Origin of the sequence: Aeromonas sp. SCS5 (genome assembly GCF_001887375.1) — a bacterium.
GTDB lineage: Bacteria > Pseudomonadota > Gammaproteobacteria > Enterobacterales > Aeromonadaceae > Aeromonas > Aeromonas jandaei.
Genome location: NZ_LFCS01000006.1, coordinates 170,653 through 228,323 on the forward strand (window position 1 = coordinate 170,653; position 57,671 = coordinate 228,323).

The following is a 57,671-nucleotide window of genomic DNA, read 5'->3' on the forward strand; positions in this document are numbered from 1 at the left end:
CGATCAATCGGGAGACCAGCTGCGGATCCAGCAGACCGTGGTGGAGTGCCAGCGCCAGCAGCACAAAACCGAACTCCCCCACCTGGCTCAACATGATGCCAGCCGCCATGCTGTCGCGCTTGCGCTCCCCCATCAGTCGGCCAGCCAGCAACACCAGCAGGGATTTGCACAGCACCAGCACCACCACACAGAGCAACACCTGCCACCATGCCTGTGCCACCAGTACCCAGTCCATGTTCATCCCGATGGTGATGAAAAAGAGCCCCATCAGCACGTCGCGAAAGGGCTTGATGTCCACCTCAAGCTGATGGCGATAGTGGGACTCCCCCAGCATCATGCCGGCCAGAAAGGCCCCCAACGCCATCGAGAGACCGAGCGAATAGGTCATGAAAGCGGCCAGCAGCGCAACCAGCAGGGCGCTCAGCACGAACAGTTCATCGGAGCGGGCCCGCGCCACCTCGTGAAACAGCAGCGGCAACAGCCACTTGCCCACCGCCAGCAGGCTCAACAGGGCGAAGAGCCCCTTGAGAATTGCCCATGCGATCTCGGCAGCCAACGCGCTGCCCTGCACCTGTGGCTCGGCCAGAATGGGGATCATCACCAGCAGGGGCACCACCGCCAGATCCTGAAACAGCAGCACACTCACCCCCAACTGGGCACGACGGGTATGGAGTTGCTTCTGCTCGCCCAGCTGCTTGATCACCACCGCCGTCGAGGAGAGCGCCAGCGTGCCCCCCACCACCAGCGCCTGCGCCAGGCTCAGCCCCAGATGCCAGCCAAACCAGAAGAAGAGCAGCGAGGTGAGCAGCACCTGCAAGCCGCCTACTCCCAACACCAGATAGCGCATCGCCAGCAGCTTGGGGAGGGAGAACTCCAGCCCCAGCGAGAACATCAGAAAGACGATCCCGAGCTCGGCGATGGTCTGCATGATCGACTGGCCGGTGATCACCGCCAGCCCGTGCGGGCCCAAGAGTACGCCAGCAATCAGGTAGGCAAGGATCACCGGCAAGCCGAAGCGTCGGAAAATTGCCACCAGCAGGACGGCGGCGAAGAGCAGGATCAACAGGTCTGTGTACAAATTTTCCCCTCCTTTTTATCAACTTAAGTCTAGTCAGCCGATCCTTGGCACAGGAAACATATATTGGGCATGCCAATTGCAGGTGAAGGGGAGCAGTCAAGTGGTTACAGGTGGAAGACCATGGAAAACAGATCGTCACTCAATGGCTTTAGCCATGGCATCGAGCAGTGGGTTCGCCAGATGGAGCGGCTCACGCCCTTGCCCAGCGTAGAACGCAATCAGTTGCTGGAGCAGTTGCTGGGGCAGCACGAGCTCGGCGGCCTGCTGACAACTTTTGCCGATAGAGCGGCAAAAATTGTCAGGATCCACAGTCTCTACATGGACGGTAGCCACCCCCATGTACTGATCCAGCACCCGCCGATGGCCACCCTCAACCTGCACAGCTACCTGTTCGAGCTGCGCGGCCAGCATGAGCAGCTGCTCGGCCAACTCCACTACGAGCTGGAACACCCGCTGAGCGGCAGCCAGCAACGGGTGCTGCTGCAGTACCATCAGCTGCTCAGCCTGTTGCTGCCCCTCTACATGCGGCTGGAGAAGCTGGATCAGCAGGTACGCCTCGATCACCTGACCGGCCTTGGCAACCGCTCCTATTTTGACGAAGCCATCGGCCGCGCCATCGAGCAGCACAGCCGCGAGCCCCATGGTCTGGTGCTGGTGTTGCTCGATCTCGACCGCTTCAAGCAGATCAACGACACCTGGGGCCACCCGGTCGGAGATCTGGTACTGAGCCGCTTCGCCCAGCTGCTCAAGGGGTGCATCCGCAGTACGGATCAGGCCTTCCGGCTCGGGGGGGATGAGTTCGCCCTGCTGTTGCAACCGGCTGAACCCGAGGCGTGGCGCCCGGTCTGGCTGCGCCTGCAGCACATGCTGATGACCAACAAGGAACTCAGCACCTTCTCGGTCGGTTGCAGTCTGGGGGCCGCCAGCTGGCAATCAGGCGTCAGTGTACAAGCTCTTTACGAGGCGGCAGACAGCCACCTCTACGCCCGCAAAAAAGCCGGCAAAGCCGGCCTCGCGGAATAACCGGGTACTCTTCTTTGCTCCGGCACATGCAAGCCATGTGACCGGAGCCCTTTTTTATTCAGGTTCCTGCTCAGGCAACAGCAACCCCCCTTGCCTTGTCTGCCATTGACATGAAAGCCCCTCCTGCTCTGCCATAAATCCGTCGCAGACAAAAAGCCCGACCACAGCCGCTACCTGCTCGCCATAGTAGAGGATAGGGATCCGCCCCCGCTGCCACGAAGGAACGCCGTACTCTTGCAGCAGCTTCTTCAGCCGTCGGCTGCCACCACGTCCCACCGGCTTCAGCATGGCCCCCGGCACCACGCCAAAGCGCACCGACAGAGACTCCTGTGGCCGGGGCAAACGCAGCACCCCCTCTCCCGCTTTCTCCATACGCACCACCAGCTCACCCAACCCATCCGGCAGGGTCAGCGGCTCGCCCGGCGTCAACGGCAACACCTGATGACAAGGTTGCAGATCCGGGGCAACCAGATAGAGGCGCTCCTGAAAACGGCGGCAACTCAGGTCGCCCCAGTTGAGCTGCGGATTGGCATCGGGCCGCGCCAGCGCTACCTCCTGCCACAGCCGGGCAAGCTGCTCGCGCGATGGCATCTCCCCCCCCTGACGGCGGATCCAGTAGCGCAGCAGGTTGTTGCGCCGGGTCGGCGAGAGTGCATGCAGCGGGCCGATATGGAGCGCCTCCCCTTCGCCGGCCAGCTGCCAGTCGCTCTCGGCCAGCTCGTCCAGCAGCGCCTCCTGCTCGGCGCACAACGCCATACTGCGGACGGCGGTGCGGGCAATGGCAGGCCAGCGCGCCTTGAGCTGGGGGATAAGCTGCTGGCGCAGAAAATTGCGGTCATAACTCACATCCTGATTGCTCTCATCCTCGACCCAACCATAAGGCAGGGTGGCGGCAACCTTGGCCAGTTCGGCCCGGCTGATATCGAGCAGCGGCCGCAGCAGCAGACCACCAGCAAAGGGCTGGCTTGGCAGGATCCCCGCCAGACCGCGCAGACCGGCGCCGCGCTTGAGGGCCAGCAGCAGAGTCTCCAGCTGATCGTCCTGATGGTGGGCAGTGAGCAGCCACTCCCCCTCCGTCATGTGCGCCATCAGCCGCTGGTAGCGGGCGGTGCGTGCCTGCGCCTCCATACTCTCGCCATTGCCGCGGGCAAGGGTTACCCACTCGACAATGAGCGGCACCGCCAGCAGCTGGCAGACCGACTCGCAGTGAGCCACCCACTCGTCAGCATGGGAGCTGAGACCGTGGTGCACGTGCAGGGCCCGAAGCGGCAAGCCGTGCTCACGGGCAAACTGCGCCGCCAGCGCCAGCAGCAGGGTGGAGTCGAGGCCACCGCTGAAGGCCACCAGCAGGCGAGTGGAACCTTCCGGTTCTGGCAGAGTCTGACAAAAGCGAGAATAAAGATGAGAAATCATAGGCTTCCCCAAAACGGACCGGCCGATCTTAGCAGAGTCGCGGCTGGCAAGCTGCACTGTGGCGACTCGAGGCGCGTTCGGGATCACTCGTCCTGACGACGCCGCTTGCGCCGGCACGGCAACCCACCCTAGAGTAGGGCTCGCCTGTGCAGACCCGAAAGTCACCAGTTCAGAAGAGGCGCAGGCAGGGAAGCAAACAACCCGATGTGGAATCAGATCCCATGAACAACAAGAAAAGCATTCTGGCCGGCCTTATCGGGCTGGCCCTGTTGGCTGGTTGCAGCCAGGCGCCCGAGAGCGCGCCGAAACACTCCGGACTGGCGCTGGCCAATATGGACACCCGGGTCAAACCCGGCGATGACTTCTTCCGCTACGTCAACGGCAAGTGGCTCGCCACCGCCAAGATCCCCGACGATCGCCCCGCCGATGGCGCCTTCTACATGCTGCGGGACAAATCCCTCGCCGATGTGCGGGTGCTGGTCGAGGGGCTGGCCCATCAGCAGGCCGCTACCGGCACGCCGACCCAGCAGATCCGCGATCTCTACGCCAGTTATCTGGATCAGGCTGGCCGCGACGCCAAGGGGCTCACCCCACTGGCGCCGGCGCTGGCCGACATCGACCGGATCGGTGATCAGGCGGCGCTGGCCCGCGCCTTTGCCCAAAGTGGCCGTATGGGCGGCGGCGCACCGTTCGGCATCTGGATCGATGCCGACGCCAAGGCGCCGGATCGCTATGCGGTCTACCTATATCAGGGCGGGCTGGGGCTGCCGGATCGCGACTACTACCTCAAGCAGGATCCCGACAGTCAGGCCCTGCGCCAGAAGTACCAGCAGCATATTGCCGCCATGCTGAGCCGCCTCGGGGAATCTGACCCGAGCGGCAAAGCCAAGCGGATTCTGGCCCTCGAAACCCGGCTCGCCACCATCCAGTGGGACAACGTCGCGCTGCGGGATCGGGAGAAGAACTACAACAAACGCCCCGCCAGCGAACTGGCACGTCTTGCCCCTCACCTCGACTGGCAAGCCTATCTCGATGCGGCCGGCATTGCCGCCCAGCCGGAGCTCATCATCGGTCAGCCGACCTATCTGAGCGCGCTGGATCAGGTGATGGCCCAGACCCCCATCGCCGACTGGCAAGCCTACCTCAAGTGGCAGCTGCTGACCGACTACGCCCCCTATCTCGACAGCGAGACCGACCGGGCCAACTTCGCCTTCTACGGCACCACGTTGAGCGGCACACCCAAACAGCGAGCCAGCTGGGAGCGTGGGCTGGGGGTGTTGAACGATCATCTGGGTGAGGCGGTTGGCCAGCTCTATGTGGCCCGCTACTTCCCGCCTGCGGCCAAGGAGCGGATGGAGCAGCTGGTGGAGAACCTGCGCACTGCCTATCGCCAGAGCATTGAAGAGCTCGACTGGATGTCGCCGGAGACCAAAACCCAGGCGCTCGAGAAACTGGCCAAGTTCCGACCCAAGATCGGCTATCCGGACAAGTGGAAGGATTACAGCGCCATCGCCATCAAACCGGACGATCTGGTGGGCAACCTGCAGCGCTCGCAAGCCTTCGAGTATGCCGACAATCTGGCTCGCCTCGGCAAGCCGGTGGACCGGGAGGAGTGGCACATGTCGCCGCAGACGGTGAATGCCTACTACAACCCGAGCAACAACGAGATCGTCTTCCCGGCGGCCATTTTGCAGCCCCCCTTCTTCGACATGACAGCGGATGACGCAGTCAACTACGGCGCCATCGGCGGGGTGATCGGCCACGAGATGGGCCACGGTTTTGATGATCAGGGGGCCAAATCCGACGGCGACGGCATGATGCGCGACTGGTGGACACCGCAGGATCTCAAGGAGTTCCGCTTCCGCACCAGCCGGCTGGTGGCCCAGTACAACCGCTTCGAGCCTATCAACGGCCAGTTCGTCAACGGCCAGTTCACCCTGGGCGAGAACATCGGCGATCTGGGCGGCCTCACCATAGCCCACAAGGCCTACGAGCTGTCGCTGGATGGCAAGGAGGCACCGGTGCTGGATGGCTTCACCGGCGAGCAGCGCTTCTTCCTCGGCTGGGCGCAGGTGTGGAAGGGGATGTATCGCCCCGAGCTGATGCAGATGCTGCTGCGCTCCGACCCCCACTCGCCCCCCGAGTACCGGGTCAACGGCGTGGTGCCGAACATTCCCGCCTTCTACGAGGCATTCAACATCCAGCCGGGGGACAAGCTCTATCTGCCGCCCCAGAAACGGGTGAAGATCTGGTAATGCACGCCTCTTGTGAGGCATAACAGAGGGGCGGATGCCATGTGTCGGCAACGCCCCATCTCCATACGTTGACGTCAGTGAACGGCCCTGCCGCTCACCGCAGTAACAAGGGTAACGCCTATGAAAACCTTGCTGATGACACTCGGTCTGCTCACTCTGCCCTTGACCGGCCAGGCAGCGGAGAGCTTCTTCAAACAGCTGACACTCCCCTCCGGTCAGGTGATCACGGTGGCCGAAGGACGCGGTGAACCCGCCTCCATCGGCAGCTACGATGTGCGCCTCTACTCCGGCGCCAATCCCCAGTTCCCGCTGGATCAGTTCATCGACGGCAAGGTGCTGCCGCGCGATGGCTCCATCAAGGAGCTGAAATTGCTGGATCTCAACGGTGACAAGCAGCCCGAGCTGGTGGTCATCATGGAGAGCGCCGGCAGCGGCAGCTACCTGAGTGCCGACGCCTTTACCATCAGTGCGCAGGAGGGGCTCGACACCTTCAACCATGTCGAGGGACTCGGCCCCAAGGAGGATGTGATCGAGGCGCTCAAAGATCCCAAGGATTAAGGCGCGACTACCCACATCCTTCAGAAATAGAAAAAGCCCTGACCAGCAGGGCTTTTTTGTATCCAGAATCGGCGACGCTGCTACTCAAGGCGAGTGGCACGGGTACGCACCAGCGGCAACGCCATTTCGTGCTGGGCCGCCACCAGTTGCAGCTCGTAGGCCCCCGTCAGCCAGGTGCGAGCCAGCACTGCATCGACACTGGCGTTGGTGCGCTCGAACGCCACCACCGGTGTGAAACCGGCCAGCAGATTGGCCAACATGGTGGCGCTTAGCAGATCCCCGACCCCGATGGGGTGGCGGGCAAAGGGGTAGAGCGGACGCGAGAGGTGAAACGCCCCCTCCTCGCACACCAGCAGCATCTCGAAGCGGTCCATGGCAAAGCCGGCCTTGCCCAGATGTTTCACCAGCACCATCTTGACCCCCTGCTCCCGCAGCTGCTGGCACGCCGCCAGCGCCTGCGAGACATTGCCGATGTCGCGACCGGTCAGCTGCTCCAGCTCCAGCAGGTTGGGGGCCAGCAGGTCGGCGCGGGGCAAGGCCCGCTCCCGGAAAAAGTCGGTGACGCCGGGCGCCACTATGCACCCCTTGTCCGGGTGACCCATCACGGGATCGCAGAAGTAGAGGGCGCCGGGATTGCACGCCTTGAGCCGGGCCACCGCAGCCAGGATCTCCTCCCCCTGCTCGGCCGAGCCGAGGTAGCCGCTGAGCAGCGCATCGCACTGGGCCAGCACGCCGATCTCCGCCAGCCCATCCACCAGCTGGGCGATATGGCCCGCCGGCATCACCATCCCCTGCCACCCCTCACTGTACTGGGTGTGGTTGGAGAACTGCACCGTGTTCATCGGCCACACCTCGATGCCGAGGCGACGCATGGGAAAGACGGCGGCACTGTTTCCGGCACAGCCAAAGACCACATGGGATTGAATGGAGAGCACTCGCTTCATGATGACTCACGCAAGAAAAGAGAAATTCCGGAGGGAAAAACGGGCCTTGCGGCCCGTTGTTGTCACTGTGATTAACGCAGCACCTTGACGGTGTAGCTGCCATCGGCCTGACGATAGAGGCCGTGGATGTCGGTCTCGAAGCCCGGGTAGTGGGCGCCGATCTCGCACAGCATCTCGAGGAACTCGAGCACCGGCAGAGAATCCTGGGTCACCATCTCGCCCGGCAGAACCAGCGGTACTCCCGGCGGATACGGCAGGATCATGTTGGCGCTGATGCGGTCAACCATGTCACGCAGCGGCACTTCCACCACGTTGCCGGCCAGCTCTTGCTGCCATGCGGCGTGCGGAGTCATCTTCATCTCCGGCAGTACGTCGAACGCCTTGAACATCAGCTCCGGCAGACGGTACTTGCTGGTCAGCTCGTGAATGCGCTGCGCCAGCTCCTGGATACGCATCCCTTCGTAGAAGCTCGGGTCTTCACGATAGAGGCTCGGCAGGATGCTCTTGATGGTCAGGTTCAGGTCGTAGCCACGCTTGAACTCGGTCAGGGCACGCAGCAGCTGCATCGCCTTGGACTGATCGATACCGATGGAGAAGAGGAACAGCATGTTGTAAGGGCCAGTCTTCTCGACCACGATGCCGCGCTCGTCCAGGAACTTGGAGACCAGAGAGGCAGGGATGCCCTTCTCCAGCAGCTGGCCATCACGACCCATACCCGGAGTCAGCAGAGTGACCTTGATCGGATCCAGGTACATGTGGTTGTCATCGATGTCCTTGAAGCCGTGCCAGTCATCTTTCGGATCCAGCTTCCAGCACTCGACGGTGTCGATGTTGTCCGGCTGCCATACGTCGAAGAACCAGCCTTCGCTCTGATCACGCAGACGCTTGATCTCTTTGCGGAAGGAGATGGCGCGATCGATGGAGTCCTTGATCAGACGCTTGCCGGTGTTGCCACGCATCATGGCGGCAGAGATCTCGGTAGAGGCCACGATGCCGTACTGCGGCGAGGTGGAGGTGTGCATCATGAAGGCTTCGTTGAAGGTCTCTTCCTCCACGTCACCCTTGATGTGGATCATCGAGGCCTGGGAGAAGGCCGCCAGCAGCTTGTGGGTGGACTGGGTTTCGTAGAACACCTTGCCCGGCATCGCTTCACCGCTCATGCCGCACTTGCCTTCATAGATCGGGCTGAAGTTGGTGTAAGGCACCCAGGCACTGTCGAAGTGGATGTAAGGGGTATCCAGACTCTCCTTGATGAAGCCGGTGTTGTAGAGCAGGCCATCATAGGTGGAGTTGGTGACGACGGCGTAACGGGGAGCCTGGGCACCCGGTGTCGCGGCAACCTTGGCAGCGATGGTTTCGCGGCTGAACTCGCTCTGCGGGATACCACCCAGAATGCCGTAGGCGTTGCGGGTCGGACGGAAGTAGATCGGCGTCACGTCGTTCATCATCATCAGGTGAGTGAGCGACTTGTGGCAGTTGCGGTCAACCAGCACGGTGCTGCCGGCCGGCGCGGAGTACATGCCGACGATCTTGTTGGCAGTGGAGGTGCCGTTGGTAACGATGTAGGAGCGATCGGCGTTGAAAGTACGGGCGATGTACTCTTCGGCTTCCTTGTGCGGACCGGAGTGATCCAGCAGGGAGCCCAGCTCCGGCATGGAGATGGAGACGTCAGCCTTGAACGCGTTCGGGCCGTAGAAGTCATAGAAGATGCTGCCGGCCGGGCTCATCTGGAAGGCGGTACCACCCATGTGACCCGGAGTACAGAAGGTGTATTTACCCTCTTCCACGTATTTGAACAGTGCCTTGGTGAACGGCGGCAGGATGGCGTCCTGATACTCCTGAGTGGCCTGACCCATCTTGAGGGCGATGTCGTCAGCCATGCCGAGACGGTACTCGAAGAAGTGGACGTTCAGACGCAGGTCGGTCAGGTGAATGTCCAGGGTGGACTGGTCGTTGGCGAAGGCGAAGATCGGCAGCTTCTCGTTGCGATCGTGGATTTCCTTGCACAGACCCAGAGAGTATTTGTCCCAGTCGAAGATGGCGCCGCAAACGCGCGGGTTCTTCTCAATCAGTTTCAGCAGGTCGGCGACGTCGACCGGATAAACAACCTCGAAACCCTTGCGCTCGAGGGAAGCTTGCAGCTGGCGAATGGGCTCTTCTTTAAAGAAAACGCCGAGGTGGTTGAGGATGGCAATGATATTCATCGTAATGCTCCACACGTAAAGGGGCGCTCTCCATCAGGGATGGTGAGTGAAGAGCGCTCGGAAGATAAAAGGGGAAATCAGTTGCTGGGTTGTTCGTTCAGCAGGGCATCGTGCTGACGCAGACCCAGTTTTTTGGCGTAGAACATCAGGATGATGAGCGACACCACGAAGGTAGCTGTGAGGTTGGAACCCTTGGCACCCATCAGGGCTACCAGACAGAAGACGCAGGCCACACCGGAGAAGATCATGGCGCCGATGCTGCGGGAGGTCATGCCTTCAAAGCGGATCAGGTTAATGCTGGAGTAGAAGTAGGGCAGCATGGTCAGCAGCACCGCATCGGTAGTCAGCACGTTGAAGAGATCGGCAGCGTGAGCGGACTGGGAGGTGAAGGCGGTCAGGCCAATCATCAGGGCAGTCATCTTCAGGGAGCCCAGGATCAGACCCTTCTTGGCTACGCCGTTCTTGTCCACTTCGCCGTAGATTTTCGGGAAGTTGCCGTCGTTGGCGGCACGCTTGCCCGCCTCGCCCACCAGCATCATCCAGGAACCGAGCGAGGTGAAGCAGGCCAGGGCGGTGAAGGCAGAGACGAACGGTGCAGACCAGCTACCGAAGATGGCGGAAGAGGCCATGGCAAACGGGGCGCCGGAAGCAGCCACTTCACCTGCCGGGAACATGCCGCTGATCACCTGGGTAGAGAGGATGTAGATAACACCCGCGATACCGGTACCCAGCATGGTGGCGAGCGGTACGGTACGCTTGGGATTCTTCACCATGCCGGAAGAGACGGCGGCAGATTCAACACCAACGAAGGACCAGAGGCAGATCAGCACGGCGCTGATGACCGCATGCAGGTCACTGCCACTGGTGGTGTTCCAGTTCTGGCTGTAGACGGCGCTGTCAAAGTGAGTCCAGCCCACCAGAGCGGTACCTACCACCGGCAGCAGGATCAGTACCAGACCCAGAGTACAGAGTCGGCTCACCCAGCTACCGCCAAGCAGGTTGACGAAGGTGAAGATCCAGACGGCGGCGATGGTGGCTGCAGCGGCCGGGATCGGGCTGTTGAGAATGGGGAAGAAGACCGAGAGGTAGGAGACGCCGGTAATGGCGATGGCCAGGTTACCGATCCAGTTGGCGTGGTAGTAGAGCACACCAGTCTGGAAACCGAATACCGGAGAGATTTCACCGGCGTAGGCAATGGGGCCACCCTCTTGCGGGTTCTTGGTAGCGAGGCGGGCGAAAACGAAGGCGAGGCCCATGGCGCCTACCAGACAGATAGCCCAGCTGAATACAGAAATGGAACCTATGTTGGCCAGTGCCGAAGGCAGCAGTGCGATACCGCTCCCCATCATGTTGCCGGCCACTACACCTGTACAGGCGATAAGGCCGATCTTCTTGCTCGTATCTAGGGACATAAGATCTCCGGGTCTTTAAAAAGGTCGGGTCGTCACATACACAGTTGGCACAACGTCCGGCCAACGAATGGGCACAGACTAGGCCTCTCGTCCCCGAAAAACATAAGGAGCAGCTAACGGATAAAAATATGAGGCAACTTTTTTCACCCTCCTCACCAACTCGATAAAAAACCTTTAAAAACAGCAAATTGATGATGACTCTCCGAGCTTTCTTGATAAAACCTTGATATCCGGCTGCCCGGTTTTTCCGCCTTGATAACCCCTTTATCTCGCCGTCTTGATATTTTTCCCGCGATAACCCCGGCATAAAGGGGCTCGCACAGAACCTCCCCGCTCTCGCCCGCCCTGCCCATCTCATCGACCCGCTCCATTCCATCGCTATCAGCTCCATCCGGCATACTGTTCACTCTCTCCTTTCATGGCTGCCGCTCCTCAGATGAAGGGGCATCTGCCTGCTCGATACACTGTTGGCAACCCGTGCGGCGCCATGGCCACACACACAAAATGACGTAACAGGAAGAAGTTCGCTCCGGCTGGACATAGCAGGAAGCACGGGAATGCAGGAATGCAGGAATGCAGGAATGCAGGAATGCAGGAATGCAGGAAATGGATGATGCGAAGAAACGACTAGAACCAACGATGTACCCGGCCCGGTTCGCCGGAAGATCACCCGGGGTAGAGCACCACGATATGGCTTGCAGATAGCCTCTTTTCAGGAGTCGCAAGCCTGATGAAAAGCGGCCAGAAACGGCTCAGGCCACCCGAAGGTGGCCTGAGCGAAGAGCCGGATGTCATGCCGGCAGCAACAGAGGGCGCAGGATTAGAAGAGCTTCACCTTGCTCTGACCCAGCGCATCGAACAGCGCCGGGGTGAGGGTCTCCATATTGCTGTAGAAACCGAGCTGCTGGCAGAGCAGATAGGTCTGCTCGGTCGCCTCTATCAGAAAGGCCTGACTGTAGGCGTCCCCCGCCTCTTCCGGACGGCCATCCAGCTCCGCCAGCTTGCCCTGCAGTATGTAATAGAGCACCGAGCGGCCGCGTTTTGCCGCCTGCTCCAGCAGATAGTTCGCCTGCTTCTGCTCGCTGTTGAGCACCGCCTGCAGCGCCAGCGCCTCCCACACCCGGGATGGCAGGGCACCGCCATTTTGCACCACGCGGGCGAGATGGGTCCCCACCTCCTGCAGCCGCTCGCTCTCGGACTTGCCAGCCAGAGTAGCCAGCACCTCACCGGCCAGATAGCGCTCCGCCAGCAGCAGCGGCTGATCAGGCTGGAGCGCCAGCGCCTCCTCCAGCAGCTCGATACCGCGCTTGAGGGCAACCGGATCCCGGCTGTTGGTGTAGTAGTGAGCCTCCATCATCGCCATCAGGGAGGCATCATCGGTCGGCCACCCCATGCCCGGCTCGGCATCCGGCTGGTCGAGGGCGCGCAGCAGATCCTGACTGCTCTCCTGCAGCACGCCATGCACGTTATGGCGGCTGAGCTGGTACTGGTGGCTGAACAGCACCCGGTTGGTGTTGATATTGCGGTACTCCAGATCGAGGTAGGTGCCACGCGGCTGGCGCGATACCCGCACGCTCAGCTCCTTGCCAGGCATAATGCCTCCCATCAGAGTGGTGGCACCATATTGCACCCGCAGTGGCGTCGCCGCCGCCACCTCGGCCATCAGGGCGCGAGTGATGCCGTCGGCAAGGCGGACGTTCTCGTTGTTGTCATCCATGCCGGAGTGGAAACGGAACACCAGCAGGTTGGGATCCAGCATGGAGTGCACCTGCGGCGCCGTGTGCTGGTAACTGAGCAGGCTGACGATGGCAACCAGAATGACGGCCACGAAGATATCGAAACTCACCATCTTCCAGCGGCTGCGGGCATCCTTGGCATGGTTGGAGATGGCGCGGGTCAGGGGCCCGGCGGGAAAAGGGGCCACATTGGAGAGTGGCTCATCCTCAGCGGGCGGACTGAGGTCGGAGAGGGTCGGATTGAGCTGGGAATTGGCAGAGGAGACCGCATGCTCCTCGGCAGCAACCAGCTCCTGCTGCGGCCGTACCGGCGCTACCAGCTTGTAGCCACGCTTGGGCACGGTAACGATATAGTCGGTCGCGTCGGTGCGACCATCTTTGAGGATCTTGCGCAGTTCGAAGATGGACTGGGTCACTACCTGATCGGTCACCTCGGCGCCATCCCACACCTCGTTGATCAGGGCATCGCGACCAAACACGGTGCCGGCATTGCGGGCCAGAAACCGCAACAGGTTGACCAGCCGGGGTTCGAGGTAGACCTCGCGGTCGGGACGGCAGAGCGTGTTGTCGTCAACGCTCAGGGTCCAGTCATGGATCTCAAAAACCGATTCGCTCATGATTCACTCGCAGCAGATGGAGACAATGCTCGATGAGAGTGACGCAGGACCTGGGCTGACTGAACGGAACGAAGCGCTGTCACGCAAGGGCGACAGAGAAGAAGAGAACCGAAGCAGTAACATCTCTGTGAGCCAGTCTGGCCAGGCCATCCTGTTGACGTCTGAAGGGCATCCTTGCGGGCATTCCGGGCTGAGCCGGAAAAGAGCCACTTTAAGCAAAACGAGAGCCGGATCCCACTTTTTTTGCCGACAAATCACCGATGAGTTGATCCAACAGGGGGTTTGGGGCCAGGGATAAGAGAATAGCAGGCCCATATGGGCAACCTCTCCATAGCCCCTTCCGCAACGATGATGAATTGTTGAACTGGATCCGGCTCTCTTCTTATAATCGCCGCACCGTGCCATAACGAAACACAAGGAGGTAAAACATGGTTATCCAAGCGTGCCCGATCATTTCGGCCCGCCTGTTCGGCACATTCGCGTGCTCTTGCCTGCATACCATCGCGCTGCGATAGCGGGTTCGAGCAAAGCCGACTCCCCTCCATACCGAGACCTTTCTCGACTCTGCCGTTGTCGCCAGCGCTCCTGATGACAGGGATTTTCGATCCCGCGATTTAAGAGAGCAAGAGCATGACAACCCTGATGAGTACCCATTCCCTGCAGATGAGTGCGGGGCACCTTCCGTTATTTGACAATCTCGAACTCGGCATCCGCGCAGGTGACAGGCTCGGCCTGATTGGCGCCAACGGTTGCGGCAAGAGCACATTGCTGGCGCTGCTGGCGGGCGAGCGCATGCCTCAAGCTGGCCGTGTCGTGCAGGCCGCAGCCTGCCGCTGCGAGTTCGTGGCCCAGCAACTACCCGCCGGGCTCTCTACCCTCAGCACCCGCGCAGTGCTGTTTGACGTGCTGGGCAACGACCCGAGCGCCGAATGGCAGGTGGACAAGCTGCTGACCGAGTTGCAGCTGGAGGCTCAGGCCACGCTACCGGTCAGTGCACTCAGCGGCGGCCAGCACAGCCGGCTGCAGATAGGCCGTGCCCTGCTGCGCCAACCCAACCTGCTGCTGCTCGATGAGCCCAGCAACCATCTGGATCTGCCCGCCCTGCTCTGGCTCGAGCAGTTTCTGCTGGGCTGGCGCGGCGCCTTCGTGCTGGTCTCCCACGATGGCCGTCTGCTGGACCGGGTCACCGAGCAGACCCTGATCCTGCGCGATGGCGAGCTGCACCGCTTCGCCCTGCCCTGCAGCCAAGCGCGAGCGGCGTTGGCCGCCGAGGATGAGCAGGCCCGCCTGCGCCGGGCTGACGAGCAAAAAGAGATCGACCGCCTGAGCGCCAGCAGCAAACGCCTCGCCATCTGGGGGCGAGAGCATGACAACGAGAAGCTGGTGCGTCAGGCCAAATCCATGGAGAAGCGCATCGCCCGCCTGCAGGAGGAGCAGAGTCAAGTGGCAGCGCTGGCCCCCTGGCGGCTCGAGCTGCGCGGAGTGAGCCTGCCTGCCGACACGCTGCTGCGAATGGAGGCCCTCGACGTATCGCCAGCGCCAGCATTGCCGCCGCTGCTGCGCGCCGAAGGACTCTGGCTGCGGGCGGGAGACAAGGTCGCGCTGCTCGGAGCCAACGGCACCGGCAAGTCCTCCCTGCTGCGCCAGTGCTGGCGCGAACTGGCCGCGCAGAGCCCGCAGGCGGGCTGGTACTGCCACCCCGGCGCCAGCATCGCCTATTACGATCAGTCCCTGCAGCAGCTGGCTGACGACGCCGCCCTGAGCGATGCCCTCTACCCGCTGGCTCCTCTGCCGGAGACGACCCGGCGTCAGGCGCTGATCCGGGCGGGCTTCCCCTATGCCCGCCACGGCCAGCAGGTACGTACCTTGAGCGGGGGCGAGCGGGCACGGCTGCTGTTTCTCGCCCTGTCCCTCGGCAGCCACCACATGCTCTGGCTCGACGAGCCCACCAACCACCTGGATCTGGCAGGCAAGGAGGAGCTGGCTGAGGCAATTGCCGCCTTCCCGGGTGGCGCGCTGCTGGTCTCCCACGATCGGGAGCTGATCGAGCGCAGCTGCAACCGCTTCTGGCTGATCAGGGACGGGCAGATCCGGGAGGCCCACAGCGCCGAGCGGGCCTATGCCGAACTGCTCGGCGATGCCCCCTTGCCGGCAGCAGACAAGGCAAGCAGGGCCCTCCCCGCAACAGCGCAGGCACTGGCCGCCCCCGCCATGGGGAAGGCCCTGGCTGAACAGGCAGATGACGAAGAGGCGCTGCTGGCACGCTGGTATGAACTCGATGCCCTGCTCGCCGCCGATCTGGCCCGCAAGCCCAGGCACCAGACCCCGTGCCTGCAGCAGCAGTGGCAGAGCGAGCTGACGCACCTTGCCGAGCGGCTCGGCTTTGTCTGATGCCAGCATCATCCATCCCGTATTACTCAACTAACGCGGCCAACCCGGGTTGGCCGCAAGGAGTCATCATGACAGCAACACAACCCGACATCAGGCTGGACCCCGTCACCGATGCCGACCTGCCCCACATCTTCCGCGGTCTGTCGGATCCGCGAGTCGTCGCCTACTACGGCGTCAGCTACGACAGCCTGACGGCGTGCCAGGCCCAGATGACGTGGTATGCAGAGTTGACCCGTACCGGCAGCGGCGCCTGGCACCTTATTCGTGACCGACACACGGGCGAGCCGCTCGGCGCCATCGGTTACAACGATGCCGACCCGACTCACCAGCGGGCCGAACTGGGCTACTGGCTCTATCCCGAGCATTGGGGCAAGGGGGTGATGAGCGCGGCGCTGCAACTGTGGCTGCCGCTCACTTACCGCACTACCGAGCTGCACCGGCTGCTGGCGGTGGTGGAGGAGCCCAACCTCTCCTCCGCCCGTCTGCTGGAGCGGGCCGGTTTTCACTACGAGGGCACGGCGCGGGAGTGCGAACGCAAGGGGGATGGCTTCATCTCCCTGCGCCACTACGCCATCTTGCGCAGCGACCTGCCCGCAAGCCGCTGACAGGCAACAACAAGCCCCGCACTGCGGGGCTTTTTCAGGGGCTACTTGATGGCGCAAATATCGTCAGAGGTCAGCAGCCGGCGTCTGCGCCGCCACAGGGAGAAGCAACCGTAGCCAAGAGTGAGCACTACCGCATAGAGCACCTGGGAGGCGAGCGCCACCAGCACCAGAGCACAGAGCAGCACACTCACCCCCGCCAGCCCCTTGCCCACCCCGCCGAGCAGGCGCCAGCCCGCCGCCATGCAGAGCAGGTAGACCAGCACGAAGTTGCCGTTGGCGTAGCGGATCAGCTCATCGAGCGGCAGTCGCAGCCAGATGATGAGGGTGATGCAGAGCAGACAGATGGCGAGTACCAGAGTAAGCGCCCGCAGCGGCGCGCCGCGGGCGGTGAGTACGGCCAGCGAGGGGGGCAACTTGCCTTCGCGCGCCATGCTCCAGATCAGCCGGGCAAAGCCCTGAATGTAGATATTGATGCTGGCAAAGCAGGAGAGGTAGCCGAGCACCGCCACCAACCACTTGGCGGTGGGGCCGAACAGCAGCGCCAGCAGGGAGGGGATGGCGGTAGCGTTTTTCGCCTCATCGCCGTAGAGGCCATATTTGAGCACCACCAGCGAGTGGATCCAGTAGATGAGCCCCGCCAGCAGCACCCCGCCAAGCAGGGCGATGGGGTAGTCCCGCTCCGGCCGCTTGAACTCCTCCCCCATATGGGCGAAGGCTTCCAGCCCGACGAAACACCAGAACATCACCGCCAGCGCGGTGGCCATGGCGGGCCACTCGTCCGCGCTCGGCAGCGGCCGGGCCGCATCGCGCCAGCTCACCTCCCCCTTGAACCAGATAAGCAGGGTGAGCCCCAAAATGGCGAGCGCGATCAGCAACTGCAGGTTGCCGGAAGAGCGCGCCCCGCGCAGCCCCAGCAGAAAGACCCCGAGCAGGGTCAGCAGCTGGATGGCCCAGAGGGTCCACTCCCCCATCTCGAACAGGGCGTGCCAGAAGCCGGCGGCAATCATCAGGGCGGCAGGCAGCCCCACCGGCAGCACAGCCAGAAAGAGGAAGGCGGAGAAGCGCTCGGCGCCGTTGCCAAAGGCGAGGCCAATCAGGTGCGGCGCACCGCCCGCATGGGGATAACGACGGCCGAGGCGAGCGAAGGTAAAGGCGATGGGCAGCACCAACGCAATCAGCAGCAACCAGGCCCAGAGCGAGGCCCCACCCGCCAGCGAGGCGGCAGTCGCCGGTACCACGAAGATCCCGGTGCCGAGCAGCGAGGTGGCGAGCAGCCCCATCCCCTGCCAGAGCCCGAGATCCTTTTTCAACCCAGACATATCCTTTTGTCCTGACTAAAAAAACATCCCGCCATGTTAGGCCTGCCCCGCCCCTTTGTTAAGTACGATGGTTAAGCGCGGTGGCGAAAATATGCAGCCTTTTATTCAGGCTCGGGCTCAGCTTGCAGGGATTCGGCCAGAAAATCCCCCAGCAGGGTGATCTTGAGCACCTGCCGCCGCGCCGCCGGATAGATGAAGTAGAGGGTCTTGGCCGGGCTCTGATAGTTGCCAAGCAGCGGCAGCAGACGCCCGGCAGCGATATGGTCATGCACCTGTTCGGCAGGCTGCAAGGTGATGCCGGCCCCGGACAGTGCCGCCGTCAGCAGCGCCGGCCAGTGGTTGATGCGCAGGCGCGAGACGACCCGCACCTCCTCGCTCTGGCCATCGCCCCCGACAAACTGCCAGCGCTCGTGCTCGCCCCAGTTGCCATGCAGACACTGGTGGCGGGCGAGATCGGCCGGATGACGGGGCACCCCGTGACGATTGAGGTAGTCGGGCGCAGCGCAGAGGCGGTAGTGCTGGGTCAGCAGCGGGCGGGCAATCAGCGCCTCATCCTGCGGGCGCAGGGTACGGATGGCGGCGTCAAACCCCTCCTCCACCAGATCGACCCAGCGCGGGGTAAGCTGCAGATCCACCTCCAGCTTGGGATAACGGTCGAGAAAAGCGGGCAACAGCGGCACCAGCCGGTGGTGGCCAAAACTGAGGGGGGCGGCGATGCGCAGCCGTCCGGCCGGCTCGGCCAGCAGATTCTGGGTGAGTGACTCGGTCAGAGCCAGCTCCTCCAGCACCCGCTGGCAACGAGCGAGAAAGAGCTGGCCCAGCTCGGTCAGGGTCTGCTGGCGGGTGGTCTTGTGAAACAGCTTGCCCCCCAGCCACTGCTCCAGCCCCAGCACATGCTTGCCCACCATCTGGGCGCTGATCCCCTCTTCGCTCGCCACCGCGCTGTAGGAGCCGAGATCCACCACCCGGGTGAAGATACGCATGCTGGTCAGTCGGTCCACAACCCCTCCTTTTTGCCCGTTTCAAGGCCATTTGGCCCGCGACAAGGGCTCTAATTCACAACCAAAAGTTTAGTAAGAAATGATTTTTAGCCAATTTATCGCACTTTTGGTTACCAATATAGTGGCCAGCAACGCCACCAAACAGGACATATCCCCATGAAAAGCACCTATCTGGCCGCCCTGCTGGTCGGTCTGCTGACCACCGGTGTCAGCCAGGCGGCCGAAAGCAGCTTTATCAACAACCACGATCAGGCCCCGGCCACGGCAACTCAAGCCCGGCCCGATATCTTCCGGGTCAGCCTGCTCGGCACCGGCACCCCGGTGCCCCAGATCAGTCGCGGCGGCTACAGCACTCTGGTCGAGGCGGGCAACCAGAAGCTGGTGTTCGACTTTGGCCGCAACTCCGCTACCCGCCTGTGGCAGCTGCATATCCCCATCGGCCGGGTCAACGCCTTCTTCCTCACCCACTTCCACTCGGATCACACCAACGGGCTGGCGGATCTCTGGCTGACCGGCTGGCTGCAACCGGCCTATGGCCAGCGCCATGCACCGATGGAGCTTTACGGGCCCAAGGGCACCGATGCCCTGGCTCATGGCCTGCAGCAGGCCTACGCCACCGATATCGCTACCCGGGTCAAGGATGAGGGGACGCCGCTGGACGGGGTGAAGATCAACAGCCACGAGGTGACTGCCGGGGTGGTCTACGACTGGGATGGGGTCAAGGTGACCGCCTTTGACAACGACCACGGGGTCAACATCAAGCCGTCGTTTGGCTATCGCATCGACTACCACGGCCACAGCGTGGTGCTCTCCGGCGATACCCGCTACAGCCCGCAGGTGGTGAAAGAGGCCAAGGGGGCCGATCTGCTGGTGCACTGCGTCTCCATGACCTCTGCCGAGCAGATGAAGGCCAACCCGGGCTACAAGGCGATCGCCGGGCACCTCGCCTCCCCCGAGCAGGCCGCCCGCGTTCTGAACGAAGCCAGACCGGCCCTGACCGTGTTCAGCCACATCGGGCTCAACGGCAAGATCACGGTCAAAGATCTGGCGCAGGATCTGCGTGCCCGCTACACAGGCCCCTTCGTCATCGGCAATGACCTGATGCAGATTGACCTGCCCACTACGCCGTCCGGCAAGGGCTACGCCCTCTGGCAGGCGGAGAATATCGACAACAAATAGGTGACATGGATGCCGGTCAGTCATGACCGGCATCCGCAATCGGCACCACAGGGCTATCTTTAAGAGGTGTTTGACCACAAGGAGTTATCTCATGAGTCTGAATTGGAAGCACCTCGCCCTGGCCACCCTTCCCCTGCTCGGCATGACAGCCGCTCAGGCGGCGCAGTTGACCAGCCTTGAATGGCCCCCCTATACCAGTGCCAGCCTGCCTGAACAGGGCAAGACCAGTCAGGTGGTGACCGCGGCCTTTGCCCTGGCCGGCGACCCGCTGACCATCAAGTTCTACCCCTGGCAGCGGGCGGTGGACGAGGCGACCAACAACCCCGAAGTGCTCGGCTATTTCCCCGAGTATCTCGATCCCAAGAGCAGCTGCCTCTTCTCCGATCCCATAGGCCACGGCCCTCTCGGCTTTGCCCAGCGGGCCGATCAGCCGGTGAGCTGGCAGAGTCTGGACGATCTGAAGGGCAAGAAGATCGGGGTCGTCACCGGTTACGTCAACACTACCGAGTTTGACCAGAAGGTGGCCAGCAAGGCGCTCTCGGCCGATGCAACCACCTCGGACAGCCAGAACCTGCTCAAGCTGGGTAACGGCCGGCTCGATCTGGCGGTCATCGACCAGAACGTGATGACCTATCTGCTCGAGAGCGATCCCCACCTCAAGGGGGTCGCCGCCAACCTCGCTTTCAACAGCAAGATCCTCGAGGACAAGTCGCTCCACGTCTGCTTTACCAACTCCGCCAAGGGCAAGGAGGCGCGGGACAAATTCAACAAGGCGCTGGCCAGCGACGAGGTGAAGAAGCTGATGAAGTAACGCTCTTCGCCGCAAACAGCCATAAAAAAAGCCGCCTCTTGCGAGGTGGCTTTTTCATTCAACAGATTGACCGGAGTTATCAGGCAATCAGCTTGTAGATGATGCCGGACATGGCGATCAGGCCGATGATGGTCACGAAGCCGTTGCTGATGTTGCCAGCGTATTTGCGCATGGCAGGAACCTTGGCGATGGCGTACATCGGCATCAGGAACAGCAGCATTGCGATGATCGGGCCGCCCAGATCTTCGATCATGCCGAGGATGCTCGGGTTGATGGTAGCGATGGCCCAGGTGGTCAGGATCATGAAGATCGCGGTCACTTTGTTCAGCTGCTTGACGTCAACGTTCTTGCCCTTTTCACGCAGTGACTTGGCCATCAGGCCGTTCATGCCCTCTTGCGCACCCAGGTAGTGACCCAGGAAGGATTTGCTGATGGCAACCATGGCGATCAGCGGAGCCACAGTGGCGATAACCGGGTTGTCGAAGTGGTTGGCCAGATAGGACAGGATGGAGATGTTCTGTTCTTTGGCAGCAGCCAGGTCAGCCGGAGAGAGGCTCAGTACGCAGCTGAATACGAAGAACATAACGGTCATCACCATCATGACGTGGGCGCCCAGCAGGATGTTGCTGCACTTCTTCTCGGCGTTCTCACCGTAACGACCTTTGTTGTCCACCGCGAAGGAGGAGATGATCGGGGAGTGGTTGAAGGAGAACACCATTACCGGGATAGCCAGCCACAGGGTCTTGATGAAGTCGCCGTTGAAGGCATCACCCAGCGCCGGAGCTTCAGTGATGATGGCACCGTTCCAGTGCGGGATCAGGTAGAGCGCCAGGCCCATCAGGGTGAGCACGAACGGGAATACCAGCACGCTCATCGCTTTGACGATAACCTGGCCGCCGAGGCGAACGATCGCCATCAGACCGAGGATCAGCGCCAGAGACAGGATGGCACGGGGAGGTGCAGTCATGCCCAGCTGGTGAACCATCAGGCTCTCGACGGTGTTGGTGATGGCTACTGAATACATCAGCAGGATCGGGTAGATGGCAAAGAAGTAGAGCAGGGTGATGAACTTGCCTGCGGTCTTGCCGAAGTGCTCTTCTACTACTTCGGTGATGTCGCCATCACGGGTAGAACCGGACAGCACGAAGCGGGTCAGGCCACGGTGGGCGAAGAAGGTCAGCGGCAGGGCCAGGATCAGCATGGCAACCAGCGGCCACAGGCCACCTACACCGGCGTTGATCGGCAGGAAGAGCACACCGGCACCGATTGCGGTACCGTACAGGCCCAGCATCCAGACCACATCGGCCTTGTTGATGCCACGAGCGGCGTTGCTGGCTACACGACCATCAGCTGCAATATTCATGTCAGACATAAGTTGTTCCTGTCATCTAGGAAAAATGGGATTCTTGTTCATTCGGGCCTTGGCCCGGTTCCATCTCCCTGGAACGCCTGCTCTTCTTCCCTGTAGCTCTCACGCCCCGGCAATCTGGTCATCACTCCATGTAACAACAAGAATGCAACAAACAACGGCATGAGTTTTTGACTCTGAGGGGGGACACCTGCTCGCCTTAACAACTCGACAACATGCGTCTCTCTCGATGGGGTGACTTTAATTAAATGACCTTATTAATCACAGCGTTTTTTTGAATTAATCAACCAAAGTTTGATTCGAGTCGCCTTTCGGACGACTAAGATCACACTCAAGGCGCCTTGTTGTGAGTTTTTTTTAACATTTAAAATTAGTTTCACTGGATTCAATGAATTTTGATATTTTACATTTTTAAAACAAACGACCATTTCCGGGTGGATTGTATGCAGCATCCCCTTGGCGTACCCTTGTGATTCACGCCTTTTTGTTGACTCAAGATGACCATAACCCGTACCGATCTCGCCGAACTGGCGGTGTTTGCCGCCGTCGCCCGCCATCGCAGTTTCAGCAAAGCCGCCCTCGAACTCGGCGTCTCCGCCTCCGCCATCAGCCACAGCCTGAAGGGGATGGAGGAGCGACTGGGGGTGCGGTTGCTCAACCGCAGTACCCGGGCCGTGGTGCCGACCGAAGCGGGCCAACGGCTGCTAAAGCAGCTGCTCCCCACCCTCAATACCCTCGAAGAAGCGCTTGCCGAGCTGGCCCGCAACAGCGATGAACCAGTGGGCAGGCTCAAGCTCTGCGCCCCGCGCAACGCCATCGACAGCCTGCTGGCGCCGGTACTCATCGACTATCTGGCCCGTTATCCGCGGATGCAGGTGGAGGTAGTGGAGCAGGAGCTGATGCCGCGCATGATCGAGGATGGCTTCGATGCCGCCCTCTTTTACGGGGATCTGCTGCCCAAGGAGATGATCGCCATTCCGCTCGGGCCGCCCCAGCGCTATCTGGTGGTGGGCTCTCCCGCCTATCTGGCGCAAAACGGCACGCCGGAGCACCCGAGCGAGCTGAGCCGCCACGCCTGCATCGGCTATCGCCTCACGCCACACCACCACTACCGCTGGGCCTTTGCCGCCGATGGCAACCTGCTGGAGATAGAGGTAACAGGGCCGCTCACCACCAGTACGCCGGCCCTCTATCTGGGCGCTGCCGAGGCGGGGTTGGGGCTGGCCTACTGCCTTGAGGAGGAGGTGAGCCAGAAGGTTGCAGAGGGGAAACTCATCACGGTGCTGGAGCCATGGAGCCCCACCTTTGCCGGCTTCTATCTCTTCTATCCGAGCCGCCATCAGCTTGGCAGCGGGCTGCGCATCCTGATCGACATGCTCAAGGCGCACTATCAAAACAGCGGATTGATGAGCAATACTCAGCAATTCATCAAGTAGAAACCTGATTATCACCAAAAAAGTATTAATCTAGACTAACTGTTCGATAACCGAGCACATCGAGAGAACAGATATGTCTGCCTACTTCACATTACGGCAACGGGCCATGACCCGTCGCTTCTGGGCCTATGCCCTCCCTTCGATCCTTGCCATGCTGGTGTCCGGTGCCTACTACCTGGTCGATGGCATCTTCGTCGGCCACTATGTGGGGGCGGCCGGTCTTGCCGGCATCAATCTGGTCTACCCGGTCATCATGGTGCTGCTCGGTCTGGCCGCCATGATCAGCATGGGCGCCGCCACCGGCATCTCCTACCAACAGGGCGCCCGCAACTTCGCGCTGGCGCGCAAGACGCTGGTCAATGCCCTCTGGCTGCTGCTGGTGCTCGGTATTACCGCCCCCATCCTGCTCTATTACCTCCACACCGATATTCTGCTGGGGCTCGGCATCGAGCAGGGTACCGAGACCTGGAAGCAGGCGAGCGACTATCTGCTCTGGATTGGCGGCGGTACCCTGCTGCTGGCGAGCAACCTGGCGGTGCCCTATCTGCTGCGCAACGACGGTCGCCCGAAACTGGCCATGGTGCTGGTGAGCAGTGGCGCCGTGCTCAACATCCTGCTCAACTACGTGATGGTGGCCAGACTGGGGCTGGGACTGATCGGTACCGCCCAGGCGACCCTGATGGCGGAAGGGGCGGTGAGCCTGATCGGCCTTGGCTACTTCTTTACTCCCTGGGCCCGGCTGCGCCTCGGCTGGCGCGACATGGTGCCGAACCTGCCCACGGTGCCGAACCTGCTCTTTACCGGTCTGCCGAGCCTGATTGCCCAGTTCAACCTCGGCCTGCTGCTGATGCTGCACAACAGCCAGCTGATGGTGTATGGCAATGTGAAGGATCTCGCCGGCTTTACCGTGGCCGGTTACACCGAGGCAGTCTTTATCGTCATCCTGCAGGGGCTGGCCTTCGGCATTCAGCCGCTCATCAGCAAGGCGGCCGGGGCCAAGCGCAATCGCGACCTCAAGTATCTGATGGAGATGGGGCTCAAGTTCACCTTCATCTACGGCATGCTGGTCTGGATCACCATCCAGCTGCTGCCCCAGCAGGTAGCCATGCTCTATACCGGCGATGACGACCCCGAGCTGCTGGCCGCCGCCGTCAGCAGTCTGCTGCTCAATCTGGGCGCCATTCCGCTGGAGGGGATCATCATGTTCGGCATCGTGCTGCTGCAATCCATGGCCCGTACCCGTCAGGCGCTGGTCATCTCGATTGCCAAAACCGTGCTGCTGCTGCCGCTCATCTTCCTGCTGCCGCTGCTGTGGGGCCGTGATGGGGTACTGATGGCCCAGCCGGCCACCGTGCTGCTGCTCACCCTGCCGCTCTGCTGGCTGCTGTGGCGTGAATGGCTGCGCCTCAAACGCGCCTGCGCCCCCACAGCCAGGCACCGCACCAAGCCAGTCAGGGCCGACGGGGCCATTCAGCTGGCTCGCTAAACTCTGCCCAAACCCTGCCTGCAATCGGCATAAAAAAACCGGCATCCCTGATGCCGGTTTTTTCATCTCTCACTGCCCGAGCCAACTCAAGCCATCACTTCCGGTCTGAGCTGGGCCATCAACCCGGGGTTGTCGCTGTAATCCACCGGAATGGCCACCACGGCCGGCCCCTCCACCGCCAGCGCGGCACGCAGGGTGGCGCGCAGCTCGTCGGCCGAGCGCACCGCAAAACCGGCCGCCCCGAACGACTCGGCGTAGCGCTTGAAGTCGATGGCACCGAACGACACGCCGGAGGTACGGCAATACTTCTGCTGCTCCTGGATCGCCACCATGTTGTAGCCGTTATCGACCCAGATGATGTGGACGATATTGCTCTTGAGCCGCACCGCCGTCTCCAACTCCATGCTCGACTGCATGAAGCTGCCATCCCCCGATACCGAGATCACCTTCTCCCCCGGCCGCACCAGCGCGGCGCCGATGGCCCACGGCAGGGCGACCCCCATGGTCTGCTGACCGTTGGAGATAAGCACCTGACGGGCGCGGAAACTGTAAAGGTAGCGAGCGATCCAGATATGGAAGCTGCCCATGTCGACGCAGAGGGTCATGTCATCGCGTACCAGATCCTGCAGCTCGCGCACGATCCGCAGCGGGTGTACCGGCGTGCCGTGCAGATCGTCGGCCCGCATCGCCAGCCGCAGCCGCTGCTGACGCACCCCTTGCAGCAGGCGATCCACCTCGGGGATGCGCAGCTTGGGCGACCCCATGCGACGGGTCAGTTGCAGCAGGTTGGCGCGGATCGACCCCAGCAGCTCCGCCGCCGGGCAGTAGCAACTGTCGATATCGGCGGGCAGCACATCGATATGGAGGATGCGGCGCACCCGGTCGCCATTCCACAGCACGGGGTCGTATTCGATGGGGCTGTAGCCGATGGCGATCACCAGATCGGCCCCTGCCAGCAGCTGATCCCCCGGCTGGTTGTTGAACAGCCCCACCCGCCCGGCGAAATCATCGAAGTGGCAGCTGTCGACCACCCCGGCCGCCTGATAAGTACCGGTCACCGGCAGCCGCGCCTTGTCGAGGAAGGCGCGCACCGCCTCGGCGTTCTCCGGCCGGCTCGCCATCAGGCCGAGCAGCACCACCGGATTGTCCGCCTCGCGAATGAGCTCGAGCGCCTGGGTCATGCTCGCCTCGTCGGCGGCGCCGGGCTCCGGCATCTCGCGCGGCACCAGCACCTCCCCCTGCACCGGCTTGTTGATGATATCCATCGGCAGGCTGACAAAGGCAGCCCCCGGGCGGCCAAACTCGGCGGCACGAAAAGCGTTGGCCATCACCTCGGAGAGGGCGGCCCCACTGTTGACCTGAGCGCTGAACTTGGTCACCGGACGGCAGAGGTTGACCGTATCCATGCTCTGGTGGGTGAGCTTGAGGCAGTCGGCGCGGCGCACTGCACCGCCCAGCGCCACCATGGGGTCCCCCTCCGAGGTGGCGGTCGCCAGCCCGGTAATAAGGTTGGAGCAACCGGGGCCCGAGGTGACCAGCGCCACCCCCGCCTTGCCGGTCAGGCGCCCCACTGCGGCGGCCATAAAGGCAGCGTTGGCCTCGTGGCGCACCACTATGGTCTCGATGGGGGAGTCCTCCAGCGCATCGAACACCCGGTCAATCTTGGCACCGGGAATACCGAACACCTGCTTGACCCCCTGCGCCTCCAGATGGCGCACCACCAGCTCGGCACCGCACTTCCACTGTCTGTTTTCCATGATATTGCTCCTTCTATATCAGCCTTCTGCGGCCTGAATGGCGCGATCGAGATCGGCGGGGTTGAGGTCGGCCTGCCGGAAAGCGGGATCCGATGGCAGGGCCAGATTGAGATGACGCACCACGGAGAGACGCAGGGTGCCGTGGGCCATGGTGTAGTCGAGCAGATGACCGCCGCCGCTGCGATCGGCGGTGATCATGTGCTCGTGAAAGCCCGCCACATTGATCCCCTGCACAAACGGCGGGCAGCGAAAGCCCACCAAAGTCCCCGCCACCGCGGCAAAGCGGAACAGCGGCTGCTGCTCGATGGCCTCCAGCATGGGGCGATAGGGCGGCTCCTGACGCGGCACGGTGCGCACCTTGGCCGACTCGAACTGGCCGTCGAGTCGCATGGCGACGAAGACGTTGTCGGATCCCACCAGCCGGTCGACCCACTGGTGAATTTCATCGCGGCTGAGGGGATGGTCGAAGCGACGCTCCAGACAGGGGCGAAAGTGGGTCATCACAGCAAAGGGGGTCTTCTGATCGGCGCGGGCGGGCCGGGCCGAGCCATCGGAGCGCAACTGGTGGATCTGGCGCTCGAAGGCGATCAGCTCGCCATCGAGGTGGTTGAAGGTACCGAGACCAAAGTCGCCGTGGCGCAGCAGCTCGCTCATGGTGGTCTCCCCTTCGTAGACCCCCGCCAGCAGGGCGCTCATCAAAGAGCTTTGGTAGATCTCGCCGCCATCGTGCTGCCTGCGCCAGCGGGAAAACTGCTGGCTCACTTCGAGGGCACACGCGCATCCGGCACTGTCAGATGTTGCAATACGTTCCATTCGGGTTTCACCTCCGGCCTGAATCCTGTTAGCGTTCGGATTCAATGGTGACCCAGATCACATTTCAACGCCAATACACCGATCCCGCGACTTTGAGACTCTTTCGATATGGAACTGCGAACCCTGCGCTACTTCATGGCGGTCGTCGACAAACAGAACTTCACCCGGGCAGCCGAGGTGCTCAACATGGCCCAGCCGCCCCTGAGCCAGCAGATCCGCAAGCTGGAAGAGAGCCTCGGCACGCCGCTGCTGCGCCGCCTGACTCGCGGCGTCGAGCTTACCGAGGCGGGCGCGAGCCTCTATCGGGATGCCACCCAGATCCTGACGCTGGCCGATGCCGCCAAACAGAAGGTGAAGCGGATCGCCCGCGGCGAGCAGGGGGCGCTGCGCATCGGCTTTGCCGGATCTACCGTGCTCCACCCCGCGGTGTTGACCCTGCTGCACGACTATCGCGAACGCTACCCCGAGGTGGCGCTCACCCCGCAGGAGGGCACCATGCCGGCACTGGTGGAGGCGCTGCGCCACGACCGGCTCGATGCCGCCATCCTGCGCCTCCCCTGCAGCGGCAGTCAGGGGCTGGATCACCACCTCATCGAGCAGGAGCCGCTGCTGATCGCCCTGCCCACCAGCCACCCCAAGGCCAAGCTCGGCCCCATCGCCCTCGCCAGCCTGCGCGATGAGAGCTTTATCCTCTTCCCCCGCGAGATTGGCCCGGGCCTTCACGACGGCATCATGGCCCTCTGCCGGGAGGCGGGATTCGAGCCGCAGCTCGGCCCCGTCTGCCCGCAGGTGATCTCCACCGTCGGCATGGTGCAGGCGGGCTTTGGCGTGACCCTGGTGCCAAGCTCGGTGGCGGCGTTGCGCCCGGTCGGGGTGAGCTATCACCCCATCGCCGGCAGCGGCCTGATGACCGCCATCAGCCTCGCTACCCGCCCCCACCCCGGCAGCGCCGTGTTGCGCCGCTTTATCGCCCAGATACAAAAAAGGCCTCCCGAAGGAGGCCTTTTACGGCAATCTTGATGCCTTGCTTGACGGTCGCGGTTTACTTGACGGTCACGCGGGCGAACTTGCGCTTGCCGACCTGATAGACGGCGGTACCGGCACCGATGAGAGCCTTGCCATCTTCCAGCTTCTCGCCATCAACCTTGACCGCGCCCTGCTTGATCATCCGCAGCGCTTCGGAGGTGGTGGCCACCAGATCGGCATCTTTCAGCAGGTTGGCAATGGCCAGACCTTCGCCTTCGAGAGCCAGCTCGACTTCCGGCATTTCGTCCGGAATGGCGTTCTTGGAGAAGCGCTGGGTGAAATCTTCGTGGGCCGCTTCGGCCGCCGCTTCGTCGTGATAACGGGCGATGATCTCTTTGGCCAGCCAGATCTTCACGTCGCGCGGGTTGAGAGTGCCGGCAGCGATGCCCGCCTTGAACTCTTCGATTTCAGCCAGCGGACGGAAGGAGAGCAGCTCGTAGTAGTTCCACATCAGATCGTCGGTGATGGACATGATCTTGCCGAACATCTCGCCCGGAGCGTCATGGACGCCGATGTAGTTGCCTGCGGACTTGGACATCTTCTTGACGCCGTCCAGACCCACCAGCAGCGGCATCATCAGCACGCACTGGGTCGCCATGCCGGCATCTTTTTGCAGCTCGCGGCCCATCAGCAGGTTGAACTTCTGGTCGGTACCGCCCAGCTCAACGTCCGCCTTCAGCGCGACCGAGTCATAGCCTTGCAGCAGCGGATAGAGGAATTCGTGAATCGCGATGGACTGGCCGTTGCTGTAGCGCTTCTTGAAGTCATCGCGCTCCATCATGCGGGCCACGGTCTGCTTGGCCGCCAGCTTGATCATGCCGGTCGCACCCAGCTCGCTCAGCCAGCTGGAGTTGTACTCGATGCGGGTCTTGGCCGGATCGAGGATCTTGAACGCCTGCTCGGCATAGGTGAGGGCGTTGTGCTTGATCGCCTCTTCGGAGAGCGGCGGACGGGTGGCGTTCTTGCCGGAGGGGTCACCCACCATGGCAGTGAAGTCACCGATCAGCAGGATCACTTCATGGCCCAGATCCTGGAAGGTTTTCAGCTTGTTGAGGATCACGGTGTGACCCAGGTGAATGTCGGGGGCCGTCGGGTCCATGCCCAGCTTGATGCGCAGCGGGCGCCCTTCCTTCAACTTGGCAACCAGTTCCTCTTCAACCAGAATTTCTTCCGCTCCGCGCTTGATCTCGGCTAGCGCCACCTCGAGCTGGGACATTTTTTGACTCTCCATCACGATTCCACAGGGCCAAACATATTACTGGAATGGCGGGCCAATTGGAAAGGCTGTAAAATCCGTCCATTCTGCCCGACTTCATCTGCATCTCATGGTTATTTGGCACGCCTTCAACTCTCTCCCTCACTGGCACCGCAAGATGGTGCTGATTTTGAGCATCATGATCATGATGCTGGCGGCCTGGCCCAGCGAGCAGGCGGTCGCCACCCGGGTCGATGAAAACGGCAACGAGATTGCCCTGCGACAGCAACAGGAAGAGAACAGCGACGACAATCTGCCCCAGGACGACATCACCGCAGATGCCGTGCAACCGGCCACCCCGCCCAAGCCGAGCTATGTCACCAAACATGTGAAGGTGCGCCGCGGCGACAACATGGGGGTGATCTTCCAGCGTCTGGGGCTCAGCACCACGGATCTGCACCTGATCGACCAGCTCGATGACAGCAACCCGCTGCGCATGTTGCAGCCGGGGCAGGAGCTCACCTTCAAGCTGACCGAAGATGGCCAGCTGCACAGCCTCTACTACCCCCACAGTCTCGAACAGGCGCTCAAGGTGAGCCGCAAGGATGACACTTTCGTCGCCCGCAGCGTCAAGATCGCCCTCGACACCCGTGAACAGGTGACCAAGGGGGAGATCCGCTCCAGCTTCTGGAGCTCCGCCGTCGAGGCGGGCATGACCGAGGATCAGATCATGGACTTGGCCGCCATCTTCGGCTGGGACATCGACTTTGCTCAGGACTTGCAGCCGGGCGACAGCTTCCGGGTGGTCTACGAAGACAAGTTCCGCGATGACGAGCGGGTTGCCTCCGGCGATATTCTGGCCGCCGAGTTCGTCAACCAGGGCACCGCCTACCGCGCCGTGCTCAATGAAGATGGCAACTACTACACCCCGGAAGGCAAAGCGATGCGCAAGAGCTTCCTGCGTGCGCCGGTCAACTTCAAATACATCAGCTCCAACTTCAACCCGCGCCGCCTCCATCCGGTGACCGGCAAGATCCGCCCCCACAACGGCATCGACTATGTGGCGCCGGTGGGCACCCCCATCATGGCGGCGGGCTCCGGCAACGTGGTGGCGGCGGGTTACAACCAGTTCAACGGCAACTACGTCTTTATCAAGCATGCCGGCAACTATGTGACCAAGTACCTGCACCTCTCCAAACGCACCGTCAACAAGGGGCAGCGGGTCAAGCAGGGGCAGACCATCGGCCTGTTGGGGGGCACCGGTCGCGTCACCGGGCCGCACCTGCACTATGAATTTGTGGTGGGCGGCGTACACAAGAACCCGCGCACCCTCAACCTGCCGCAGGCGGAGTCCCTGAGCGGACGCGAGCTGGCCAACTTCAGAAAACTGGCGACACCGCAACTGGCCAAGCTCGACAGCCCCGAGCTGCAGCTGGCCCAGAACAAGCGGGAGAGTCGCGGCAACTAAAGCCTTCAGGGCTGGCGGGGTAGCTGCCCCGTCAGCCCTTTTTATTTTGCCTGCGCATGGCTTGGCGCCATGCTGCATCGGTGTCGGGAAGCGGACTATCCCGACCAGCGAGTGAGGAGAGCCAATGGCTGAACGCTATATCGGATTGATGTCAGGCACCAGCATGGACGGCATCGACGCCGTACTGGTGGTGATCGACGGGGATCAACTGCGGGTCGAGGCGGCCCTCAGCCACCCCTGGCCCACCGCCCACGAGCTGCATGAGCTCTGCACGCCGAGCGACAACGAGATCGATCGCATGGGAGTGGCTGACAATCTGGTGGCGCGCGAATTTGCCGCCGCCACCCACGCCCTGCTGGCCAAGACGGGGCTCACGCCCGCCGATATTCGCGCCATCGGCAGCCACGGCCAGACCATCCGCCACCGCCCCCAGCTTGGCTTTACCCTGCAGATCGGCAACGCGGCCCTGCTGGCGGCGCTGACCGGCATCGACGTCATCGCCGACTTTCGTACCATGGACATGGCCCTCGGCGGTCAGGGGGCGCCGCTGGTGCCCGCCTTCCATCAAGCCTTCTTTGCCCGCCCCGGTGCATTGCGGGTAGTGCTGAACCTCGGCGGCATCGCCAATATCTCGGTGCTGCCGGGTCACGCCAACGGGGTCTATGGCTTCGATACCGGCCCGGCCAACACCCTGCTCGATGGCTGGTATCGCCGCCATCACCCCAAGGGGGCCGGCTATGATGCCGGCGGCCAGTGGGCAGCCAGCGGCCAGCTCATCCCCGAGTTGCTGGAGCAGCTCTTGGCCCACCCCTACTTCGCCGCCCCCCATCCCAAGAGCACCGGACGGGAGATGTTCACCCTGGCGTGGCTCGATGGTGAGCTGGCTGGCCGCCCCTATGTTCCGGCGGATGTGCAGCGCACCCTGCAGGCGCTCACCTGCCACAGCATCGCCCGCCAGCTGCCTGCGACTCCCGAGGCGTTCGGCGCCAGCCAGCCCAAGACCGAGCTCTTTGTCTGCGGCGGCGGCGCCTACAACACCCCGCTGCTGGCGGAGCTGGCCAGCCTGCTGCCCGGCTGGCGCATCGCCAACACCGCCGAACTGGGGATTGCTCCCGACTGGATGGAAGGGGCAGCCTTTGCCTGGCTGGCGGAGCGCTTTATCAAGCGCAAACCCGGCAACCTGCCCGCCGTCACCGGCGCCAGCCGTCCGGCGGTGCTCGGCGCCCTCTATCCGGCGGGCTGACGGGCCCATACCCGGCCTTGCTATCGCCTGTCAGCCCGCGGCTGGCAGGCTTGTTCCCCCTCTTCGATTCACCTGCGCCAGTTAATGCAGCCCCTCGATATTGAGGCTGTAGTAGTGCTCATCCTTCTCGATCTTGCCGGTAAAGCGAAAACCGAACGAGGCGTAAAGCTCTTTGGCAATCCGGTTATCCTCGTCGATCATCAGCAGCACTTCCCGATACCCCTCGCGGCCAAAGTGGGCCAGCAGCTCGCCAAAGACCTGCCGCCCCAGCCCCTGCCCCATAAAGCGGGCATCCAGCATAAAGCGGAAGATCTCGACCATGTCGCCCGGCGCATCACCCCCCTTGTACATGACAAAACCCACCAGCTCCTCTCCGCGATAAATTGCCCTGGGTTCAAAGCCCGGGAAGTAGGCCGCCTCCACCAGCGAGATGGCATTGCAGCAGAGATACTGCTCGAACAGGGTGCCCACCCCGTCCTTGTTGGTTGTCAGCTCGCACACCTCGAAGCAGTTCGAGGCGTCGATCTTCTCGATCCTGATCATCTACATCCTTCCGTTGTATCCGGCCCGCTGGCCGCGATAAATAAGCCCTCTCCTCTCTTTGCACTGTCATAACGCTGCACAGTCATAACTCTTGCATCGTCATCACGGGCAAAACCAGAGGGGAAGCCTGCCACAACAACACAGGGTTGTGCGCCCGATGGCAGGCTCAAATTGTTTCACTTGAGTAACAAAGAACAGAGACACCATTTCACTGGTGCAAAAATAGCGGGGAGCCCTGACAACAACCGATCGGGAAACCGGAGTCAGGGCAGGTGGCCGATCCTGACATGCAGGGGTGAAGGGAGTCTGAACGAGCCCGTTTGCCCGGCTCGGCGCTGCTGAAAATTCATGGCATAAGGCTGATGCGGTGGGCTCCTTGCAGCGGCGTGCCACGGGATATCCGGAAAGCCTTTTCACCGGCCCCATGCAAAAGCGCTGAATTATATTCCCGTTACATCTTTGCAGGGGCCTGAATATCCCGCGGTTACCATATTTTTGCTCTGCCAGATAGTGCTTATAAAAATGCAAAAATAGATATTTATGCGGCAAAAAATGAATGCGCTGCCAGCAAGCCTGAATAATTTGAAATTATCCTGAGTGCCAGCCCCCCCTATTTCTGGCGCCAATACCGTCGGCGCGGGCCTCGCCCTGCAGGGCGCTAAAAATGGCCGCCAGATGCTTCTTATCATCCCTGAATTGATCCGCACCGGAGATATATTTCAGGGCGTTGAGCCATCTCATAGAAACGCGATCCCGGTTTGCATCGCTATTTTGCGGTTCATAGAATCGCGCTTGTCTGAACCCTCTCCCCCTCTGGTGCCGCAATGGTTGCCGGGCGCGTTATATCGCCGCGCTCTGCCCACATTTTTTGTCGCTGGCGGGAGGAACCCCTGACCCCAATAACGATGATTACAACGAGGTGTATCCCAATGAGTGGCACTATTATCAAGTCGGCCCGCAATACCCCCAATGCTCCGCAGCATATCGGCCCCTATACCCAGAGCGTGGCCTTCTCCCACTACAACAATATCTCCGCCCAGCTGCCGGTCGACCCGAAGAGCGGCGCCCTGATCGAGGGTGATATCAAGGCGCAGGCCAGACAGTGCCTCACCAATATCAAGGCCATCGTCGAGAGCATCGACCATGTGATGGACGACGTGGTGAAAGTGACCCTCTTCCTGCAAGAGATGGCTGACCTCGAGGCGGTCAACGAGGTCTATCGCGAGTTCTTCCCGCGCAATCTGCCGACCCGCACCGTGCTGGCCGTGGCGGGTCTGCCGCTGCACGCCAAAGTGCAGATGGATGCGCTCATCTCCAACGGCGAAGGCACCTTCCCGCAAGCTCCGTGCCCGCTGGTGAAGCTCGCCCGCAACAGTGCCCGTGCGCCGCAAGACCCGCTCTCCACCCAGACCGTCGCCTTCTCCCACTACAACAATATCGGTGCCCAGCTGCCGGTTGAGCCCGCATCCGGCGCCCTGATTGGCGGCGGCATTCGCGAGCAGGCGGCCCAGTGTCTGCACAACATCAAGGCGGTGCTGGAGGGGATCGACGTGCCCTTCGACGATATCGTCAAGGTGACCGTCTACCTGACCAATCTGGCCGATCTGGATGCCGTCAACGAGGTCTACACCACCTTCTTCCCCGACTCAGCCATTGCCCGCGCCGCTGCCTATATGCCGGCCCGCAGCGTGATTGCCGCCTCCGCCCTGCCCATGGGTGCGCTGGTGCAGATGGATGCAGTGATCTCCCACGGTGACGGCACCCCGCCGCAACTGGTGGAAGACAGACACAATCTGGTGATCCGCCCGCGCAATACCGACAAGGCACCGCGCAGCCCGCTGCACACCCAGACCGTCGCCTTCTCCCACTACAACCATATCGCCGGTCAGCTGCCGGTTGATCTGGCCACCGGCAAGATCCTGACCGGTTGCGTGCGGGAGCAGACCGCCCAGTGTCTCAACCATATCAAGGCGATTGTGGAGAGCATCGGCCATGTGATGGACGATATCGTCAAGGTCAATATCCAGCTCGCCAATATCGCGGATCTGGCCGAGGTGGATGCCATCTATACCAAATACTTCCCGGCCTACCTGCCGGCCCGCACCGTGATCGCGGTGCGCGAATTGCCCGCCGGCGCACGCATCCAGATGGATGCAGTGATGTCCAATGCGGAAAGTACCCCGCCGCAGGTGTAAGGTTTGCGGAAATAACAAAGAGACCGGCTATATGCCGGTCTCTTTTTACATGCCAGACAAAGGGGTAGCCCCTCAGCCCTCAATATCGCGGTTCCTGATCGCCACTCTGACCGCCTCCGCGGTGGTGGCCACACCGAGTCGACGGCGGGCACTGCGCAGATGGTTCTCGACCGTACGCACCGAGAGCTTCAGGGTGGTGGCGATGTCGGCATGGCGCCAACCCCGGGAGACCCACTCCAGCACTTCGCGCTCGCGCCCAGTGAGGCCACGCTCGTGACCCGCTACCGGCATCTCCATCAGGCGACGAGCTGCATGAAAAGCCGCCGCCGCGATCAGCGCAAGGCCAACCCGAGTGTGGGCACTGGCATCGATCTGATCGCCGCCAAAGCTCATCGCACCCTCCAGTCCCAACGGCCCATAGACGGGTACCTGCAAGCCATGTCGGCCCGGCCCCTCAGGATGGCGAACGATACGGTACTGCTCGCCAGCAGCGCCAATCGTTTTGCTCCAGAAGAAGGGCTGGTCTCGCTCCCTGATATGCATCGCCATCGGGCACTCGCGCATATAGGCATGCAGGTCGACCGCCTCGCCGCTCTCCAGCCACTCCCCCTCCAGCCAGTAGAGATGCTCGACCACCCCCTCCTCGCTGGCGCTGATGGAGAAAAGCGCAAAGCGGTGATACCCCAGCGGAGTGGCAAAGGCGCGCACCAGTTGCTGGATCTCCTCCAGCCGCTGGCACCCTTCCAGCGCCACCGCGACCTGCAGCGCATTCGCTGGCGATGACGACAACCTCATCGTTTGGCAACCGCCTCCAGCAAGGTGGTGGCGGCCAGCTTGCCGAGGTTATTGCCCGCCAGCGGGCTGTCACCGGTCAGCAGATTGCGATCCCGGCACACTTCTCCCGAGATGCCGTTGTTGACGATCTCGAAGCCAATCTCTTTGAGCTTCTCGCCAAACTTCCAGGTGAGGTGGCCCGGCATATAGCCAATTGCCGGGGTCTGGGCATCCAGCTCGTCGGGGAAGGCGCAGATCTTGTAGCCCGCGAAGGTCTCTGGATTGGCCACCGCCAGCAACGCCGCCGGCCCGTGACAGAGGGAGATGATGAAGCGATCGTTGGCCATCGCCCACTCCAGCAGCGCTTTCACCTCGGCACTCTCCGGCAGCCCCATCAGGGCGCCGTGGCCGCCGGGAATAAAGACGCCGATATAGTCGGAGTCGGCGGCCAGCGCCTCTTTCAGCAGATCGGCCAGCTTGGCCGGTTGGCGGAACTGCGCCTGATATTTGCCGTAGAGCCCCAGCACCTCTTCGTCTTCGCCGGGCATGGCCCACCACTCGAACTTGACCGGATTGCCGGAGAGGGTGGCCACATCAAAGGCAAAGCCCGCCTTGTCGAGGTGATACATGGGCAGCAGGGTTTCGACCGGATGGTTGCCGGTGGAAAACAGGGTGCCGTTGTCGGTGGGCAGATAACGCTCATCGGCCCCGATCAGCAGGATCTTCCAGCGCCCCTCCCGATAGGGAGCGGGATAGTCGGCCCCGGCAAGGTCAGATTTGCGCGAGGTGAACTGGCTCAGGGAGTAGGGCGACGGGAAGAAGGCATTCTGCTCTGCCGGATCCGGGGTCGGTTGTTTATCGTCAACAAGCATGTCGGTCATGGGTCAGGCTCCAGTAGTGGTGGACTCGGTCTCACAGTATTGACTGTCAGAGACCAAGTAAATGAGGGTTTTCCCTCAACCGCCATGACTATGGCAAGGGATGTGACAGCGCTGCGACAAAACCTGAACAGAGCGCCCGCCAGACTTAGGCCACTGCGGCAAATGCCCTGACGATGGCATCCATGACCGCCCTAACCCGCGCAGCATGTTGCACATCCTGATGGGTCACCAGCCACACATCGTAGGATTGCTGTAACTGCCGCTCGGGCCAGACCCGCATCAACCCGGCTTGCTCGGCGAGCGGAACCGCCACCTCGCCAAGCCCCAACCCCATCAACAGGGCCTGACGCAGCATCAGGCTGGTATTGACCCCCGCGGCGACCGTGGCCCCCTCGGCCGCCTCTTCGAGCATCATGGGGGATCGCGCGCTCTGCCAGTGGGGCTCATACACCACCAGCGAATGGCCCGCAAAACCGGTGCCCGCTTCGGGAATGCCATGGCGAGCCAGATAGTCGGCGGAGGCATACAACCCGACCGGCCAGGAGGCCAGCTTGCGAATAATCAGGTCGGGATTGTCCGGCTTCACCGTCCGGATCGCGATATCCGCTTCCCGCAGAGACAGATTGACCACCTGGGTCGAGGTATTGAGGATGACCCTGATATCGGGATAACGCTGATGCAGCTCGGTCAGAGCCGGTATCAGGAAATCCATCCCCAGGGTGTCTGTGGTCGCCACGCTGACCTCCCCAACCAGACGGTTGTCGACCCCTTGCGCCGCCCGCACAAAATCAATGGCCGCCAGCTCCATCTGCTGGGCGCTGGCCAGCACGATCTCCCCGACATGGGTCAGCACATACCCTTTGGATGTGCGGAGAAACAGCGTGGCCGCCAGACGATGCTCCAGTGCGGCAATCCGTCTGCCAATGGTGGCCTGATCGACCCCGACCACACGGGCGGCGCCCCTCAGGCTACCTTCCCGATGCAACGCCAGAAAAATTTTCGCATCATCCCAGTTCATCACGACTCCCGGTTGGAATGCATTTTTGCATTACAGGTGAGGGATAATACTGCGTTTATTCATCAGCAATCTCCACTATCTTGGTGCTCATCCCACTCGGGGAACCTCATATCACCTCGTTACAGGAGCCGCTGATGCATAACGCCTATTCCATTCCCGCCACCATGAGCGCGGTAGAAATTACCCAGCCAGGTGGCCCCGATGTCTTGCAACTGACCACCCGCGCCACACCAGCGCCCAAGCCCGATGAGGTTTTGATCCGGCACTATGCGACCGGCATCAATGGGCCGGATGTGATGCAGCGCAAGGGGCTCTACCCGCCTCCGGCAGGGGCATCGGATATTCCCGGGCTGGAGGTCGCCGGGGTCGTGGTCGCCAAGGGGGAGCAGGTGACCCATCTCAAGATTGGCGACAAGGTCGCAGCGCTGATTTCGGGTGGCGGCTATGCCGAGTACAGCGTCGCCCACCAGGGCAATGTCCTGCCCCTGCCGCCCGGATTGAGCTTTGTCGAAGCCGCGGCGCTGCCGGAAACCTTTATGACGGTCTGGTCAAATATGTTTGAACGGGGTCAGTTTAAAAAAGGGGACATTATCTTGATCCATGGCGGTGCCTCCGGTATCGGCACGACCGCCACCATGCTGGCCAAGGCATTTGGCGCCGCCAAAATCATCACCACGGTCGGCTCACCCGAGCAGCAGGCCGCTAGCATCAAGCTGGGCGCGGATGTGGCCGTGCTCTACAAGGAGGAGGATTTTGTCGAGGCAGTGCATGCCGCCACCGATGGCCATGGCGCCGACATCATTCTCGATATCATTGGCGGGGAGTATGTCGCGCGCAACTATGCGGCGGCCGCCATCAATGGCCGCATAGTCCAGATCGGCATTATTGCGGGCGCCGCCCCCAATCTGGATCTGTTTCCCATGCTGCAAAAGCGGCTGACCCATATCGGCTCCACCCTGCGCTCGCGTACTCCGCAGGAAAAAGCCGAGCTGATTGCCCAGCTGCAAACTCATGTCTGGCCATTTATCGAACGCGGCGAGGTCAAACCGCAGGTTTACCAGACCTTCCCGCTGGATGAGGCCGCTGCCGCTCACCATTTGCTGGATTCAGGCCGTCATATCGGCAAGCTGGTATTAACCATGGCGCCCTTGTCATCAGATAAATAAGGCACATAGCAGACTTGGTTGAGGTGAGTGCGGTGATATCCAACGCGGAAAGTACCCCGCCGCAGGCGTAAGGGTTGCAGAAATAAAAAAGAGACCGGCTATATGCCGGTCTCTTTTTTGGTAACAGGAAGGGCATTATTTTTATGGCACAGTCTAAAAGAACGCGAACGTCCGATGACGCTTCGCTAATCGAACCTGCGGGCCAACTCAATCACAATCACTAATTTCTTCGATAATTTTCCGAAATAAAGAAATATCGAAGAAGATGCTGATCTAGCTGTAACGCAATACTTTTTAACAGCTTACTCATCTCCGTCACCTGTTTTATTGACAGTTCTACTGGTTTACCATGCGCAATTTTATTTCTAATCTCACGAGTGTTATGGTATGAGTCAACAACATCATCAGGAATAACCATATGCAGACCATCTTTCAGAACTGATGGAATATCGGCTGATTTCATATTAGAGAGTTTTTGCATGAACATTTGAGCACCATAACTGCCAAACATGTCACTAGGAAAACGGTATTTTATGCTCTCCAACTCCCTTGTCGCTTCAAAGTACCGTTGAGGATTTTTCGATCTACTTGGGATTCTAATTTTTTTCCTCGTTTCTTCAACCTCATCATTTATTGCGTTTTGATAGCCCCTAGCTTTTGCTTTTTTAATAAACTCATCTATTCCTCCATGAAAGGTTAACATTTCTTTTATAACATCAAGAACGTAAGCCTCAAAGAAGCTAAAATTACTAATAAGTATGTACTTAGATAATTTTGCTTTATAACCAACACTAATTTCCTTTAATTGTTCCTTACTTCTCTCTCTTTGAGCATCATCAGGAGCTTCTCTTGCACCATAATGATCTGGAGCTGTTAACTCATCAATTATTCCCTTTTCAAAAAGTCTGATATTTCTTTTTAGTGTTGGCACAGCATGGCAAATTAATATAGAAAATTCGAAGGTTTCTTGTGTTTGCTCCTTCCAACGAGCAAAGGCTTCCGTATGTCGATTAAGTCTTTTATTCATGCGCCTTACTCCCCATCTTTAAAAAATAAAAAAGCGCCTCCCGAAGGAGGCGCTTTTCAGTTCTATACACAGCAATTAGCTATTACAGGGATTCAGCGGTCGCAACCACGTTTTCCACGGTAAAGCCGAATTCCTTAAACAGCAGCTCGGCAGGTGCGGACTCACCGAAGGTGGTCATACCGATGATCTTGCCGCCGAAACCGACGTACTTGTACCAGTAGTCGGCGATGCCGGCTTCGATGGCTACGCGCTTGGTGACGGAGGACGGCAGGACGGACTCTTTGTACTCGGCAGACTGGGCATCGAACACGTCGGTAGACGGCAGAGAGACCACGCGCACGGCACGGCCCTTGGCAGTCAGCTGCTCATAGGCGGCAACGGCCAGTTCCACTTCGGAACCGGTGGCGATCAGGATCAGCTCCGGAGTACCGGCGCAATCCTTCAGCACGTAACCACCCTTGGCGGTGTCGGCCAGCTGCTGGGCAGTACGGTCCATCTGGGCCAGGTTCTGACGAGAGAAGATCAGAGAGGTCGGGCCGTCGGTACGCTCGATGGCGTGTTTCCAGGCGATGGCAGATTCAACCTGGTCACACGGACGCCAGGTGCTCATGTTCGGAGTCAGACGCAGGGAGGCGATCTGCTCAACCGGCTGGTGAGTCGGGCCATCTTCACCCAGACCGATGGAGTCGTGGGTGTAAACAAAGATGGAACGCTGCTTCATCAGAGCGGCCATGCGCAGGGCGTTGCGGGCATACTCCATGAACATCAGGAAGGTGGCGCCGTAGGGGATGAAACCACCGTGCAGGGCGATACCGTTCATGATGGCGGACATGCCGAACTCGCGGACACCGTAGTGGATGTAGTTGCCGGAGGCATCGTCATTGGTCAGGGACTTGGAACCGGACCACATGGTCAGGTTGGACGGAGCCAGGTCAGCGGAGCCACCCATGAATTCCGGCAGCAGCTTGCCGAACGCTTCCAGTGCGTTTTGGGACGCTTTACGGGTTGCGATCTTGGCCGGGTTGGCTTGCAGGGTTTCGATGATCTTGGCGGATTCAGCAGCCCAGTTGGCCGGCAGTTCGCCTGCGGTGCGGCGCTTGAATTCGGCAGCCAGAGTCGGGTGAGCTGCTTCATAGGCGGCGAACTTGGCAGCCCAGTCGGCTTCCAGTTTGGCGCCCTTCTCCTGACCGTTCCACTCGGCAGCGATGTCGGCCGGGATAACGAACGGGGCGTGGTCCCACTTCAGGAAGGCGCGAGCAGCGGCGATCTCGTCGTTGCCCAGCGGTGAACCGTGGCAGTCGTGAGAACCGGATTTGTTCGGGGAACCGTAACCGATGATGGTGCGGCAGCAGATCAGGGTCGGCTTGCCGGTCTCGGCCTTGGCGGCTTCGATGGCAGCGTTGATCGCTTCCGGGTTGTGGCCGTCAACAGCCGGGATAACGTGCCAGCCGTAGGCTTCGAAGCGCTTGACGGTGTCGTCGGTGAACCAGCCTTCTACGTGACCGTCGATGGAGATGCCGTTGTCATCCCAGAACGCGATCAGTTTGCCCAGTTGCAGGGTACCGGCCAGAGAGCAAGCCTCGTGGGAGATACCTTCCATCAGGCAGCCGTCGCCCATGAAGGCGTAGGTGTAGTGGTCAACGATGTCGTGACCCGGCTGGTTGAACTGGTCAGCCATGGCCTTCTCGGCGATCGCCATACCAACGGCGTTGGTGATGCCCTGACCCAGCGGGCCAGTGGTGGTTTCAACGCCCGGCGCGTAACCGTACTCCGGGTGACCCGGGGTGCGAGAGTGCAGCTGGCGGAAGTTTTTCAGATCGTCGATGGAGAGGTCATAACCGGAGAGGTGCAGCAGGGAGTACAGCAGCATGGAGCCGTGGCCGTTGGAGAGGATGAAACGGTCGCGGTCGGCCCACTTGGGGTTGTTCGGGTTATGTCTGAGGTGGCTGCGCCACAATACTTCGGCGATATCCGCCATTCCCATGGGGGCGCCCGGGTGACCGGAGTTGGCTTTTTGAACGGCATCCATACTCAATGCACGAACGGCATTGGCAAGCTCTTTACGAGAAGGCATCTGTATCTCCTGCGATTGCTTCATTTGATGGCCAAGATGTAAGGCGCGTTATTGTCCCAGCAGGGCGCGCGGCGTGCAAATGTTATCTGGACGAATAAAGCCGCTTTGGGAGGACAATCGCTTTTCTTGGCGGCGTTTGACCAGACAGAACAACCGCAAACGTTTGATTTCCATCCCCTTGGGGATAGTAAGGAGCCAATAGTGGCCTTCTTGCGACACAGCGACAAAATAGTGCTGGCAATCGGGGGGGGTGCTAACTAAAATAGACGTCCAGATGTAGATACCTCTACACCGTCCTATTCATCCGGTTATTGCCGTGGCGATAACCCAGACAAGCTGAGATTAAAATCATGGCAAAGCTGTTTACTTCCGAGTCGGTCTCCGAAGGCCATCCCGACAAGATTGCGGACCAGATCTCCGATGCGGTACTGGACGCCATCCTCAAGCAAGATACCAAGGCACGCGTTGCCTGCGAGACCCTGGTCAAGACCGGTATGGTCATGGTGGCCGGTGAAGTAACCACCTCTGCCTGGGTAGACATCGAGCAGATCGTGCGCGATACCGTGCGTGAAATCGGCTACACCCACTCCGACATGGGCTTCGATGCCGACTCCTGCGCCGTGCTGAACGCCATCGGCAAGCAGTCCCCGGATATCAACCAGGGTGTTGACCGCAGCGATCCGCTGGAACAGGGCGCTGGCGACCAGGGCCTGATGTTCGGCTACGCCACCAACGAAACCGACGTGCTGATGCCCGCCCCCATCACCTACTCTCACCTGCTGGTGAAGCGTCAGGCTGAAGTGCGCAAGAACGGCACCCTGCCGTGGCTGCGTCCGGATGCCAAGAGCCAGCTGACCTTCGCCTACGACGACGCAGGCAAGATCATCGGTGTGGATGCCGTGGTTCTCTCTACCCAGCACGCTGAATCCATCAGCCACAAAGATCTGGTTGAAGCGGTACGCGAAGAGATCATCAAGCCGGTACTGCCGGCCGAGTGGGTCAACAAGGACACCAAATACTTCATCAACCCGACCGGCCGTTTCGTTATCGGCGGCCCGATGGGTGACTGCGGTCTGACCGGTCGCAAGATCATCGTCGACACCTACGGCGGCATGGCCCGTCACGGTGGTGGCGCCTTCTCCGGTAAGGATCCGTCCAAGGTTGACCGTTCTGCTGCCTACGCCGCCCGCTACGTTGCCAAAAACATCGTTGCCGCCGGTCTGGCCGATCGCTGTGAAATCCAGATCTCCTACGCCATCGGCGTGGCCGAGCCGACCTCCATCAGCGTGGAAACCTTCGGTACCGCCAAGGTTGCCGAGGATCTGCTGGTCAAGCTGGTACGCGAGCACTTCGAACTGCGCCCGTACGGCCTGATCCAGATGCTGGATCTGAAGCGCCCGATCTACCAGGCTACCGCTGCCTACGGTCACTTCGGTCGCAACGAGTTCCCGTGGGAGCAGACCGACAAGGCCGAACTGCTGCGCTCTGCCGCTGGCCTGTAAGGTTCACGGTTGTGATAAAAGGGGAGCCTGGCTCCCCTTTTGCTTATCCGCCATTTGACGAGAACCCGATGTCTGCCACCCCTACCCGCCTCGACCCCGCCCTGCACCAGCAGCTGCTCGCACGCGTCGATGCCTGCTTTGCACAAGCCGAAGCGCGCCTTGGCCGCACCTTCCCCCGCCCGCAAGTCCATTGCAACATGCGTGGTCGGGCGGCGGGATCGGCGCGGCTGCAAACCTGGGAGCTGCGCTTCAATCCCGCCCTCTGTCAGGCCAACCAGCAGGCGTTTCTGGATGAGGTGGTGCCCCACGAGGTGGCCCATCTGCTGGTCTATGCACTGTGGGGGGAAGGTCGCGGCAGATCGCGGGTGCTACCCCACGGCCGCCAGTGGCAATCGGTGATGCGGGAGGTGTTCGGCCTTGAGCCCAGAACCACCCACAGCTTCGATCTGGCGGTTCTGGCCCAGCGCACCATCCCCTATCGCTGCCTCTGTCAGCAGCATCAGCTGTCGGTACGCCGCCACAACAAGGTGGTGCGCGGCGAAGCCCGCTATCACTGCCGACGCTGCAAGCAGCCGCTGGAGCGGGAACGGCCGGAGCCAGAACAGTAAGCCAGCCGGTGCCGCGCTCTTGTGGTAGGGTGCCCGCCATCGTTCGTCTATCATCCCGTTTGCAAGGAATCCCATGCGTTTCATCTCCTCCCTCGCCCTGACCCTGCTGGCCGGTTTGCCGCTGCTCAGCGCGCCTCTGCACGCCCAGACCTTTCGCGAAGCCAAGCAGGATCTGGTCAAGCTCTACCGCAGCCAGCCAGACGCGACCACCTTCTACTGCGGCTGTGACATCAACTATCAGGGCAAGAAGATGAGCCCGGATCTCGCCAGCTGCGGCTATGAGCCGCGCAAGCAGCCCAAACGCGCCGCCCGCATCGAGTGGGAGCACGTGGTGCCCGCCTGGGAGTTTGGCCACCAGCTGCAGTGCTGGCAGGATGGCGGTCGCAAGAACTGCGAGAAGGTGAGCCCGGAGTTCAACAAGATGGAGGGGGACATGCATAACCTCTTCCCCGCCATCGGCGAGGTGAACGGCGATCGCGCCAACTTCCGCTTCTCCGACTGGAACGGCAAGCCGGATCAGTACGGCCAGTGCCAGATGCTGGTGGATTTCAAGGAGCGCCGGGTGCAGCCGCCCAAGGGGCCGGTACGGGGTCAGATCGCCCGCGCCTACCTCTACATGAGCGAGCAGTATGGGCTGCGTCTGGCAGCGCAACAGCGTAAACTGTTCGAAGCTTGGGATCGCCAGTACCCGGCAGAGGGCTGGGAGTGCGAGCGTAACCGCCGCATCGGCAAGCTGCAGGGCAATACCAATCCCTTTATTGAAAAGCAGTGCCAATAACCCCATTTGACCAGGGAGGGGGATCGCCCCTCCTATCATGAAACTCTTTCCTTCTGCCGCGTGAGCCTTGCTCGCCGCAGGATATGAAGGGTTTCCAAGCAAGAGACTGACTAGCAGACATGCGCATTCCACGTATCTATGAACCGGCCACCCTGCAAGTTGGCCAGACCATCGCCCTGTCGGAAGACGGCGCCAACCATATCGGCCGGGTACTGCGCATGCAGCCGGGCCAGCAGCTCGAGCTGTTCAACGGCGATGGCAATCAATATCCCGCCACCATCGCCAGCGTCGGCAAGAAGTCGGTGGAAGTGACCATCGACAGCTGCGACGTCCAATCGGTGGAGTCACCGCTGGCCATCCACTTGGGTCAGGTGATCAGCCGCGGCGACAAGATGGACTTCACCATCCAGAAATCGGTGGAGCTGGGCGTCACCTGCATCACCCCGCTCTTCTCCGAGCGCTGCGGCGTCAAGCTGCCAGCCGATCGACTGGAGAAGAAGCGCGAGCAGTGGCAGAAGGTGGTGATCAGCGCCTGCGAACAGTGCGGCCGCAACGTGGTGCCCGAGGTGCGTATGCCGATGGAGCTCGACGCCTGGCTCGCGGAAGAGACCAAGGAGCTCAAGCTCAACCTGCACCCGCGCGCCGAGTACAGCATCAACACCCTGCCCGTTCCCGAGCACGGCGTGCGCCTGCTGATTGGCCCGGAAGGGGGATTGTCGAGCGACGAGATCGCCCGTACCGTGCAGGAAGATTTCAAAGAGATGCTGCTGGGGCCGCGGGTGCTGCGCACCGAAACCGCCGCCCTGACCGCGATCACTGCGCTGCAGTGCCGTTTTGGCGATCTCGCTTGAAACCAGTCCAATGTCTTACTGCGAGGTCGTGATCAAGGCTCATGCGCTGCTCGCTTATGTGGAACCAAGAGGCTCACGTATGTCTATACGCTCCGGTTCCTGCGCTGCTCTTTACCTTGCTGACGACCTCTCGTGACAGACTTTGAACAGGTTTTAAGAATCTCACTCGCAATCGAGCCACAAGAAGGATATTCGGATGACCATTAAACTCGGCATCGTGATGGACCCCATCTCGGCCATCAACATCAAGAAAGATTCCAGCTTTGCCATGCTCGAAGAGGCGCAAAAGCGCGGCTATGAGCTCTTCTATCTGGAGATGAAGGATCTCTACATGGAAGCCGGTCGCGCCTTTGGCACCATGCGCCCGCTCACCGTCAAATATGACTACGCCGACTGGTACACGCTGGGCGAGGTGGTGGATCAGCCCCTCTCCAACCTCGATGTGATCCTGATGCGCAAGGATCCGCCGTTCGACACCGAATTTATCTACGCCACCTACATGCTGGAGCGGGCCGAGGATGAGGGTTGCCTTATCGTCAACAAGCCGCAGAGCCTGCGCGACGCCAACGAGAAGCTCTACACCGCCTGGTTTGCCGAGCACACCCCGACCACGCTGGTAACCCGCCGCGCCGACAAGCTGCGCGCCTTCCACGCCCAGCACAAAGACGTGATCCTCAAGCCGCTGGACGGCATGGGCGGCGCCTCCATCTTCCGCATGAAGGAAGATGACGCCAACGTCGGCGTGATTATCGAGACCCTGACCGCCCACGGCAGCCAGTACTGCATGGCGCAGACCTATCTGCCCGCCATCAAGGATGGCGACAAGCGGGTACTGGTGGTGGATGGCGAGCCGGTTCCCTACTGTCTGGCCCGTATTCCGGCGCAAGGCGAAACCCGTGGCAATCTGGCAGCCGGTGGCCGTGGCGAGGCGCGTCCCCTGAGCGAAGCCGACTGGGCCATCGCCCGCGCGGTGGGCCCGACGTTGAAAGAGAAAGGGCTTATCTTCGTCGGCCTCGACATCATCGGCGACCGCCTGACCGAGATTAACGTCACCAGCCCGACCTGCATTCGCGAGATTGAAGCAGCCTTCGACGTGCACATCACCGGCATGCTGATGGATGCCATCGAGCGCCGGCTGGCCAAGGCCTGAGCCCGCCACAGTTAAATTGCTGCTCGATGTAGTGAGCGAGTGTTAATGCAAAGAGGCGGCCCCGGGGCCGCCTCTTCTACTTCATGCCTTGCTCATTGGTATGAAGGCTTAACAACGGAACTGCCCCACCTTCAGCTTGAGATCGCTCGATAGCTGCTCCAGCTCGTGACAACTCTGGTTCATATCGGAGGCAGCTGCCGTCGACTCGGTCGCAATCTGGGCGATATTGACCACGTTGCGGGTGATATCCTCGGCCACCTTGCTCTGCTCCTCGGCGGCGGTGGCGATATGGGTGTTGAGCTCGTTGATCATCTCCACCGAGGTGACGATCTCGCCGAGCGCCTTGCCGCAAGCGAGCACGGTGCGATTGGACTCCTCGACCTGCTCCAGCCCGTGCATCATGCTGTTGGCGGCCTCGCTCGCCCCCTGCTGCAACTTGACGATGGTCTTGCCAATCTCTTCGGTCGAGCGCTGGGTACGCTGGGAGAGTGTACGCACCTCATCCGCCACCACCGCAAAACCGCGCCCCTGATCCCCGGCCCGCGCCGCTTCGATGGCGGCGTTGAGCGCCAGCAGGTTGGTCTGCTCGGCAATGCCGCGAATGGCATCCATCACGCTGCTGATATCGCGGCTGTCATCGGCCAGCTGGGTGATCATCGCCGCCGTACTCTGGATATGGGAAGAGAGGGAGGACATGTGCTGGATGGCATCTTCCACCACCTCATGACCGTGGCGGGCACTCTGATCGGCCACCCTGGCCGCATCTGCAGCCCCGGACGAGCTGTTGGCCACCTCGGCCACGGTCGCGCTCATCTGGTTCATGGCCGTCGCGCTCTGATCGGTCTCGGCCTGCTGCTGGGCAAAGCGCTGGCGGCTCTCCATCCCGATATGAGCAAGACGAGCGGACTCCTTGGCAAGGTGCTCCGCCATCTCGTTGATCTGGTTAATCAAACCGCGGAAGTGGCTGATCACCTGATTAAGCGATTGGGCCAGCGCCCCCATCTCGTCCTTACGCAATACCGGCGCCTGTTGGCTCAGATCGAGCTCGGCCTGCATGCCGCGCAGCACCTGACTCATTGCCGCCAGCGGCTGACTCACGCTGCGGCCGGCCCACATGCCGAAGAAGAGCACGCAACCGCCCCCGATCAGAAACAGCAGGAGAAAGAGCTGGAAGAGGCGATCCTTGAGCCGGGTCAGCTCGGTCATACTCTGTTCGGCAGCGGTAAGCTGATACTGCACCAGAGCGCTGACCGCATCGCTGAGGGGGTCGATGGCACCATAGAGGGGCATGATCCGGGCACCAAGATTCGCGCGTACCTCGTCCGGCCCGCCATCAAGCACCTGCAATACGGCGGCAATCTGCGGATCGGCCGCAGCGAAGAGCATCTGCACCCGATCCGCCTCCTGCGTCTCCCCCTGATCCATCGCCATGTTGCGGTAATTCTGCCAGCTCTGGGTGACATCATGCTGAGCCTGCATGATGGCCGCTTTCGCCTTCTCCGGCGTAAAGCCGCCCACATTGGCCTTGTTGGTGGCATCAATGACGTTGACGGCGTAGAGATCGGCAATGTGCTTGAGCTCTTTCAGTTGCACCACCTCCCCCTGATACATAGCGTTCATGCCTGCCATCAGCTGGGACATCGCCTGGGTTGCCCCCACCAGCAAGGCCAACAGTGCCAGCAGAGGCACCACACAACCCAGAATCAACTTCTGCCTGATTGAAATCCCTTCCATGGTTTTCTCTCCCTACCCGGATAAATGGCGGGCCGGCACGCCTTCGATAAAAAGCGGTTTTGCCCACAGAGTCGAGCTGCCATAATTGCCGCAAATACCTTTGCAATATCTGGCCCATATGCAAACACTGCAAAATCACTTTCTTCTTGCCATGCCAAGCCTCTCGGACCCCTATTTCGAGCGTTCGCTGGTCTACTTGTGCGAACACAACGAAGAGGGCGCCATGGGGCTGGTCGTCAACATCCCGGTCGACATGTCCGTTGAGGCCATGCTGACCCAGCTCAAGCTCACGCCCCCGACCGTTGCGGAACTCAAGCAGCCGGTGGTGCAAGGGGGGCCGGTGCACGCCGATCGTGGCTTTGTACTGCACAGCTTCCGCCCCGGTTTCGGCTCAACGATGCAGGTGGGGGACGAAATGATGGTGACCACTTCAAAGGATATACTGGAAACCCTGGGTACGAGTGAGGCTCCCGATCATTGGCTGGTGGCGCTTGGTTACGCTGGCTGGAGTGCCGGACAGCTGGAACAGGAGCTGGTTGATGGCGCCTGGCTGGTGATCCCGCCCAATCCTGACCTTATCTTCAAAACCCCTATCCACAAGCGGTGGCAGCAAGCTGCCGCCAGCATCGGGGTTAATCCGATCCATCTCTCCAGCGACGTCGGCCACAGCTGAGCCGCTGGCGAACCCCGTTTTATTTCGAGGATTTTTCATGTCATCACGCAGCATCATGGGCTTTGACTACGGCACCAAGAGCATTGGCGTTGCCATTGGCCAGGAGCTGACCGGCACTGCCCGTCCCTTGCGCGCCCTCAAGGCCAATGACGGCATCCCCAACTGGGACGAAATCGAGAAGCTGCTCAAGGAGTGGCAACCGGATCTGCTCATTGTCGGCCTTCCCCTGAACATGGATGGCACCGATCAGGAGATCACGGTTCGTGCCCGCAAGTTCGGCAACCGCCTGCACGGTCGCTTCGGCAAACCGGTCGAGTTCAAGGATGAGCGGCTCACCACCACGGACGCCCGTGCCCGCCTCTTCGAACAGGGTGGATATCGCGCGCTGGAGAAGGGCAGCGTGGACGGCGTATCGGCGCAGCTGATCGTCGAAGCCTGGATGGAAGAGCAGTACAACTAAGCCATCAACAGCAAGGCAGGGGGTGTGCCCCTGCCTTGTTTGCATCTATCTCCCCGTCACGCCTGTGACTGCGGCGCCAGCAACCCCTCTTCCTCCTGCGGTGCGGCATTCATCATCCGGTTCAGCCAGGGCACCATCATGCCCATCACCACGGCGATAATCAGGGTCGCTATCCCAATCTTGCCAAACACGCCGGTATAGATGGGCAAAGTCAGCAGCGGATCCGTGACCCCTTGCGGTACGGCGGTGAAGGTGGCGACATAGCCCCCGAGCAGCGATGCCATCGCCTGGGTCAGGAACCACATCCCGAGGATAAAGCCCATCAGGCGTTGCGGCACCAGTGCAGCCACCATGGCCAGACCCAGCGCACTGATCATCAGCTCGCCGATGCTCTGGAACAGGTAAATAAGCACCATAAACCAGGGCGAGGTGAGCCCCTGCTCATCGGCAAACCACCAGCCGGAAGCTGCGGCAGTCAGAAAACCGAGCGAGCAGAAGAACATCCCGAGGGTAAATTTGAGCGGCATGGTGAGATCCCGCCCCTTGCTGCCCATCCGGGTATAGATCACCGCCAGCACCGGGCTACCCACTACCACCCAGAAGGGGTTGAGCGCCTGGAAGCTGACCGGGTTGACGCTCATGCCCAGCATCTCATGATGCATGTTGTTGATGGCAAAGAAGTTCAGTGAAGTCGGCATCTGGGCGTACAGCACATAGAAGAGCACCGCCTCCAGCATCAGCACGAAGGCCACATACATCTTGTTGCGACCCACGGTGTCGAGCTTGAACGCCTCGCGAAAAAAGACAATTACCACGGCGATAGTCACCGTCATCAGCACCATGTTGGCGATCACCACGTGGTGCATCAACCAGGCACAGAAGAAGACCATGACAACCGAGCCAGCCAATACCATCAGCAACTTGCCGTAGTTGAGGGGCAGATGATCCGGCTCGGAGCCAATGTCTTTCACCATATTGCGGCAGGCAAAGAAGGTGAGCAGCGCAATCACCAACCCGACACCGCAGAGGTTGTAGGTGACGGTATAGCCGTAGTGATCGGCAATGACCGGAGCCAGCGACAGGGAGATAAGCGAGCCGATATTGATCGACATGTAGAAGAGGGTAAAGGCCCCATCCAGCCGCGGATCCTTCGGGGCATAACATTTGGAGAGCAGACTGGCCGGGTTGGCCTTGAACAGGCAGTTGCCGACCGCGATGGTACCGAGCGCATAGAAAATCAGGTCAGGATTGTAAATCGACATGCCGGTCATGAAATAGCCGATAACCAGTACAACCGCCCCCAACACCATGGTGCGCTTGGTCCCGAGAATATGGTCGCCAACATAACCACCGATCGAGATAAGGCCATACACCAGCGCCGAGAAAGCGCCGAAGGTGATAAACGACTGCTCCTGGGAAAAACCCAGTTGCTGTACAAAGAAAACTGCCAGGATCCCCTGCACGCCGTAATAACCGAAGCGCTCCCAGAGTTCGACAAAAAATATCATGAAGAAGGGTTTGGGCTGTTGTAACAACCCGGTCGGTGCTGTTGCTGGACGCATAGTAACCTGCCTTGATAGCTGCTTATTGTTATTAATCTGATGGCGGTGAGCCCATGAAATGAAATACCTGCCAAGCCACCCGACTGCGACCTTGCCCTGTGCCGGCAAGCCGCCGCTCGATATCTGGCAACAGATGTTTCATTCGTCATCTTCAAGGTGCTAAGTGGGGCAAGAAGCGACACTGATGCACCGCAAAGGGGCGAGCAGAAATAAGGGGGCACGCCCCGTCATTTCAAGGTGAGGCATGTTATGTCACTGGCAATTAACTGACTTAATGGTTGATCACACTTTAAAACCCAACTTTCATGATGTTTTCTAATGAAACAGGATTACAAATTCTCTTGCAAAGAGTGTCACTCGAGACGTGATTTATCTTCAATTCTGTGTATTGAACGACAGCAAATGGCTCTCTGCACAGCCATCGCAGACTCAGGACAACTGGCAGGCACAAAAAAGCCGGCGCAGATCCGCCGGCTGAATTCAGGTAGCCCCCCGGGCTGGCGCTCGCTGATAGAGCCGCCTTATCTCCTGCAGTAACCACTGAACCTTTGAGTCCTGATTATGCCGCTTGTGCCAAAGCAGGATAAAAGTGAGTTCCAGCTTGCTGTAGAGGCGCTCGGGCAGAGGTAGCGGCAAGGTAACGAGATTGGGATGATATTTGGCCGCAAACGCGGTGCAGTAGGAGGGCGCAACCGCAATAAGCTCCTGCTGCGACTGGGCTGCCATATACAGCGCCTGCTCGAAGCTGGATACCATCACGGATACATTTCGCTTGAGCCCTTCATCCTCCAGCAACATATCCAGACTCCATGTCTCTTTGACCTCCAGCACCACGCTGCAATGGGAACAGGCCAAAAAGTTCTCCAGCGACCACAGTTGCCGAAGCAGCGGATGATCTCTGCGCAGGAAGACTACGGGCCTGTCGCAAAAGAGCTCTTCATGATCGATGTAGTAGGGAAGATTACCCAGTTTGAGCAGAGAGCGGTCGTAACTTTCGCGCACACAGACACCCAAATCTGCGTCGCCATTGACAAGGTCGCCAAGGGAATGGCGATTCCATGCCAGCATCTTGACTATCGAGTTGGGGTACTTCTCATGAATTTTGATGGGCAGGTCACTGAGTAGATAGAAAGGGGATTGCACCATCAGACTGAAGCGAGCCCCATCGGGGATAGCATCACGATTAAGCGAGGCGATCACCCCGGTAAGCTGGAACCAGAGTTCCAGCTCATCCCCCAACGTCAAGGCAAGATTGGTAGGTTGCAACCCCCTGCGCCCTCTCACAAAAAGCGGATCGGCAAACCACTCCCGCAACTTGGCCAATCCCTTGCTCACCGTGGAAGGCGTAACATTGAGCAGCTTGGCCGCACCGGCCACACTGCGCTCAGCCAGCAGGTATTTGAAAAGCACCAGCAGATTCAAATCAAGATCTTTGAGCGCACGCATATCTCTTCTCGTCAGGCATTAGCCATAGCTGCCTTGATACAATAGCGGCCCGTCATAACGCTTGCCATCGCAGCGTAATGACGGGCCGATAGAATGGCTTGCCGTTGAACCTCAACAGCAAGAGACTAATTCCCGCACTGCCATCAATCTGATTTGTGATGATGACCCAAACTTTGCCTAGCTCTTTGGCACCACAAAGAAGAGACCTTCCAGATTCGGGAAACCAATCACCAGCATCTCTGTCCCCCCGTCATTTTTAAAGGTTGCTATATAAGCGACCACACCATCCCTGGCCTTGGCTAACGCTTCGTTATTGTAGTAATCATTAGGCGTCCAGTTAGCCCCCTTTGCCGGGTCAAACTGGCATTGTTCAAATCCACTAAAATATATTATGTCACGACGAGAGCGTGGTACATTATTACGGCCAAATAATGTACATCCGGCAGCAGGCAACTCCAGGGTAACTGTCACCATATCCCCATTGCGGGTAGTCTCTACATTCCCCAGCATATCGGTTGCAAGCCCATTATTGGGATGCCAGCTGGCTGTATTAACAAGGCTGGTTTCTATCGGTGTTAACTTTATTTTACCAGACCAGTTGGCATAACTGGCCGTCCCAATCAAAGATAAATCAAGCCCATTAGTGGCCTTTTTCACCTCATCAACCATGCTCAACTTATTGGATGCAATAGATATTTTTTGCCTGCTCTGTTCGACTGATGGTGCGCTATGACTTCTGCTCACCCTATTCAAAACCAGCTCGCCCGGCACCTTGGTTACTTGATTAAAACCAGTAAACCATGAACTAAATATTTGACCGTCGTCCACCATAACTTGCCAATTATATTTCTGTCTTGACCCAAAGTTATAGTTTAAAGCTAAACCTGCCAAACCTAATGTACTATCACTATTTATTAGTTCAGACTTATAAAAAATGGCCGACTTGGGATCGATGTTTTTAACATCGTGGGGGGTTATTTTACCATCGATGTTGACCAATTGTTGCGGAGTGTCTGGATTACTCTGCTTTACTACAGTGACTTTGGATTCGTCGGAGCCACCGCCACAACCATACAAGGCCCCCACACAGCTCACAACCAACAATATACTCTTCAGTTTCATCACACCTTGTCTCCTCTCTTTGTCATCCTGCGCAATCAATTCTTGTCGTACGAGGCGCATACAGGCCTGCGCTCAAACTGCCAAACACAGAGTCCCAAAATCCCCGTTTTGTCTCTATCTGCACGACATTTTCAACACCATGACAAATAGCTGCCGCATCAATTTTGTCATTTAGACCGAAGTCGACATCAGAAAAGAAAAAATGGCTGGTAATCTCTTCTGAATGGATAATCGCACCTTTATTAAGTGCAATAGTCTGTGAGCCATCAGAGTGAACAGTATTCTTGGCACAGCCACAGAGTAATACGGTCAATAAACTGGTGACCGTTATAGTTTTGCAATTAATCATATAAACAACCTTTTTCAGTTCCACTCACCAACTACATCGAACCTTTACTGCTATAACCAAGGGATCAAATAGAGCTTCTCTGGTATAAATAAAAGTCGTAATGATTTACTTCATGAGAGTTCAAATACTAATAGACGCTCCCCTGAATAAACATCCAGATGCAAAACAGGGTAATAATGTCAAAAAAGTCAATATTATTAATGTTGTAATTACTGCGTAGCCTCTGGCATACACAGAAAACAATATTTTCAGTGCAATGCAGAGGCGTTTATTATAAGTGGCAGTATCTAACAGAGGGAGGTATAGAGTCTATAGCAAAACAGGAAGTCAGAACGTTCCATTACGGAATCAGTGTTAAGATAATGTATCAATATAAATACATTTTTATCAGTATCAGCTATTCAGCGCGCATAAAAAAACCGGAGCAAACGCTCCGGTTTTTATCCATTCGATTGTTCCGACTCGCGATTGTAGAGCCGCCTTATCTCGTTGCGCAGCCACATTACCTTGGCATCCTGATTGTGCCGCTTGTGCCAGAGCAGGATAAAAGCGATCTCCAGCTGCTGATAGAGTTTCTCCGGCAGTGGCAAGGGCATGGCAATCAGGTTGGCATGGTGCCTGGCCGCATACCCCCCGCAGTAGGAGGGCGCCACCGCGATAAGCTCGTGACTAGACTGGGCGGCAATATGCAGCGCCTGCTCGAAGCTGGAGACCATGATGGGCACCTCCCGCTTCAGCCCCTCGTCCTCCAACAGACTATCAAGAGCCCAGGTATCATTCGCTTCCCACACCATGCTGACCTGGGGACAAGCCAGAAAATTCTCCAACGACCACTTCTGCTGCAGCAGGGGGTGATCCTTACGCAGAAAAGCGACTGGACGATCGCTGAACAACACTTCGTGATCGATGTAATAGGGCAGCCGGTTTACCTTGGCCCGGGAGCGGGAATAGGTCTCCCGGGCACAAAAACCGAGATCGGCATCGCCATTGACGATGTCGTTGAGCGAGTGATGATCCCAACCCAGCATCCTGACAACCGAGTTGGGATACTTTTCGTAGATGGTCATCGGCAGATCGCTCAGGAAGCTGATGTAGAAGGGGGACTCCATCACCAGACTGAAGCGGGCACCATCAGGGATCGCCTCGCTGTTGAGCGAGGTGATGCTGTCGGTCAGCTGATACCAGACCTTGAGCTCCTCTTCCAGCGTCAGGGAGAGATTGGTCGGCTGCAGCCCCTGTCGTACCCGGACAAAGAGGGGATCGTCAAACCACTCCCGCAGCTTGGCCAGCGCCTTGCTAACCGCCGACGGGGTGACGCAGAGCCTCTTGGCTGCACCGGCGACACTGCGCTCCTGCATCAGATACTTGAAGACAATCAGCAGGTTCAGATCGAGCTCAACCAACGTACGCATATCCCTCCTCATTCCCGTTTATCCCCGCGATTGCGCTTCGCGAACAGCAAGCCATGGTACCAGCCCTTTCACTCCCAGGTAACTGAGCAACGTCAGCAGCAGGGAGCAGAAAAGCATAGCCAGCGGGGAAAAGCCCAACTGCCCCGTCAACCAAATATAGAGACCGGACAAGCTGATCTGCATGACGCAGAGCACCGCACTGGCGAAGGCCACATTGTGCTGGCAGCCATCCAGCGCTTTTCCCATGGCCACCCCGAAGCCGCAGGAGAAGCCGACACAGACCAGTGCAAAGCCGGCCAGCAGCAGCGTGACATCATTGCCCCGCAACCAGCTGCCCAGCAGCAGGCATGCCGCCAGCAGGTAGGCAAGGTGGGAGAGTGCCAGCACTCGCTGCTTGCCCAACCAACGCAACAGCAGTGGCGTCAGGAAGGAGGTCGACATGCTCACTCCTGCCATCACCATCATGACGACGGAGTACTGCTCGGGGGAGAACCCATACTCCTGCATCAGGATCAGGGGAGAAACGCTGACGTAGACCAGAATGGCGGTCACGCTGGTGCTGGTCAGCAGCGAAATCAGCATAAAGCGCGGGGAGCGCAACAAGGCAAATGGCAAACCTCCAGCGCTCTCCTGCCTGTTTGCCGGCCGGGTCTCCTTGAGCATCAAGAAGTTGATCAGACCGGTCAATGCCGCCACCAGAGCCATCGTGACGAAGATCCCCTGCCATTGAAAACGGGAGAGGATGAGGTAGCCCAACACCGGCGCCAGTACCGGAATGACGCAGATAACCCCGTTGATCATGGAGAGTGCCATCGCCAGCCGCTCTTCGCTCAGCACATCCCGTAACACGGTAAAAGTCATGATATAGAGTGCCCCCGCCCCGACCCCCTGCCAGAATCGCCCCAGATAAAACTGGGTGACATCGGTTGAATGGGCTGCCACCAGCGAGGCGGCAAGAAAGATGATGGCACCACCCAGCACCACAGGGCGACGGCCATAACGATCGGCAATCATGCCTCCCAGCAGGACTGTCGCAGCCATGCCAAAGAGATAGATGGAAAAGGCGGTGTGGATCTGCGCCTCATTGGCCTGCAGGCTCTCGGCAATCCGGGGGACGGCGACCAGATAGAGATCGATGCCGACCGGATAGAGGATGATCATCAGGAAGGCGCACAGCAGAAAAGTTTTCATGGAGGCTCCGTAACAGAAATCTGGCCCTGTTCTGCCAAAAGCGCGGCAAACAGCAGGCAAGCAAGTGACTATGCGGAGCACTATAGGGGGGGCCTACCACCACACCTAGTGAAGAGATGGCGATCGATACATTCCAAAATGGAAATATTGTTTCTGCCAATGTGCGATTAAGGCAACTGAATGGACAAGCCGCCGGGCAGAAGAGAACTATGAGCTGAGTAAAAATAAACGCGATAAAAAGTGCGCCGGGCAATCCCGGCGCACTTGCTTACGGTAAAACGCTATCCCCGTGATCAGTCGGCCAGCTTGCTCAAAATGGCGTAAGCCGCCTTGACCCGGGCATCATTGGGATAGTTGCGGTTGGCCAGCATGACGATGCCAATCCCCTTGGCCGGGACAAAGGCAACATAGGCACCAAAGCCGTTGGTCGAGCCGGTCTTGTTGTAGAGTCGCGCCCCCCCCGTCTCTTGGGACGCGGCAACAGGTTTGACCGGGTTGGCATTGTAAATCACCGCCGAGGAGTTGCCCGCCAGCAGCGTCTGCTCGCTGACGGGATAGGCGTAACTCTCCCAGCCCAGTCCCTGGGTCATCTCGCCTACCGAGTAGCGCCCTTGGTGGGTCAGGGAGATGGCCTGCTGCAACGCCTTGTCATCAACCCCGCTGATATTGGCCTTCACGAAGGCGAGCAGATCCGCCGAGCTGGTCTTGATGCCGTAGGCCTCGTCGGCCAGCATGCCGGGATTGACCCTGATGGGCTTGTCCTCTTTCGAATAGCCATAGGCGTAGTCCCCCATGGCCTGCTTCGGCACCTCGAGA

48 protein-coding genes (2 of these 48 only partly in view) are annotated in these 57,671 nt (G+C 60.1%); 21 read left to right on the forward strand and 27 right to left on the reverse strand.

Annotated elements, in window-relative coordinates; genetic code table 11:
* Positions 1–1,078 carry the 5' portion of a monovalent cation:proton antiporter family protein gene (locus BS300_RS08610; protein ID WP_071912173.1) on the reverse strand. The gene continues 875 nt to the left of window position 1, outside the view, so 1,078 of the gene's 1,953 nt are visible here — the first part of the coding sequence; it begins with the start codon at positions 1,076–1,078; its stop codon lies beyond the left edge, outside the window.
* Positions 1,079–1,198: 120 nt separating this feature from the next.
* On the opposite strand from BS300_RS08610, the gene BS300_RS08615 reads away from it, so the two are divergent.
* Positions 1,199–2,101 (forward strand): GGDEF domain-containing protein, encoded by a 903-nt coding sequence (locus BS300_RS08615; RefSeq protein WP_033115791.1) that lies wholly within the window; start codon positions 1,199–1,201, stop codon positions 2,099–2,101.
* Positions 2,102–2,155: 54 nt separating this feature from the next.
* Here BS300_RS08615 and tilS read toward each other — a convergent pair whose 3' ends face one another.
* A complete protein-coding gene (tilS, locus tag BS300_RS08620; RefSeq protein ID WP_071912176.1) occupies positions 2,156–3,514 on the reverse strand; it encodes a tRNA lysidine(34) synthetase TilS in 1,359 nt (452 codons plus the stop codon).
* Positions 3,515–3,735: 221 nt separating this feature from the next.
* Between tilS and BS300_RS08625 the strand changes: the two genes are divergently transcribed.
* Both BS300_RS08625 and BS300_RS08630 read left to right on the forward strand, forming a co-directional pair.
* Entirely contained in the window at positions 3,736–5,769 is a 2,034-nt protein-coding gene (locus tag BS300_RS08625) for a M13-type metalloendopeptidase (protein ID WP_071912178.1), read from the forward strand.
* Positions 5,770–5,889: 120 nt separating this feature from the next.
* Positions 5,890–6,327 carry a PliI family lysozyme inhibitor of I-type lysozyme gene (locus BS300_RS08630; protein WP_005347855.1) on the forward strand — a complete coding sequence of 146 codons (438 nt, stop codon included), beginning with the start codon at positions 5,890–5,892 and terminating at the stop codon, positions 6,325–6,327.
* Positions 6,328–6,407: 80 nt separating this feature from the next.
* Here BS300_RS08630 and pdxY read toward each other — a convergent pair whose 3' ends face one another.
* From pdxY to cadC, 5 genes are all read right to left on the reverse strand, one after another.
* Positions 6,408–7,271 (reverse strand): pyridoxal kinase PdxY, encoded by an 864-nt coding sequence (pdxY, locus tag BS300_RS08635; RefSeq protein WP_033115795.1) that lies wholly within the window; start codon positions 7,269–7,271, stop codon positions 6,408–6,410.
* A gap of 71 nt (positions 7,272–7,342) precedes the next feature.
* Positions 7,343–9,475, reverse strand: coding sequence for a lysine decarboxylase CadA (locus BS300_RS08640; RefSeq protein WP_043849356.1), 2,133 nt, complete (start codon positions 9,473–9,475; stop codon positions 7,343–7,345).
* 77 nt (positions 9,476–9,552) lie between these two features.
* On the reverse strand, positions 9,553–10,887 hold the full coding sequence (gene cadB, locus BS300_RS08645; protein WP_041208134.1) for a cadaverine/lysine antiporter: 1,335 nt from the start codon (positions 10,885–10,887) through the stop codon (positions 9,553–9,555).
* A gap of 152 nt (positions 10,888–11,039) precedes the next feature.
* Positions 11,040–11,294 carry a hypothetical protein gene (locus BS300_RS08650; protein WP_143241747.1) on the reverse strand — a complete coding sequence of 85 codons (255 nt, stop codon included), beginning with the start codon at positions 11,292–11,294 and terminating at the stop codon, positions 11,040–11,042.
* Positions 11,295–11,707: 413 nt separating this feature from the next.
* Positions 11,708–13,240, reverse strand: a complete 1,533-nt coding sequence (gene cadC, locus BS300_RS08655) for a lysine decarboxylation/transport transcriptional activator CadC (protein WP_071912182.1) — start codon at positions 13,238–13,240, stop codon at positions 11,708–11,710.
* Between the two features lie 630 nt (positions 13,241–13,870).
* Between cadC and BS300_RS08665 the strand changes: the two genes are divergently transcribed.
* Both BS300_RS08665 and BS300_RS08670 read left to right on the forward strand, forming a co-directional pair.
* On the forward strand, positions 13,871–15,631 hold the full coding sequence (locus BS300_RS08665; RefSeq protein WP_071912186.1) for an ATP-binding cassette domain-containing protein: 1,761 nt from the start codon (positions 13,871–13,873) through the stop codon (positions 15,629–15,631).
* 68 nt (positions 15,632–15,699) lie between these two features.
* Entirely contained in the window at positions 15,700–16,236 is a 537-nt protein-coding gene (locus BS300_RS08670; protein WP_071912188.1) for a GNAT family N-acetyltransferase, read from the forward strand.
* Positions 16,237–16,277: 41 nt separating this feature from the next.
* Here BS300_RS08670 and yjeH read toward each other — a convergent pair whose 3' ends face one another.
* The gene (yjeH, locus tag BS300_RS08675) at positions 16,278–17,555 is read right to left on the reverse strand and encodes an L-methionine/branched-chain amino acid transporter (protein ID WP_071912190.1); all 1,278 of its coding nucleotides are present in this window, start codon (positions 17,553–17,555) and stop codon (positions 16,278–16,280) included.
* Between the two features lie 101 nt (positions 17,556–17,656).
* Positions 17,657–18,556 carry a LysR family transcriptional regulator gene (locus BS300_RS08680; protein WP_071912191.1) on the reverse strand — a complete coding sequence of 300 codons (900 nt, stop codon included), beginning with the start codon at positions 18,554–18,556 and terminating at the stop codon, positions 17,657–17,659.
* 156 nt (positions 18,557–18,712) lie between these two features.
* Between BS300_RS08680 and BS300_RS08685 the strand changes: the two genes are divergently transcribed.
* On the forward strand, positions 18,713–19,735 hold the full coding sequence (locus BS300_RS08685) for an MBL fold metallo-hydrolase (RefSeq protein ID WP_071912193.1): 1,023 nt from the start codon (positions 18,713–18,715) through the stop codon (positions 19,733–19,735).
* 91 nt (positions 19,736–19,826) lie between these two features.
* Positions 19,827–20,546: a transporter substrate-binding domain-containing protein gene (locus BS300_RS08690; RefSeq protein ID WP_071912195.1), complete on the forward strand. Its 720-nt coding sequence runs from the start codon at positions 19,827–19,829 to the stop codon at positions 20,544–20,546.
* A gap of 79 nt (positions 20,547–20,625) precedes the next feature.
* Here the strand turns inward: BS300_RS08690 and BS300_RS08695 are convergent, their stop codons facing one another.
* Positions 20,626–21,918 carry an HAAAP family serine/threonine permease gene (locus BS300_RS08695; RefSeq protein ID WP_071912197.1) on the reverse strand — a complete coding sequence of 431 codons (1,293 nt, stop codon included), beginning with the start codon at positions 21,916–21,918 and terminating at the stop codon, positions 20,626–20,628.
* A 494-nt stretch (positions 21,919–22,412) separates the two neighbouring features.
* Here BS300_RS08695 and BS300_RS08700 point away from each other — a divergent pair, with 494 nt between their 5' ends.
* Entirely contained in the window at positions 22,413–23,351 is a 939-nt protein-coding gene (locus BS300_RS08700; protein ID WP_071912199.1) for a LysR family transcriptional regulator, read from the forward strand.
* A 73-nt stretch (positions 23,352–23,424) separates the two neighbouring features.
* Positions 23,425–24,837, forward strand: a complete 1,413-nt coding sequence (locus BS300_RS08705) for an MATE family efflux transporter (protein WP_071912201.1) — start codon at positions 23,425–23,427, stop codon at positions 24,835–24,837.
* A gap of 86 nt (positions 24,838–24,923) precedes the next feature.
* Here the strand turns inward: BS300_RS08705 and alsS are convergent, their stop codons facing one another.
* Both alsS and budA read right to left on the reverse strand, forming a co-directional pair.
* Positions 24,924–26,594, reverse strand: coding sequence for an acetolactate synthase AlsS (alsS, locus tag BS300_RS08710; RefSeq protein WP_042032863.1), 1,671 nt, complete (start codon positions 26,592–26,594; stop codon positions 24,924–24,926).
* Positions 26,595–26,612: 18 nt separating this feature from the next.
* Entirely contained in the window at positions 26,613–27,407 is a 795-nt protein-coding gene (budA, locus tag BS300_RS08715) for an acetolactate decarboxylase (RefSeq protein ID WP_041208120.1), read from the reverse strand.
* Between the two features lie 108 nt (positions 27,408–27,515).
* Here budA and BS300_RS08720 point away from each other — a divergent pair, with 108 nt between their 5' ends.
* Complete coding sequence (locus tag BS300_RS08720) at positions 27,516–28,427, forward strand: LysR family transcriptional regulator (RefSeq protein WP_071912202.1); 912 nt, start codon at positions 27,516–27,518, stop codon at positions 28,425–28,427.
* Positions 28,428–28,449: 22 nt separating this feature from the next.
* Here BS300_RS08720 and tyrS read toward each other — a convergent pair whose 3' ends face one another.
* Positions 28,450–29,649, reverse strand: coding sequence for a tyrosine--tRNA ligase (tyrS, locus tag BS300_RS08725; RefSeq protein ID WP_041208119.1), 1,200 nt, complete (start codon positions 29,647–29,649; stop codon positions 28,450–28,452).
* A gap of 109 nt (positions 29,650–29,758) precedes the next feature.
* Between tyrS and BS300_RS08730 the strand changes: the two genes are divergently transcribed.
* Together BS300_RS08730 and BS300_RS08735 are read left to right on the forward strand one after the other, a co-directional pair.
* A complete protein-coding gene (locus tag BS300_RS08730) occupies positions 29,759–31,096 on the forward strand; it encodes a peptidoglycan DD-metalloendopeptidase family protein (protein WP_042032862.1) in 1,338 nt (445 codons plus the stop codon).
* Between the two features lie 124 nt (positions 31,097–31,220).
* Positions 31,221–32,339: an anhydro-N-acetylmuramic acid kinase gene (locus BS300_RS08735; protein ID WP_071912205.1), complete on the forward strand. Its 1,119-nt coding sequence runs from the start codon at positions 31,221–31,223 to the stop codon at positions 32,337–32,339.
* A gap of 81 nt (positions 32,340–32,420) precedes the next feature.
* On the opposite strand, the gene BS300_RS08740 is transcribed toward BS300_RS08735, so the two are convergent.
* Entirely contained in the window at positions 32,421–32,882 is a 462-nt protein-coding gene (locus BS300_RS08740; RefSeq protein ID WP_071912207.1) for a GNAT family N-acetyltransferase, read from the reverse strand.
* A gap of 929 nt (positions 32,883–33,811) precedes the next feature.
* On the opposite strand from BS300_RS08740, the gene BS300_RS08745 reads away from it, so the two are divergent.
* Positions 33,812–35,077, forward strand: coding sequence for a RidA family protein (locus tag BS300_RS08745; protein ID WP_071912209.1), 1,266 nt, complete (start codon positions 33,812–33,814; stop codon positions 35,075–35,077).
* A 72-nt stretch (positions 35,078–35,149) separates the two neighbouring features.
* On the opposite strand, the gene BS300_RS08750 is transcribed toward BS300_RS08745, so the two are convergent.
* The 3 genes from BS300_RS08750 to BS300_RS08760 form a co-directional block, all read right to left on the reverse strand.
* On the reverse strand, positions 35,150–35,872 hold the full coding sequence (locus tag BS300_RS08750) for a PA1136 family autoinducer-binding transcriptional regulator (protein WP_083593449.1): 723 nt from the start codon (positions 35,870–35,872) through the stop codon (positions 35,150–35,152).
* The gene (gene hchA, locus BS300_RS08755; protein WP_041208110.1) at positions 35,869–36,732 is read right to left on the reverse strand and encodes a glyoxalase III HchA; all 864 of its coding nucleotides are present in this window, start codon (positions 36,730–36,732) and stop codon (positions 35,869–35,871) included. The genes BS300_RS08750 and hchA overlap by 4 nt, the downstream gene beginning before the upstream one ends.
* A gap of 145 nt (positions 36,733–36,877) precedes the next feature.
* Positions 36,878–37,750, reverse strand: a complete 873-nt coding sequence (locus tag BS300_RS08760; RefSeq protein ID WP_071912213.1) for a LysR family transcriptional regulator — start codon at positions 37,748–37,750, stop codon at positions 36,878–36,880.
* A 134-nt stretch (positions 37,751–37,884) separates the two neighbouring features.
* Between BS300_RS08760 and BS300_RS08765 the strand changes: the two genes are divergently transcribed.
* Entirely contained in the window at positions 37,885–38,916 is a 1,032-nt protein-coding gene (locus tag BS300_RS08765; protein ID WP_071912215.1) for an NAD(P)H-quinone oxidoreductase, read from the forward strand.
* 220 nt (positions 38,917–39,136) lie between these two features.
* On the opposite strand, the gene BS300_RS08770 is transcribed toward BS300_RS08765, so the two are convergent.
* Both BS300_RS08770 and tkt read right to left on the reverse strand, forming a co-directional pair.
* On the reverse strand, positions 39,137–39,943 hold the full coding sequence (locus tag BS300_RS08770) for a HEPN domain-containing protein (protein WP_071912217.1): 807 nt from the start codon (positions 39,941–39,943) through the stop codon (positions 39,137–39,139).
* An 82-nt stretch (positions 39,944–40,025) separates the two neighbouring features.
* Positions 40,026–42,017, reverse strand: coding sequence for a transketolase (gene tkt, locus BS300_RS08775; protein WP_083593451.1), 1,992 nt, complete (start codon positions 42,015–42,017; stop codon positions 40,026–40,028).
* A 350-nt stretch (positions 42,018–42,367) separates the two neighbouring features.
* On the opposite strand from tkt, the gene metK reads away from it, so the two are divergent.
* The 5 genes from metK to gshB all read left to right on the forward strand — a co-directional run bounded on the left by metK (position 42,368) and on the right by gshB (position 46,906).
* The gene (gene metK, locus BS300_RS08785) at positions 42,368–43,519 is read left to right on the forward strand and encodes a methionine adenosyltransferase (RefSeq protein ID WP_041208104.1); all 1,152 of its coding nucleotides are present in this window, start codon (positions 42,368–42,370) and stop codon (positions 43,517–43,519) included.
* A 68-nt stretch (positions 43,520–43,587) separates the two neighbouring features.
* Positions 43,588–44,127, forward strand: a complete 540-nt coding sequence (locus BS300_RS08790) for a SprT family zinc-dependent metalloprotease (protein WP_071912221.1) — start codon at positions 43,588–43,590, stop codon at positions 44,125–44,127.
* A 73-nt stretch (positions 44,128–44,200) separates the two neighbouring features.
* A complete protein-coding gene (locus tag BS300_RS08795; RefSeq protein ID WP_043849340.1) occupies positions 44,201–44,905 on the forward strand; it encodes an endonuclease in 705 nt (234 codons plus the stop codon).
* Between the two features lie 119 nt (positions 44,906–45,024).
* Positions 45,025–45,756: a 16S rRNA (uracil(1498)-N(3))-methyltransferase gene (gene rsmE / locus BS300_RS08800; RefSeq protein ID WP_005343824.1), complete on the forward strand. Its 732-nt coding sequence runs from the start codon at positions 45,025–45,027 to the stop codon at positions 45,754–45,756.
* A gap of 196 nt (positions 45,757–45,952) precedes the next feature.
* Positions 45,953–46,906 carry a glutathione synthase gene (gshB, locus tag BS300_RS08805; RefSeq protein ID WP_033116072.1) on the forward strand — a complete coding sequence of 318 codons (954 nt, stop codon included), beginning with the start codon at positions 45,953–45,955 and terminating at the stop codon, positions 46,904–46,906.
* A 108-nt stretch (positions 46,907–47,014) separates the two neighbouring features.
* Here the strand turns inward: gshB and BS300_RS08810 are convergent, their stop codons facing one another.
* Entirely contained in the window at positions 47,015–48,640 is a 1,626-nt protein-coding gene (locus BS300_RS08810; RefSeq protein ID WP_071912223.1) for a methyl-accepting chemotaxis protein, read from the reverse strand.
* 118 nt (positions 48,641–48,758) lie between these two features.
* On the opposite strand from BS300_RS08810, the gene BS300_RS08815 reads away from it, so the two are divergent.
* Both BS300_RS08815 and ruvX read left to right on the forward strand, forming a co-directional pair.
* Positions 48,759–49,313 carry a YqgE/AlgH family protein gene (locus BS300_RS08815; RefSeq protein ID WP_043849418.1) on the forward strand — a complete coding sequence of 185 codons (555 nt, stop codon included), beginning with the start codon at positions 48,759–48,761 and terminating at the stop codon, positions 49,311–49,313.
* A gap of 37 nt (positions 49,314–49,350) precedes the next feature.
* Positions 49,351–49,773: a Holliday junction resolvase RuvX gene (gene ruvX, locus BS300_RS08820; protein ID WP_033116074.1), complete on the forward strand. Its 423-nt coding sequence runs from the start codon at positions 49,351–49,353 to the stop codon at positions 49,771–49,773.
* Between the two features lie 56 nt (positions 49,774–49,829).
* On the opposite strand, the gene dtpB is transcribed toward ruvX, so the two are convergent.
* From dtpB to ampC, 7 genes are all read right to left on the reverse strand, one after another.
* Entirely contained in the window at positions 49,830–51,335 is a 1,506-nt protein-coding gene (gene dtpB / locus BS300_RS08825) for a dipeptide/tripeptide permease DtpB (protein WP_071912225.1), read from the reverse strand.
* 480 nt (positions 51,336–51,815) lie between these two features.
* Complete coding sequence (gene yidZ, locus BS300_RS08830; protein WP_071912227.1) at positions 51,816–52,781, reverse strand: HTH-type transcriptional regulator YidZ; 966 nt, start codon at positions 52,779–52,781, stop codon at positions 51,816–51,818.
* A 177-nt stretch (positions 52,782–52,958) separates the two neighbouring features.
* Positions 52,959–53,906 carry a hypothetical protein gene (locus tag BS300_RS08835; protein ID WP_143241748.1) on the reverse strand — a complete coding sequence of 316 codons (948 nt, stop codon included), beginning with the start codon at positions 53,904–53,906 and terminating at the stop codon, positions 52,959–52,961.
* Between the two features lie 19 nt (positions 53,907–53,925).
* Positions 53,926–54,276, reverse strand: coding sequence for a hypothetical protein (locus tag BS300_RS08840; RefSeq protein ID WP_133164099.1), 351 nt, complete (start codon positions 54,274–54,276; stop codon positions 53,926–53,928).
* 416 nt (positions 54,277–54,692) lie between these two features.
* The gene (gene yidZ, locus BS300_RS08845) at positions 54,693–55,664 is read right to left on the reverse strand and encodes an HTH-type transcriptional regulator YidZ (protein ID WP_041208095.1); all 972 of its coding nucleotides are present in this window, start codon (positions 55,662–55,664) and stop codon (positions 54,693–54,695) included.
* An 18-nt stretch (positions 55,665–55,682) separates the two neighbouring features.
* Positions 55,683–56,855: an MdtL family multidrug efflux MFS transporter gene (locus BS300_RS08850; RefSeq protein WP_071912233.1), complete on the reverse strand. Its 1,173-nt coding sequence runs from the start codon at positions 56,853–56,855 to the stop codon at positions 55,683–55,685.
* Positions 56,856–57,148: 293 nt separating this feature from the next.
* Positions 57,149–57,671, reverse strand: partial view of an FOX/MOX family class C beta-lactamase gene (gene ampC / locus BS300_RS08855; protein WP_071912235.1) — the 3' end only. The gene runs 626 nt beyond the window's last position; the window shows 523 of its 1,149 coding nt (coding positions 627–1,149); its start codon lies off the right edge, out of view — the gene reads right to left on this strand; its stop codon occupies positions 57,149–57,151.

What these genes read in the sequence shown, in the direction of transcription:
- BS300_RS08615 (WP_033115791.1), top strand. Translation starts at nt 1,199, where the DNA reads ATGGAAAACAGATCGTCACTCAATGGCTTTAGCCATGGCATCGAGCAG.
- tilS (WP_071912176.1), bottom strand. Translation starts at nt 3,514, where the DNA reads ATGATTTCTCATCTTTATTCTCGCTTTTGTCAGACTCTGCCAGAACCG.
- BS300_RS08625 (WP_071912178.1), top strand. Translation starts at nt 3,736, where the DNA reads ATGAACAACAAGAAAAGCATTCTGGCCGGCCTTATCGGGCTGGCCCTG.
- BS300_RS08630 (WP_005347855.1), top strand. Translation starts at nt 5,890, where the DNA reads ATGAAAACCTTGCTGATGACACTCGGTCTGCTCACTCTGCCCTTGACC.
- pdxY (WP_033115795.1), bottom strand. Translation starts at nt 7,271, where the DNA reads ATGAAGCGAGTGCTCTCCATTCAATCCCATGTGGTCTTTGGCTGTGCC.
- BS300_RS08640 (WP_043849356.1), bottom strand. Translation starts at nt 9,475, where the DNA reads ATGAATATCATTGCCATCCTCAACCACCTCGGCGTTTTCTTTAAAGAA.
- cadB (WP_041208134.1), bottom strand. Translation starts at nt 10,887, where the DNA reads ATGTCCCTAGATACGAGCAAGAAGATCGGCCTTATCGCCTGTACAGGT.
- cadC (WP_071912182.1), bottom strand. Translation starts at nt 13,240, where the DNA reads ATGAGCGAATCGGTTTTTGAGATCCATGACTGGACCCTGAGCGTTGAC.
- BS300_RS08665 (WP_071912186.1), top strand. Translation starts at nt 13,871, where the DNA reads ATGACAACCCTGATGAGTACCCATTCCCTGCAGATGAGTGCGGGGCAC.
- BS300_RS08670 (WP_071912188.1), top strand. Translation starts at nt 15,700, where the DNA reads ATGACAGCAACACAACCCGACATCAGGCTGGACCCCGTCACCGATGCC.
- yjeH (WP_071912190.1), bottom strand. Translation starts at nt 17,555, where the DNA reads ATGTCTGGGTTGAAAAAGGATCTCGGGCTCTGGCAGGGGATGGGGCTG.
- BS300_RS08685 (WP_071912193.1), top strand. Translation starts at nt 18,713, where the DNA reads ATGAAAAGCACCTATCTGGCCGCCCTGCTGGTCGGTCTGCTGACCACC.
- BS300_RS08690 (WP_071912195.1), top strand. Translation starts at nt 19,827, where the DNA reads ATGAGTCTGAATTGGAAGCACCTCGCCCTGGCCACCCTTCCCCTGCTC.
- BS300_RS08695 (WP_071912197.1), bottom strand. Translation starts at nt 21,918, where the DNA reads ATGTCTGACATGAATATTGCAGCTGATGGTCGTGTAGCCAGCAACGCC.
- BS300_RS08700 (WP_071912199.1), top strand. Translation starts at nt 22,413, where the DNA reads ATGACCATAACCCGTACCGATCTCGCCGAACTGGCGGTGTTTGCCGCC.
- BS300_RS08705 (WP_071912201.1), top strand. Translation starts at nt 23,425, where the DNA reads ATGTCTGCCTACTTCACATTACGGCAACGGGCCATGACCCGTCGCTTC.
- alsS (WP_042032863.1), bottom strand. Translation starts at nt 26,594, where the DNA reads ATGGAAAACAGACAGTGGAAGTGCGGTGCCGAGCTGGTGGTGCGCCAT.
- budA (WP_041208120.1), bottom strand. Translation starts at nt 27,407, where the DNA reads ATGGAACGTATTGCAACATCTGACAGTGCCGGATGCGCGTGTGCCCTC.
- BS300_RS08720 (WP_071912202.1), top strand. Translation starts at nt 27,516, where the DNA reads ATGGAACTGCGAACCCTGCGCTACTTCATGGCGGTCGTCGACAAACAG.
- tyrS (WP_041208119.1), bottom strand. Translation starts at nt 29,649, where the DNA reads ATGTCCCAGCTCGAGGTGGCGCTAGCCGAGATCAAGCGCGGAGCGGAA.
- BS300_RS08730 (WP_042032862.1), top strand. Translation starts at nt 29,759, where the DNA reads ATGGTTATTTGGCACGCCTTCAACTCTCTCCCTCACTGGCACCGCAAG.
- BS300_RS08735 (WP_071912205.1), top strand. Translation starts at nt 31,221, where the DNA reads ATGGCTGAACGCTATATCGGATTGATGTCAGGCACCAGCATGGACGGC.
- BS300_RS08740 (WP_071912207.1), bottom strand. Translation starts at nt 32,882, where the DNA reads ATGATCAGGATCGAGAAGATCGACGCCTCGAACTGCTTCGAGGTGTGC.
- BS300_RS08745 (WP_071912209.1), top strand. Translation starts at nt 33,812, where the DNA reads ATGAGTGGCACTATTATCAAGTCGGCCCGCAATACCCCCAATGCTCCG.
- BS300_RS08750 (WP_083593449.1), bottom strand. Translation starts at nt 35,872, where the DNA reads ATGAGGTTGTCGTCATCGCCAGCGAATGCGCTGCAGGTCGCGGTGGCG.
- hchA (WP_041208110.1), bottom strand. Translation starts at nt 36,732, where the DNA reads ATGACCGACATGCTTGTTGACGATAAACAACCGACCCCGGATCCGGCA.
- BS300_RS08760 (WP_071912213.1), bottom strand. Translation starts at nt 37,750, where the DNA reads ATGAACTGGGATGATGCGAAAATTTTTCTGGCGTTGCATCGGGAAGGT.
- BS300_RS08765 (WP_071912215.1), top strand. Translation starts at nt 37,885, where the DNA reads ATGCATAACGCCTATTCCATTCCCGCCACCATGAGCGCGGTAGAAATT.
- BS300_RS08770 (WP_071912217.1), bottom strand. Translation starts at nt 39,943, where the DNA reads ATGAATAAAAGACTTAATCGACATACGGAAGCCTTTGCTCGTTGGAAG.
- tkt (WP_083593451.1), bottom strand. Translation starts at nt 42,017, where the DNA reads ATGCCTTCTCGTAAAGAGCTTGCCAATGCCGTTCGTGCATTGAGTATG.
- metK (WP_041208104.1), top strand. Translation starts at nt 42,368, where the DNA reads ATGGCAAAGCTGTTTACTTCCGAGTCGGTCTCCGAAGGCCATCCCGAC.
- BS300_RS08790 (WP_071912221.1), top strand. Translation starts at nt 43,588, where the DNA reads ATGTCTGCCACCCCTACCCGCCTCGACCCCGCCCTGCACCAGCAGCTG.
- BS300_RS08795 (WP_043849340.1), top strand. Translation starts at nt 44,201, where the DNA reads ATGCGTTTCATCTCCTCCCTCGCCCTGACCCTGCTGGCCGGTTTGCCG.
- rsmE (WP_005343824.1), top strand. Translation starts at nt 45,025, where the DNA reads ATGCGCATTCCACGTATCTATGAACCGGCCACCCTGCAAGTTGGCCAG.
- gshB (WP_033116072.1), top strand. Translation starts at nt 45,953, where the DNA reads ATGACCATTAAACTCGGCATCGTGATGGACCCCATCTCGGCCATCAAC.
- BS300_RS08810 (WP_071912223.1), bottom strand. Translation starts at nt 48,640, where the DNA reads ATGGAAGGGATTTCAATCAGGCAGAAGTTGATTCTGGGTTGTGTGGTG.
- BS300_RS08815 (WP_043849418.1), top strand. Translation starts at nt 48,759, where the DNA reads ATGCAAACACTGCAAAATCACTTTCTTCTTGCCATGCCAAGCCTCTCG.
- ruvX (WP_033116074.1), top strand. Translation starts at nt 49,351, where the DNA reads ATGTCATCACGCAGCATCATGGGCTTTGACTACGGCACCAAGAGCATT.
- dtpB (WP_071912225.1), bottom strand. Translation starts at nt 51,335, where the DNA reads ATGCGTCCAGCAACAGCACCGACCGGGTTGTTACAACAGCCCAAACCC.
- yidZ (WP_071912227.1), bottom strand. Translation starts at nt 52,781, where the DNA reads ATGCGTGCGCTCAAAGATCTTGATTTGAATCTGCTGGTGCTTTTCAAA.
- yidZ (WP_041208095.1), bottom strand. Translation starts at nt 55,664, where the DNA reads ATGCGTACGTTGGTTGAGCTCGATCTGAACCTGCTGATTGTCTTCAAG.
- BS300_RS08850 (WP_071912233.1), bottom strand. Translation starts at nt 56,855, where the DNA reads ATGAAAACTTTTCTGCTGTGCGCCTTCCTGATGATCATCCTCTATCCG.